Source organism: Sphingobacterium sp. JB170 (assembly GCF_900163865.1).
GTDB lineage: Bacteria > Bacteroidota > Bacteroidia > Sphingobacteriales > Sphingobacteriaceae > Sphingobacterium.
Map to the genome: position 1 here is coordinate 1 of NZ_FUKU01000030.1, position 57,671 is coordinate 57,671.

At 42.0% G+C, this 57,671-nt stretch carries 52 protein-coding genes, 1 tRNA gene and 2 pseudogenes (1 of these 55 running past the window's edge); 30 read left to right on the forward strand and 25 right to left on the reverse strand.

Annotated features, from left to right (window positions below; all coding sequences use genetic code 11):
- Positions 1-55: 55 nt before the first annotated feature.
- The 3 genes and pseudogenes from FM107_RS09090 to FM107_RS09100 form a co-directional block, all read right to left on the reverse strand.
- Positions 56-532 (reverse strand): annotated as a pseudogene (locus FM107_RS09090) (DUF932 domain-containing protein); the annotation flags it as partial.
- 43 nt (positions 533-575) lie between these two features.
- Positions 576-964: pseudogene (locus FM107_RS09095) on the reverse strand (single-stranded DNA-binding protein).
- A gap of 433 nt (positions 965-1,397) precedes the next feature.
- Positions 1,398-2,717: a site-specific integrase gene (locus tag FM107_RS09100; protein WP_256959443.1), complete on the reverse strand. Its 1,320-nt coding sequence runs from the start codon at positions 2,715-2,717 to the stop codon at positions 1,398-1,400.
- 471 nt (positions 2,718-3,188) lie between these two features.
- Between FM107_RS09100 and rlmF the strand changes: the two genes are divergently transcribed.
- Positions 3,189-4,097 (forward strand): 23S rRNA (adenine(1618)-N(6))-methyltransferase RlmF, encoded by a 909-nt coding sequence (gene rlmF, locus FM107_RS09105; protein WP_086948378.1) that lies wholly within the window; start codon positions 3,189-3,191, stop codon positions 4,095-4,097.
- A 95-nt stretch (positions 4,098-4,192) separates the two neighbouring features.
- Here rlmF and glmM read toward each other — a convergent pair whose 3' ends face one another.
- The gene (glmM, locus tag FM107_RS09110) at positions 4,193-5,575 is read right to left on the reverse strand and encodes a phosphoglucosamine mutase (protein ID WP_086948204.1); all 1,383 of its coding nucleotides are present in this window, start codon (positions 5,573-5,575) and stop codon (positions 4,193-4,195) included.
- A 171-nt stretch (positions 5,576-5,746) separates the two neighbouring features.
- Between glmM and FM107_RS09115 the strand changes: the two genes are divergently transcribed.
- Together FM107_RS09115 and FM107_RS09120 are read left to right on the forward strand one after the other, a co-directional pair.
- Entirely contained in the window at positions 5,747-6,346 is a 600-nt protein-coding gene (locus tag FM107_RS09115) for a phosphatase PAP2 family protein (RefSeq protein WP_086948205.1), read from the forward strand.
- Positions 6,343-7,149 (forward strand): ZIP family metal transporter, encoded by an 807-nt coding sequence (locus FM107_RS09120; protein WP_086948206.1) that lies wholly within the window; start codon positions 6,343-6,345, stop codon positions 7,147-7,149. Before FM107_RS09115 ends, FM107_RS09120 begins: the two co-directional genes overlap by 4 nt.
- A 2-nt stretch (positions 7,150-7,151) precedes the next feature.
- Here the strand turns inward: FM107_RS09120 and FM107_RS09125 are convergent, their stop codons facing one another.
- Positions 7,152-7,610, reverse strand: coding sequence for a MarR family winged helix-turn-helix transcriptional regulator (locus FM107_RS09125; protein WP_086948207.1), 459 nt, complete (start codon positions 7,608-7,610; stop codon positions 7,152-7,154).
- Positions 7,611-7,740: 130 nt separating this feature from the next.
- On the opposite strand from FM107_RS09125, the gene FM107_RS09130 reads away from it, so the two are divergent.
- The 4 genes from FM107_RS09130 (at position 7,741) to FM107_RS09145 (ending at position 13,565) form a co-directional block, all read left to right on the forward strand.
- Positions 7,741-7,977 carry a FeoA family protein gene (locus tag FM107_RS09130; RefSeq protein WP_086948208.1) on the forward strand — a complete coding sequence of 79 codons (237 nt, stop codon included), beginning with the start codon at positions 7,741-7,743 and terminating at the stop codon, positions 7,975-7,977.
- 2 nt (positions 7,978-7,979) lie between these two features.
- The gene (gene feoB, locus FM107_RS09135) at positions 7,980-10,082 is read left to right on the forward strand and encodes a ferrous iron transport protein B (RefSeq protein ID WP_086948209.1); all 2,103 of its coding nucleotides are present in this window, start codon (positions 7,980-7,982) and stop codon (positions 10,080-10,082) included.
- 229 nt (positions 10,083-10,311) lie between these two features.
- Positions 10,312-11,907 carry a DUF4139 domain-containing protein gene (locus tag FM107_RS09140; RefSeq protein ID WP_086948379.1) on the forward strand — a complete coding sequence of 532 codons (1,596 nt, stop codon included), beginning with the start codon at positions 10,312-10,314 and terminating at the stop codon, positions 11,905-11,907.
- A gap of 221 nt (positions 11,908-12,128) precedes the next feature.
- Positions 12,129-13,565 carry an amino acid permease gene (locus FM107_RS09145; RefSeq protein WP_086948210.1) on the forward strand — a complete coding sequence of 479 codons (1,437 nt, stop codon included), beginning with the start codon at positions 12,129-12,131 and terminating at the stop codon, positions 13,563-13,565.
- Between the two features lie 104 nt (positions 13,566-13,669).
- On the opposite strand, the gene FM107_RS09150 is transcribed toward FM107_RS09145, so the two are convergent.
- Positions 13,670-14,524 carry an aminotransferase class IV gene (locus FM107_RS09150; protein ID WP_086948211.1) on the reverse strand — a complete coding sequence of 285 codons (855 nt, stop codon included), beginning with the start codon at positions 14,522-14,524 and terminating at the stop codon, positions 13,670-13,672.
- Positions 14,525-14,556: 32 nt separating this feature from the next.
- Positions 14,557-15,591, reverse strand: coding sequence for an RluA family pseudouridine synthase (locus tag FM107_RS09155; RefSeq protein ID WP_086948212.1), 1,035 nt, complete (start codon positions 15,589-15,591; stop codon positions 14,557-14,559).
- Between the two features lie 51 nt (positions 15,592-15,642).
- Between FM107_RS09155 and FM107_RS09160 the strand changes: the two genes are divergently transcribed.
- Complete coding sequence (locus tag FM107_RS09160) at positions 15,643-16,530, forward strand: 1-aminocyclopropane-1-carboxylate deaminase/D-cysteine desulfhydrase (RefSeq protein ID WP_179204448.1); 888 nt, start codon at positions 15,643-15,645, stop codon at positions 16,528-16,530.
- A gap of 14 nt (positions 16,531-16,544) precedes the next feature.
- Here FM107_RS09160 and FM107_RS09165 read toward each other — a convergent pair whose 3' ends face one another.
- Both FM107_RS09165 and FM107_RS09170 read right to left on the reverse strand, forming a co-directional pair.
- Positions 16,545-17,186, reverse strand: a complete 642-nt coding sequence (locus FM107_RS09165) for a carbohydrate-binding family 9-like protein (protein ID WP_086948214.1) — start codon at positions 17,184-17,186, stop codon at positions 16,545-16,547.
- An 11-nt stretch (positions 17,187-17,197) separates the two neighbouring features.
- A complete protein-coding gene (locus FM107_RS09170; RefSeq protein WP_086948215.1) occupies positions 17,198-18,313 on the reverse strand; it encodes a phosphotransferase enzyme family protein in 1,116 nt (371 codons plus the stop codon).
- Between the two features lie 229 nt (positions 18,314-18,542).
- Here FM107_RS09170 and FM107_RS09175 point away from each other — a divergent pair, with 229 nt between their 5' ends.
- Positions 18,543-19,868 (forward strand): hemolysin family protein, encoded by a 1,326-nt coding sequence (locus FM107_RS09175; protein WP_086948216.1) that lies wholly within the window; start codon positions 18,543-18,545, stop codon positions 19,866-19,868.
- Positions 19,869-19,877: 9 nt separating this feature from the next.
- Here FM107_RS09175 and trxA read toward each other — a convergent pair whose 3' ends face one another.
- Both trxA and FM107_RS09185 read right to left on the reverse strand, forming a co-directional pair.
- Entirely contained in the window at positions 19,878-20,174 is a 297-nt protein-coding gene (gene trxA, locus FM107_RS09180) for a thioredoxin (protein WP_086948217.1), read from the reverse strand.
- A 44-nt stretch (positions 20,175-20,218) separates the two neighbouring features.
- A complete protein-coding gene (locus tag FM107_RS09185) occupies positions 20,219-21,082 on the reverse strand; it encodes a GH25 family lysozyme (RefSeq protein WP_086948218.1) in 864 nt (287 codons plus the stop codon).
- 198 nt (positions 21,083-21,280) lie between these two features.
- On the opposite strand from FM107_RS09185, the gene FM107_RS09190 reads away from it, so the two are divergent.
- Positions 21,281-21,365, forward strand: a tRNA-Ser gene (locus FM107_RS09190).
- Between the two features lie 1,014 nt (positions 21,366-22,379).
- Here the strand turns inward: FM107_RS09190 and FM107_RS09195 are convergent.
- A complete protein-coding gene (locus FM107_RS09195) occupies positions 22,380-22,922 on the reverse strand; it encodes a thermonuclease family protein (protein WP_218778952.1) in 543 nt (180 codons plus the stop codon).
- A gap of 746 nt (positions 22,923-23,668) precedes the next feature.
- Between FM107_RS09195 and FM107_RS09200 the strand changes: the two genes are divergently transcribed.
- A complete protein-coding gene (locus tag FM107_RS09200) occupies positions 23,669-24,097 on the forward strand; it encodes a nuclear transport factor 2 family protein (protein ID WP_086948381.1) in 429 nt (142 codons plus the stop codon).
- 263 nt (positions 24,098-24,360) lie between these two features.
- On the opposite strand, the gene FM107_RS09205 is transcribed toward FM107_RS09200, so the two are convergent.
- Positions 24,361-25,545: a thiolase family protein gene (locus FM107_RS09205; RefSeq protein WP_086948219.1), complete on the reverse strand. Its 1,185-nt coding sequence runs from the start codon at positions 25,543-25,545 to the stop codon at positions 24,361-24,363.
- 311 nt (positions 25,546-25,856) lie between these two features.
- Here FM107_RS09205 and FM107_RS09210 point away from each other — a divergent pair, with 311 nt between their 5' ends.
- Entirely contained in the window at positions 25,857-27,062 is a 1,206-nt protein-coding gene (locus tag FM107_RS09210; RefSeq protein WP_086948220.1) for an acyl-CoA dehydrogenase family protein, read from the forward strand.
- A 45-nt stretch (positions 27,063-27,107) separates the two neighbouring features.
- A complete protein-coding gene (locus tag FM107_RS09215; RefSeq protein WP_086948221.1) occupies positions 27,108-29,222 on the forward strand; it encodes a 3-hydroxyacyl-CoA dehydrogenase NAD-binding domain-containing protein in 2,115 nt (704 codons plus the stop codon).
- Between the two features lie 18 nt (positions 29,223-29,240).
- Here the strand turns inward: FM107_RS09215 and FM107_RS09220 are convergent, their stop codons facing one another.
- The 4 genes from FM107_RS09220 to FM107_RS09235 all read right to left on the reverse strand — a co-directional run bounded on the left by FM107_RS09220 (position 29,241) and on the right by FM107_RS09235 (position 33,177).
- Positions 29,241-30,698, reverse strand: coding sequence for a bifunctional 2-methylcitrate dehydratase/aconitate hydratase (locus tag FM107_RS09220; RefSeq protein WP_086948222.1), 1,458 nt, complete (start codon positions 30,696-30,698; stop codon positions 29,241-29,243).
- Positions 30,699-30,733: 35 nt separating this feature from the next.
- The gene (prpC, locus tag FM107_RS09225) at positions 30,734-31,888 is read right to left on the reverse strand and encodes a 2-methylcitrate synthase (protein WP_086948223.1); all 1,155 of its coding nucleotides are present in this window, start codon (positions 31,886-31,888) and stop codon (positions 30,734-30,736) included.
- Positions 31,872-32,768, reverse strand: a complete 897-nt coding sequence (gene prpB, locus FM107_RS09230) for a methylisocitrate lyase (protein ID WP_086948224.1) — start codon at positions 32,766-32,768, stop codon at positions 31,872-31,874. Before prpB ends, prpC begins: the two co-directional genes overlap by 17 nt.
- A 178-nt stretch (positions 32,769-32,946) precedes the next feature.
- On the reverse strand, positions 32,947-33,177 hold the full coding sequence (locus tag FM107_RS09235; RefSeq protein WP_086948225.1) for a 4a-hydroxytetrahydrobiopterin dehydratase: 231 nt from the start codon (positions 33,175-33,177) through the stop codon (positions 32,947-32,949).
- A 272-nt stretch (positions 33,178-33,449) separates the two neighbouring features.
- On the opposite strand from FM107_RS09235, the gene FM107_RS09240 reads away from it, so the two are divergent.
- The 5 genes from FM107_RS09240 to FM107_RS09265 all read left to right on the forward strand — a co-directional run bounded on the left by FM107_RS09240 (position 33,450) and on the right by FM107_RS09265 (position 39,300).
- On the forward strand, positions 33,450-34,574 hold the full coding sequence (locus tag FM107_RS09240; RefSeq protein ID WP_086948226.1) for an NYN domain-containing protein: 1,125 nt from the start codon (positions 33,450-33,452) through the stop codon (positions 34,572-34,574).
- Between the two features lie 33 nt (positions 34,575-34,607).
- Positions 34,608-35,675, forward strand: coding sequence for a Gfo/Idh/MocA family protein (locus FM107_RS09245; protein WP_086948227.1), 1,068 nt, complete (start codon positions 34,608-34,610; stop codon positions 35,673-35,675).
- Between the two features lie 1,118 nt (positions 35,676-36,793).
- On the forward strand, positions 36,794-37,090 hold the full coding sequence (locus FM107_RS09255) for an HU family DNA-binding protein (protein ID WP_086948229.1): 297 nt from the start codon (positions 36,794-36,796) through the stop codon (positions 37,088-37,090).
- Positions 37,091-37,285: 195 nt separating this feature from the next.
- Positions 37,286-38,449 carry a P1 family peptidase gene (locus tag FM107_RS09260; RefSeq protein ID WP_086948230.1) on the forward strand — a complete coding sequence of 388 codons (1,164 nt, stop codon included), beginning with the start codon at positions 37,286-37,288 and terminating at the stop codon, positions 38,447-38,449.
- A 2-nt stretch (positions 38,450-38,451) separates the two neighbouring features.
- On the forward strand, positions 38,452-39,300 hold the full coding sequence (locus tag FM107_RS09265) for an aminotransferase class IV (RefSeq protein ID WP_086948231.1): 849 nt from the start codon (positions 38,452-38,454) through the stop codon (positions 39,298-39,300).
- Positions 39,301-39,421: 121 nt separating this feature from the next.
- Here the strand turns inward: FM107_RS09265 and FM107_RS09270 are convergent, their stop codons facing one another.
- From FM107_RS09270 to proS, 5 genes are all read right to left on the reverse strand, one after another.
- Positions 39,422-40,663: a DEAD/DEAH box helicase gene (locus FM107_RS09270; protein WP_086948232.1), complete on the reverse strand. Its 1,242-nt coding sequence runs from the start codon at positions 40,661-40,663 to the stop codon at positions 39,422-39,424.
- 266 nt (positions 40,664-40,929) lie between these two features.
- Positions 40,930-41,268: a hypothetical protein gene (locus tag FM107_RS09275; protein WP_086948233.1), complete on the reverse strand. Its 339-nt coding sequence runs from the start codon at positions 41,266-41,268 to the stop codon at positions 40,930-40,932.
- Positions 41,269-41,444: 176 nt separating this feature from the next.
- Positions 41,445-42,602: a cystathionine gamma-synthase gene (locus FM107_RS09280; protein ID WP_086948234.1), complete on the reverse strand. Its 1,158-nt coding sequence runs from the start codon at positions 42,600-42,602 to the stop codon at positions 41,445-41,447.
- Between the two features lie 121 nt (positions 42,603-42,723).
- Positions 42,724-43,506, reverse strand: coding sequence for an NAD-binding protein (locus tag FM107_RS09285; protein WP_086948235.1), 783 nt, complete (start codon positions 43,504-43,506; stop codon positions 42,724-42,726).
- A 12-nt stretch (positions 43,507-43,518) separates the two neighbouring features.
- Positions 43,519-44,991: a proline--tRNA ligase gene (gene proS / locus FM107_RS09290; protein ID WP_086948236.1), complete on the reverse strand. Its 1,473-nt coding sequence runs from the start codon at positions 44,989-44,991 to the stop codon at positions 43,519-43,521.
- A 181-nt stretch (positions 44,992-45,172) separates the two neighbouring features.
- On the opposite strand from proS, the gene FM107_RS09295 reads away from it, so the two are divergent.
- On the forward strand, positions 45,173-46,237 hold the full coding sequence (locus FM107_RS09295) for a hypothetical protein (RefSeq protein ID WP_256959448.1): 1,065 nt from the start codon (positions 45,173-45,175) through the stop codon (positions 46,235-46,237).
- A gap of 70 nt (positions 46,238-46,307) precedes the next feature.
- On the forward strand, positions 46,308-47,855 hold the full coding sequence (locus FM107_RS09300) for an OmpP1/FadL family transporter (RefSeq protein ID WP_086948238.1): 1,548 nt from the start codon (positions 46,308-46,310) through the stop codon (positions 47,853-47,855).
- A gap of 271 nt (positions 47,856-48,126) precedes the next feature.
- Here FM107_RS09300 and FM107_RS09305 read toward each other — a convergent pair whose 3' ends face one another.
- The 3 genes from FM107_RS09305 to FM107_RS19350 form a co-directional block, all read right to left on the reverse strand.
- On the reverse strand, positions 48,127-48,339 hold the full coding sequence (locus FM107_RS09305; RefSeq protein WP_086948239.1) for a DUF4287 domain-containing protein: 213 nt from the start codon (positions 48,337-48,339) through the stop codon (positions 48,127-48,129).
- 60 nt (positions 48,340-48,399) lie between these two features.
- Positions 48,400-49,752: a nodulation protein NfeD gene (locus FM107_RS09310; RefSeq protein ID WP_086948240.1), complete on the reverse strand. Its 1,353-nt coding sequence runs from the start codon at positions 49,750-49,752 to the stop codon at positions 48,400-48,402.
- A gap of 61 nt (positions 49,753-49,813) precedes the next feature.
- A complete protein-coding gene (locus FM107_RS19350; protein WP_143559466.1) occupies positions 49,814-50,047 on the reverse strand; it encodes a hypothetical protein in 234 nt (77 codons plus the stop codon).
- Positions 50,048-50,195: 148 nt separating this feature from the next.
- Here FM107_RS19350 and FM107_RS09315 point away from each other — a divergent pair, with 148 nt between their 5' ends.
- The 10 genes from FM107_RS09315 to FM107_RS09370 form a co-directional block, all read left to right on the forward strand.
- Complete coding sequence (locus FM107_RS09315; protein ID WP_086948241.1) at positions 50,196-50,951, forward strand: hypothetical protein; 756 nt, start codon at positions 50,196-50,198, stop codon at positions 50,949-50,951.
- Positions 50,952-50,960: 9 nt separating this feature from the next.
- Positions 50,961-51,899, forward strand: coding sequence for a LysM peptidoglycan-binding domain-containing protein (locus FM107_RS09320; RefSeq protein WP_256959449.1), 939 nt, complete (start codon positions 50,961-50,963; stop codon positions 51,897-51,899).
- A gap of 21 nt (positions 51,900-51,920) precedes the next feature.
- Positions 51,921-52,565, forward strand: coding sequence for a uridine kinase (locus tag FM107_RS09325; RefSeq protein WP_086948242.1), 645 nt, complete (start codon positions 51,921-51,923; stop codon positions 52,563-52,565).
- Positions 52,566-53,028: 463 nt separating this feature from the next.
- Positions 53,029-53,523: a YiiD C-terminal domain-containing protein gene (locus tag FM107_RS09335; protein WP_086948244.1), complete on the forward strand. Its 495-nt coding sequence runs from the start codon at positions 53,029-53,031 to the stop codon at positions 53,521-53,523.
- 11 nt (positions 53,524-53,534) lie between these two features.
- Complete coding sequence (locus FM107_RS09340; RefSeq protein ID WP_086948245.1) at positions 53,535-53,963, forward strand: hypothetical protein; 429 nt, start codon at positions 53,535-53,537, stop codon at positions 53,961-53,963.
- Positions 53,964-53,966: 3 nt separating this feature from the next.
- On the forward strand, positions 53,967-54,617 hold the full coding sequence (locus FM107_RS09345) for an SCO family protein (protein ID WP_086948246.1): 651 nt from the start codon (positions 53,967-53,969) through the stop codon (positions 54,615-54,617).
- 11 nt (positions 54,618-54,628) lie between these two features.
- A complete protein-coding gene (locus tag FM107_RS09350) occupies positions 54,629-55,054 on the forward strand; it encodes a cytochrome c (RefSeq protein WP_086948247.1) in 426 nt (141 codons plus the stop codon).
- A gap of 232 nt (positions 55,055-55,286) precedes the next feature.
- On the forward strand, positions 55,287-55,661 hold the full coding sequence (locus FM107_RS09355) for a TetR/AcrR family transcriptional regulator (protein ID WP_086948248.1): 375 nt from the start codon (positions 55,287-55,289) through the stop codon (positions 55,659-55,661).
- A gap of 194 nt (positions 55,662-55,855) precedes the next feature.
- Positions 55,856-57,190, forward strand: coding sequence for a TolC family protein (locus tag FM107_RS09365; protein ID WP_086948250.1), 1,335 nt, complete (start codon positions 55,856-55,858; stop codon positions 57,188-57,190).
- A gap of 32 nt (positions 57,191-57,222) precedes the next feature.
- Positions 57,223-57,671, forward strand: partial view of an efflux RND transporter periplasmic adaptor subunit gene (locus FM107_RS09370; protein WP_086948251.1) — the start only. It continues 676 nt past the right edge of the window; 449 of the gene's 1,125 nt are visible here — the first part of the coding sequence; the start codon lies at positions 57,223-57,225; the stop codon falls past the right edge of the window.

The window sequence follows — 57,671 nt, forward strand, 5'->3', positions numbered from 1 at the left end:
CACTTGCTCAGCAGTTTGCCAAAACTGCATTCACTAAACACCCTTATGGGCGCACGATGTACTTTTCCGTTACGTCATCGCCATTGCCTACACGGATATAATCGGGCAATTTGGCTGTGATAAAAATGCGTTCCCCTTTGCCCAATGCACCTGCGGTTTCGTAGAGAATACCCTCGCCACCGCCTACGATAGCATCAAAGAAATTAAAGGCTTCCCGATTTTGAACGATGTGGTAATCCTTGCCGACTACCCCCAATACTGCATTATTATCGGTGCGAATATTGGCGAAATAGTTGGGTACTTCCAATTCACTACTGCCTATCTCTATAACGTTATCCGTTTCGATTATGCCCGAACCTTTGGTAAATAGTGGGGATTTAACGACATCATAGTCTAACCCTGCGTATCGGATTGCTTCCTCGCTTGTCGGATAGTCTTTTACGATTTGCCCCAAACCGTGCCACGCTTTTTGTTCTACGCTAAAAAATGAGTGTTGTCCTGTTTGCTCGTTGAAATTGATGTTATGTGCCATTTTGATAAAATTTTGATGTTAAAAAATGATTGAATACTCGTTGTTAAAATGGGAGGTCGTCCTCTATTGCCTGTGTTGTAAATCCGTTGCTTTCTGATTGTGCAGTAGCTTGTACGGTTTCGGCTCTCCTGATACCTCCGTGCAGTTTGATTTGTGAGGTATGGAAGTTTAGCCCTGCTCTTGGCTCTCCGTCTTTGTTTACCCACGCCCTTTTACCCTGCCTGTGAGTTCTACCAAAGTGCCTTTGGTGAGTAGCGTTGCCACCTTTGCAGAAATCCAATAGGCACAATCGAAGTAGGTTGTTTGTTCTACTCGTTCGCCTTGTTTGTTGCGATAGGTGTCGTTTGTAGCAATTGAGAAATTCACTACCTGTTTGCTGTTCGACAAGGTGCGTACTTCCGCATTTCTTGTCAGTCGTCCGATGATGTTCATAATCGTTCTGTTTTTAAAAATTTGACATTTTGTTACGTTCGCTTTTCTCGTTCCCTGCTTCCTGTTGTGGTCTGCTCCGCTTCGCTTCGCATAAATTTTTCCAAAAGAAAAACCGGAAAAAAGAAAGCAGATAATCCAAGCGGGCAACAGCGAAAACCAAGAAAAAAATGATTTAATGGGGGTTCCTTTAGGGGGAAACCGTTCATTCGTTTTTTTTATTGGTGGGGGTGTGCGGTGGCTGCCCGCTATAACTTAGCTGCCTTTTTACCGGTTGATTGTGGAAAATTCTGGTCTAATATTATTTTGATATGGGGTATCAATATTCAGGCTGTGATAGCCTGTGAAAAGAGATAGGAGTAATCGAAAAGTAGGGGCAATAAAAAAAGCAGGAATAAATCCTGCTTTAATCTGAAAATAAAGAATAGACTATGTTTTAAACCATAACTTCTTCGGTATCGTAAAATTCAAGTGTAACTTCATTTAATAATTCTATTTCTTCACTTTCCATTTGTATAAGAAAGGCATCTTCCATAGCCTTAAATTTGGGGGCAACCAAATCCATATCTTTACTGATTTTCTGGCTTGTGATTTTAGCATAAATCTGTGTGGTAGAAATATTTTTATGTCCCATCATTTTGCTAAGGCTTTCAAGCGGTACGCCCTCGGTCAAAAACATTGTAGCGAAAGTATGACGGGCGGTGTGGAATGTAACTTTCTGTTCAGTAATAATGCCCGCTTCCTCAATAAGTTTAGTTATATGCTTATTACAGGTTGCATTAGACGGCATTGGGAATACAAAATCATCTTTTCTAACGCCACGATATTTCTCAATAATGCGTTTTGGGATTTCCAAAAGACGGACATTGGAAGCCACATCAGATTTTTTCCTCCTGCTGATTATCCATTCGTGTCCGTCAAAGAATGATTGGATATTTCCCCATTTCAGCTTCTTAATATCAATGTAGGAAAGCCCTGTAAAGCAACTGAAAATAAAGAGGTCTTTTACAAGTTCATATCGGGGATTTGACGGCTTCAGAAACAATAAGGTTTCTACATCTTCTTTTAAGAGGTAGCTCCGGTCGGTTTCCTCCATACTGATTTCATAATCCTCAAACGGATTTTCACGTATCAGCCCTTTTTTGATAGCCAGTTCTGCCAAAGCAATAACGGGCATTGTATAAACCCAAACCGTATTATGGGTACATTCCTTATCAATGCGGAGAAAGAAATCAAACTCCCGGATAAAATCAGAAGTAAGCTCCCGGAATGCCATATCGTCCCTATGGTAACGCTCCTTTATAAATTCGCTAAGGTGGTTGTAAACCGTGTTATACTTACTATAAGTGCTTTGGGAGCGTTTTCCCTTAGCGACCATTTTTTTAAATTCCTCATTTTGGTCGTTGAAAACCTTTAGTACAGCATCGTCCATTACACCTACACCGAGAAATTTAATCTTTACTTTCTGTGCAGTGGCAAAACCCTCGTGTTTGAGCATATCTTCATAAATCTTGTCGATACGCCCACGTATATTATCCAATTTTTGGTTAATGCTCAATGCTTTGGCACTCTTGCCCTCAACTCTTCCAAATTTCAAATCCCAGATATTGGGGTCAATTTCTAACTTTGTACCCATTGTTTTGGGCGTGCCGTCAATGGTAATACGTGCCATAATCGGTACGTTGCCATTCTTTTTCGGCTCGTTCTTTTTAAGGTAGAAAAGGAGTTTGTACGTGGATTTTTTTGTCTGCTCCATAACTCAAATCTTTAATGTTTAAAATTAAATTACATTGAGTTACAAGGAAATATAAAAAGGGGCGCAAAACACTGAAATATAACCTGTTAAGTTGTTTCATTACCTATATAAATCGGTAACGATTTAGTAACCTAACCCTGTCAATTTAAGCCTAAAATCATACAGACACGGGCTTCCAATCTAAGACTACTGTTTTATAAAGCATTGTATAGCAACGGTTTTAATCGTTTTGCTTATTTTTGCTTTTATCTAATCTTTTTTATCTAAAAAATCTTTAATATTTATATCTGTCATCTATGGAGTGTCCTCAATTTTGTATGCCTCGCGTTTGTCCAGTTGAATAGTGCTACCGTCCAAAATACTAGCGCCTAATAAAGATCGTATATATTAACTGGAAACTGCACGCCGATGAGCCAATTGGTCACCAAATCCAGCGAATTTTATGGTACCTTTGTACCAAAATTAAACAATATGTCGCATTCCCCACAAAAGAAATCACTACATCCACGTAACATACATGGCATAGGTTATGACTTCAAAAAACTTACGGCCAGAAATCCTGCCCTCAAGGATTATATCGTTCTCACACCAGCAGGAACGGAATCGATAGATTTTGGGAATCCCGACGCTGTATTTGAGCTGAACAAAAGTTTACTTCAGAAGTATTATGAAATTGAATACTGGTCAATTTTGAAAAATAGTCTTTGTCCGCCTATACCGGGTAGAGCCGACTATATACATTATCTAGCAGACTTGCTAGCCGAGGATAACAATGAAACTGTCCCCAAAGGCAAGCGCGTGCGTATCATGGATATCGGCACCGGTTCCTCGTGTATTTACCCGATTCTGGGACAAAGGTTATATCAATGGTCATTTGTAGCTACGGAAATAGATATCAATGCGATCCATCATGTGCAATCAATATTAAAGAACAACCCTAATCTAAAAAACAATATTGATGTACGGCTGCAAGAAAATAAAGAGAACATCTTTACCGGGGTAATTGAAAAGGGCGAACATTTCCAAGCTGTTGTCTGCAACCCTCCTTTCTTTAAATCACGGGAAGATAACTGGTCAAAATCGACCAAGAAATTTCACAATTTAAATAAAAAACCGGGGGCAATGCCTGTTCAGAATTTCGGCGGACATCCCAACGAGCTGTGGTGCGAAGGTGGCGAACGTCAATTTGTACGGACCATGATTTACCAAAGTATGGAGTATAAGGAACAGCTAGGCTGGATAACTTCTCTTTTATCGGACAAAAAGAATTTAAAACCGCTAGTGGCTATTTTGGAATACCACAAAGCCAAAGCTGTGAAAATCATTCCGATGACCCAAGGTAATAAGACAATTCGTATCCTCGCCTGGAAATGGAGTTAACACTTTTTTTTATGAACTTGTAAAAGCTCCTCATAAAAAAGAGGCCATCTTCAATTAAATGATGTGACTCCAAAATTTTGGATGGCCTCTTTTTTTTATTTAATGATTTCTTGAATCTCAGCGATAATTCGATTGGCGATATCTTCCGCTTCTTGCTGCGTGAAACCTTCCGAATAGATACGGATAATCGGTTCCGTATTTGATTTGCGTAAGTGCACCCATTGGTTCGCAAAATCAATCTTTAAACCGTCAATTGTACTATGGTCTTCGTCTTTATATTTCTCTTGCATCTTCGCTAGTAAGCCGTCGATATCCAACCCTGGTGTTAAAGTAATTTTATTTTTGGACATGTAATACTGCGGTAGGCTCGCGCGATATGCAGACACCGTTCCGCCTAATTGCGCTAAATGGCTTAGGAAAAGAGCGACACCCACAAGCGCATCTCGCCCATAATGCGAATCCGGGTAGATTACTCCCCCATTTCCTTCGCCGCCAATGACGGCGTGTACCTCTTTCATTTTTGTAACCACATTCACCTCGCCAACTGCCGCAGCATAGTAATTACCGCCATGCTTTGTCGTCACATCACGCAAAGCACGCGTGGAGGATAGATTCGACACGGTATTACCTGGCGTCTTGGATAAAATATAATCCGCCACGGCAACCAATGTGTACTCCTCACCAAAAAGCTCCCCATTTTCCATCATAAACACAAGTCGATCAACATCTGGATCAACAGCGATCCCTAGATCGGCTCCATACTCTAATACAGCACCGGATAAATCCGTCAGGTTTTCTTTCAATGGTTCCGGGTTGTGCGGAAATTTACCGTTTGGCTCGCAATGAATTTTATAAACAGTTTCTACACCCAAGGCTTTTAATAACGCGGGAATAAAAAATCCACCTGTGCTATTTACCGCGTCAACAGCTATTTTAAAGTTAGCCGCGCGAATTGCATCCACGTCAACAAGCGGCAATGCTAAAACGGCATCGATATGCTTTTGCAGGTAGGAGTCATCGCTTCGCTCAACTCCAAGTTCTTGCACCGCAGAAAATTCAAAATCCAAATTTTCACCAAGTCTAAGTACCTCTTGTCCTTCTATATCACTAATAAATTCGCCTTCATTATTTAAAAGTTTCAGTGCATTCCATTGTCCAGGGTTATGAGAAGCAGTTAAAATGATCCCCCCTGCTGCTTTCTCCATCGGAACGGCGAGCTCAACGGTTGGTGTTGTTGAAAGCCCTAAATTCACAACATTAGCTCCAATACTTTGTAATGCTCCTACAACTAGATTACTAACCATCTCTCCTGACTCCCGAGCATCACGCCCGACAACAATCGTCTTGCTGTCTGAATTCCCCAATAGAATCCGTCCGAAAGCAGCTGTAAATTTAACAATGTCGATTGGTGTAAGACCATCACCTGCCTTACCTCCAATTGTACCTCGAATACCCGATATCGATTTAATAAGCGTCATATAATTTCGTTTTAGGTAAAAATAGCTTTATCGAACAAATATTCCTATAAAACTTTCACTTTTACGTCTAATAACGTACTTTTGTTGCAACACTGTTTCGTTTATAAAAATGAGTCATTGTTACTTATTTTTCCTTATTTTTAAAATCGAAAACAAACATCTACACGACATATGTGGAATCAGCTTATTCATTTTGACCAGGAACTTTTCCTAGCTGTCAACCAAGGATTGAGTAATCCCTTTTTCGATTGGCTCTTGCCGATCCTAAGAAACCCATATACATGGGCCCCACTATACCTTTTTCTCATCATTTTCTTCATCAAACATTACGGGAAAATGGGTATTATCATCGTGGCCTTCACGCTCGCAAATTTTGGAGTTTCAGATCTCGTTTCCTCACGCGTTGTAAAGAATACGATTAAACGTGTTCGCCCCTGTAATGATTTGGTATTTAAAAACGAGGTGAACATTCGGATCCGGTGCGGTTCGGGCTATAGTTTTACTTCTTCTCATGCTACAAATCATTTTGCGATGGCTTTTTTCTGGATCGTACTTTTTAGACGCCGCTGGAAACACGCTATGTGGCTTGCCATCACCTGGGCATCTCTGATCGCTATTTCACAAATTTATGTAGGGGTTCATTATCCATTAGACATCCTCGCCGGTGCGGCACTCGGTATCTTAATCGGAACAAGTATAGGATACCTCTTTAAGCACTTCTTTCCTGCATTCTTTAAAAACAATGATTCGGCAGAGCCGACAACTATATGAATTCATTCCTAATTGTTACAGTATTATTTATCTCAGCCTTTGTTGCGGGATTAACGGTATTCTTTGTCAAAAAAGACAACACCTCGTTACTGAAATTGATATTGTCCTTTAGTGGCGCTTATCTATTTAGTATCACCGTGTTACATCTGATACCGCACGCATATCTAAGTCATACCACAAGCCCACAAATAATCGGGATTTATATTCTGGGCGGATTTTTATTTCAGCTGATCTTAGAACAATTTTCCCAAGGGATTGAACACGGACACATACACCATCATAACCATTCAGTTTTTCCAGTTGGTATTATGATAAGCCTTTGTCTGCATGCATTCTTAGAGGGAATGCCACTTGCTGCCGGGCACCAATCAGAACTAGTCTTTGGAATAGCAATACACCACATTCCTGCCGCATTCGCCTTAGGTAGCCTTTTAATTAACACCCACCTCTCGCGCACTAAGATATGTCTCTTTATTTTTCTATTTGCCGCAATGACGCCACTAGGTTTCATAACAAGCAAAGGAATAAGCGAAGGGGAAATCGGTAATATTGCGAAGTATTTTGACAAGATAATGGCGATCGTTATTGGTATCTTTTTACATATTTCAACGACCATTCTTTTTGAATCCGGGTCAGCCGACCACCATAAATTTAATCGCAAGAAACTGATTGCGGTACTGCTAGGAATATTAGTTTCGCTTTTCAATTTTTTATTCGACAGCCACGGTCACAACCATGAGGGACAAGACGTGCAACATATCGAACAACATGATCATGAGAGCTCTCATGATCATGTTCATTAAATTTACACCGAACTGCCACGTAACTTATCTAGAAGCCTCGTCAACATTTCCGCCTCCTGGTCACTTAGATTTCCAGGCAAAAGATCGGTTAACATCATCTCATCTTCAATTTCTTGGAGTAAATCGAGTCCACGGTCGGTGATAAACAAGTCGACGGCTCTTTTATCGTTTTTATTTTGGGTTCTTAAAACAAGCCCCTTACTCACGATACGATCGATCAACCGCGGGATGTCCGGCGTATTATTGATCAAACGGGACCCTAGTAGATTGTTAGTTGTTGGTTTAGGCAGTTGTCCGCGAAGTATTCGTAACGCATTAAACTGCTGCAAAGTAATATCAACTTTAGCAGCTCGACGCTCTAAATTCCGGGTCAACCAACTGGCGGTGAAAAGTATATTAACGGTGCATTTATGCCAATTATCACGGAATTTCATGACCTTGATTTCATCCTCTATTCTCATTCATTTTATGATTTAAACAAAAGTGTGACACCGACAATACCGTAGAACAATTCTAAATTAGCTATCTTTGGTTCAATTTAAATTGATAACAACGCGAATATATATTTAATATTTTTTTTAAACGTTAGAAATGCAAGAAAGTTTCAGATTAGATATCCTAAAAGTTGGCGAGGTAGCTACCATACGTACGATTGATGAAGCCGTAGTCCCCTCCAAATTTTTCGAGTTGGGCCTGTTACCAGGAACAACTGTCGAGATCAAACACAAAGCACCGTTTAGCGGCCCCATCGGTCTGCATATTCACAACTCAAACACACTAGTGGCTATCCGTAAATCAGAAGCAATACATATTTTTGTAAGTAAGTAACTATGACCAACCCCATTATAGCGCTATTGGGTAATCCCAATGTCGGAAAAACATCCTTATTTAATCGTATTACCAAACTTCATCAGAAGGTCGGAAATTACCCCGGAATAACAGTCGAAAAAAGAGAGGGCACGCTAAAATCTGGAAACAAAACATATACTATTGTCGACTTACCGGGAACCTACACGTTATTCCCTACTTCGCTCGACGAAGAGATTGTATTTAATACCCTTGCCGACAAGTCCAATAAATTTTACCCAGATCTTGTGGTGGTCGTGGCCGAACCGAACAACCTCACCCGTTCGATCATATTGTACCAACAGGCTCGAGAACTTGGATTGCAGGCAATTTTCGTGATCAATATGATCGATGAAGTTGCAGCTAAAGGGCTCGATATAGATTACAATAAATTGGAATCTTACCTACAATGCCATGTTTATACTACCGACGCGAGAAATGGCAAAGGAATAAAAGAGCTCATCCGTGCATTCGATGACCGGCCCGGAACTTATACCGGAGGCTTCAATATTGGATCCGACTACGCCACGATAATGGAGGAAGCGAAAGGCTTATTCCCACTTTTAACAGAATATCAGACCTGGCAATTTGTAGCCCAAGATAAAATTAGTTTTCTTTCAAAAGAACTAAACGATGCTATCCTCGCGTTGCGCGCGAAACATCAGCTCACGGCAAGTAATTTGCAAAAACATGAAGTTGTAAGACGCCATAAAACGGTTGACAAGAATACGGAAGCTATAATCAGTAAGATTGAAAATAAGCACCTCACGAAAACAAATGTCATCGATAAATACCTATTACATCCTGTTTTTGGGTATATAGTCTTCTTTTTAATATTGTTCTTCACCTTCCAGTTGGTCTTTACGCTCTCCACACCAATAATGGATTGGATTGATGAAAATTTTTCGGCACTAATCGCCTATACCTCGACCGTGCTCCCTGATGGACCGATCTCGGACCTTATCACCCAAGGGCTCCTCGCTGGTATTGGTGGAATCGTGATTTTTATTCCGCAGATCGCGATCTTATTTTTGTTGGTATCACTGATGGAGGAAACGGGCTATATGAGCCGGGTTGTATTTTTAATGGACAGATGGCTGCGACCTTATGGCTTAAATGGAAAATCCGTTATTCCGCTCATCTCCGGGATAGGATGCGCAGTTCCCGCAATTATGTCGGCTCGTAATATCGAAAACACCAAAGAACGCTTACTGACCATGCTGGTTACGCCATTTATGACCTGTGCTGCTCGCCTGCCGATATACATCGTGCTGATAGGCCTTGTTATTCCCGACGAAACATTTATGGGGATTGGGCTGCAGGGGCTAGTGTTGACGCTGCTCTATGTGTTGGGCGTCGTTGCTGCATTAGTATCCGCATGGGGTTTGAACTTGGTGATCAAAAGCGAACATAAAAGTTTTCTTATCTTCGAACTACCATCTTATAAAACCCCGGATTGGAAAAACGTAATCACCAATATTTGGGACAAGACCTCGAGCTTTATCTTCGGAGCAGGTAAGATCATTTTAGCGATGTCTGTTATCTTATGGGTACTGGGTAGTTTTGGTCCGAATGATAAGTTCAGCGAGGCCCAAAAGTACGTTCAGCAAGCAAATCCCATTTTAGAGGGGGCGCACCTGGAAGAGAAAATAGCGTCATTCAAACTTGAGCACTCCTTTCTTGGTTATATAGGCATGGGAATCGAACCGCTGGTAGAACCGCTGGGTTACGACTGGAAAATGGGGATTGGTCTTGTATCCTCCTTCGCTGCTCGTGAGGTATTTGTTGCGACAATGGCAACCGTGTACAGTCTCGGAGAAAACGTAGACATCGAAGATGAAGGCCAAAGAGAGACTTTGTTAAGCCGAATGCGTTCAGAAATCAATAGAAACACCGGGCTGCCGGCATATAATCTTGCCTCAGGCGTATCCTTATTGCTTTTTTATGCATTCGCAATGCAATGTATGAGTACAATCGCCACCGTTAAAAGAGAAACAGGATCGTGGAAATGGACAATCTTTCAAACAGTGATGATGACTGGAGTTGCCTACATCTTCGCTTTTATTGCATATCAAACCCTTAAGTAAATAAATATGGGACTTTACATTCAATATGGAATTATTGGGGTAATTTTTATCATCGCCCTCTTTTTTATTATAAAAAAAGTAATACCCTCCAATAAAAATGGGGGGTGTTCCAAAGGCTGCGGATGCGGCATCGCACTTCCTGACGATCAAAAAAGGTAACTGTACACCTCTTTTTTTGATGCGTTGTGGAATTTCGCACTTTACTGCATCCATGGTAAAAATTAAAACGATGAAAAATAAACACGCCCTATTAATCGCCATCGGTGCGATATTGAGCGCTACGACATTCGCGCAAGATAAACTTACTATAAAACCAGAACTTAAACATGTGACGGTGTTTACTAGCAATGCCGAACTCCTGCATGAGACATCCGTTAACTTACCTCAAGGAAGCAGCGAGATTACTTTCACACATGTGGCGTCGAAAATCGACGAGAATACTATTCAGATCGGTTCCACCCCATCGGTTACCATCTTATCCGTACGGGCCGCCAAGGATCCGACTACCGAAGAGATCAAATCACCCGAATACCTCGAATATGAGGCTGCTTTTAAAAATGAGCAAAACAAACTAACCGAATTAGAGAATGAAAAGCAAACGGAAGAGTCGATCCTTAAGCTCTTGGAAAGCAATCAAAAAATAACATCGGACAATTCTGGAACAACGGTCTCCGAGTTGATAAAGATGACCGAATATTACAAACCAAAATATCTTGCGGTAAAAAATAACATCAGTACGATTACAGAAAAAATAGAACTACAAGCGCCTTTGGTAAAGCTTGCAAAAGCACGTCTAGATGAACTTAAAGGACAGACTTCAGCAGCAAGCGGTCAGCTCATTGTACAGGTCATGAACTCCAGCGCAGGTATAAAACCCTTCAAAATGACCTACCTCGCTTTGGGCGCCGGGTGGAAAGCCGCGTACGACGTTCGTGCAGAGAATTTAAAACAGCCGCTGAACATCGTCTATAAAGCAAACGTGTTTCAAAATACGGGTGTCGACTGGACAAATGTCCAATTGCAGTTATCTACCGGAAGTCCTACGCAGGGCGGAATGTTGCCGGTTCTACAGCCTTGGCGACTCTATTTCAATAAGCCTTTTGCTCGAACAGCTGTAGGACGAGCACCGCAACTCCTTAATGAAATAGCCGTAACCACGACAAAACGCAACTTGGCGAAACTGGAAATGGCAGCCCCGAGTGTAGTACAAACCGAAAACCAAATGTATACAACATTTGACATCGAGGTCCCTTATACGATTATTTCAAACAACAAAACACATGCAGTAAACTTGCGTGAATATGAAACGCCAGTCACATTTAAATATGTTTCGGCGCCTGGAATTGACCCTGGCGTGTACCTATCGGCGGAACTTACGAATTATGAGAAGCTGAACCTGATTCCCGGAGAAGCGAATATATTCGTCGAAAATATGATAGTCGGAAAAACGCGGTTAGATCCCGCCACCACTGCAGACACCTTACTGCTAAGTATGGGCCGCGATAGGCTTATTCAGGTGAAGCGGGAGCTCGTTGAGGACCTTTCGCAAGTCAAAACATTTGGGAACAATAAGACCCAGCTTTTTACCTACGAAATCAGTTTGAAGAACAATAAAAAAACAGCTGTCTCCGTTGAACTAAACGATCAATATCCCCTATCGACTGACAAGGCGATGGATATCGAGTTGCGCGATAAAGATGGTGCTTCCGTTGATGCAGAAACAGGAATTCTACGCTGGAACGTCAAGATGGCACCGGGAGAAACAAAAAATATAAAATTCTCCTATTCGATCAAATATCCAAAAGACGAAAGCATCACACTCTAATATTATCAATGCCGCAATAGCACTGGGGGGAACGTAGCTAAGTTATGCACGGACTCTCCGACAGCATTTACAAAAGGGGGCATAATGTCCCCTTTGCCATCGGATACGCAAACCGAACGGGAAAACCAGCGGTTCAAGTTTTTCGTCAAAACAGGTCAATATTTCAACAGAAACATCTATCTTGTCACTGAATTTTTTGAATCAATTAGCGCTAAAATACATTGAAAACAAATACCACGGAAAGTAAAACACTTAAGCGAGGACTGAGCAACAGACATATCCAATTAATTGCGCTCGGCGGGGCAATAGGTACAGGGTTATTCCTTGGGGTAGGGCAAGCTGCTATTTTGGCCGGACCGTCCGTTATTTTAGGGTATGGGATTGCTGGAATAATTGCCTTTTTTATCATGCGGCAGCTCGGAGAAATGGTCGTTCACGAACCAGTGTCGGGTAGCTTTAGTTTTTTTGCAAACAAATATTGGGGTGCATTCGGTGGTTATGCCTCAGGATGGAACTATTGGGTTCTTTATTTATTGGTGAGCATGGCAGAACTTACCGCTATTGGTCATTATGTCCAGTTTTGGTGGCCCGAGATTCCATTATGGATTTCCAGCTTGTTTTTCTTCCTCGTCATTAACGCTTTGAATTTAGCATCGGTAAAGGTATACGGAGAGACGGAGTTTTGGTTTTCCATCATTAAAGTCGTTGCTATTATCGCAATGATCATCTTCGGCTCCTATTTGTTAATTACGGGTAACGGAGGCGAACAGGCTACTTTGAACAACCTTACCAACGATGGGGGATTATTCCCTAAAGGGTGGTTGACTGTTAGTGATAACGGCGCATTTGAAGGTTTGCTTGCAGCACTGGTGATGATTATGTTTTCCTTCGGCGGCCTTGAGCTCGTGGGCATCACGGCGGCAGAGGCCGAAAATCCTGAAAAAAATATCCCCAAAGCTACCAATCAAGTGCTATGGCGAATCTTAATCTTTTATATTGGCTCATTGATCATTTTGTTTTCACTCATGCCTTGGCGAACTATGACGCCACAAACTAGTCCCTTTGTCGAAGTATTTGCAAGCCTGAAAGGCATGCAATTTGAACTATTTGGGTCAACCTATTACTTTACAAACATTATTGCAAACGCACTGAACCTGATCGTATTGACTGCCGCACTATCCGTATACAACAGCTGCGTGTATAGTAACTCGCGGATGCTATATGGTTTGGCCGAACAGAAAAATGCACCCAAATTCCTCACAAAGCTCAACAAGAATCACTCACCAATCAATGCCATCCTCGTCTCAGCGCTACTCGTAGCCGTCTGTATTGTAATTAATAAACTAGCCCCGGAGAAAGCGCTTGAAGTACTTATGAGCCTGGTCGTGTCATCGCTGGTAATTAACTGGATCATGATTTGTTTAACACATCTGTTCTTCAAAAAACAAATCAGATCGAATGGGGAAAAATCGTCTTTCCCGTCCCTATTTTATCCGCTTAGTAATTATATCTGCTTACTCTTTTTAATAGGGGTACTAATTATGATGTGGTATACTGGACTGCAAATATCGGTCGAATTAATTCCTATTTGGTTATTACTATTATATATTACTTACCTGCTCGTACAGCGTGATAAAAGGAAACAAAATCAATTATAGCACGCTAAAAAATAAACAGCACGCCCGATGTAAAGTGGCACGTTATTTTTTTAGAGACTACTTTCGGCATACGCCGGCAACTTATTTGATGTATGAATCACCGGCTAGCCTTCATTGTAATTCCATGTCAATAACTTCTCTTGTAGGATTCTGGATATCTTATTAAAGTATCTCTTTTGCTTATAGCCCATGACCCACTGAACACCCTGCGTGGCGTTCGTACAAAAAATCTCATCGGCTTGCTTCATGATTTCCGGGCTAATCTGCGCCTCAACGACAGGAACACCCTCGTCATTGGCCATATCCATCACAACTCGGCGCATCACTCCTTCAATACAACCTTCGGATAAGGCGGGTGTATATAGTACTTTTTCGAAATAAACGAAAATATTAGAAGTCAACGCCTCGCATAAGAAGCCCATTTGGTTCAAAATGAAAACTTCGTCGAAAGCATATCTCTTCTTATGAACGCCCGCTAAAACATAGACCAAGGCATTATTCGACTTCAAGTGAGAAAGATCACCGAAAGGCTTCTTCACATCCGTATAAAGATCGATAATCAATCCCATCTTTTTATCACGTAGTGTTGCAGGCATTCTCGATAATTGAACACAAAAAACAGGTCTATTCGTTTCCGGTGAATACAGTCCTGCTCCAGCACGAAACACGCTAAAACGGACGCGAAACTGTTGCCCGATAACGTTATTCTTTCTAGCTAGTTCATCCACTTTGGAGCGTATGAAAAAACGATCAAATTTGGTATATTCTTCGATCTGCAATAATTCCATTCCTTTCTGCAACCTTTGAATATGAAAATCTAAAAATCGAATATCGCCGTCTTTCCATAGCATGGTCTCAAAAAGTCCGTCGCCATATCGAAAAGCTCTATTATCAACAGTAGCTACGGGCGAATCTGCGGCAATAATTTGCCCATCAAAATTTATATATTGTAACGACATCGTATTTGTTCTTAAATAGTACTGCTCAAGTATTATTGCTCAGGCATAGATGAGTAGGATCGCCATTTATCAATAACCCCTTGAAAATCTGAAGGTAATGACACGTCAAAGTCGACCATCTGCTTGGTACGCGGATGCATAAACCCTAAGTGTTGGGCGTGTAAGGCCTGCCGAGGCATGATCTGAAAACAATTTGCTACAAACTGTTTGTATTTGGTGAAAGTTGTTCCTTTCAGTATCTTTTTCCCACCATATAGTTCATCTGAAAATAAGGGGTGACCTATGGACTTCATATGTGCGCGTATCTGATGCGTACGACCTGTCTCCAAAGAACATTCAACCAAGGTAACATACCCGAATCGCTCAATCACGCGGTAATGTGTGACAGCCCACTTTCCTTTCTCAGGCTCCTCATAAACATCCATTACTCGCCGATCTTTTAAACTCCTGCCAATATAACCAGTAACCGTGCCATCTTCCAATACATCTCCCCAAACTAACGCTGTATATTTTCGATTTATTGTGTGGTCATAGAATTGTTTGGCCAAAACTGTCATCGCCCACTCGGTCTTGGCAATAACCAATAAACCGGATGTATCCTTATCAATTCGATGTACCAACCCCGGCCGGCCAATATTGCCCGGTAAAGTAGGAAGTTTACTGAAATGGAAACTCAGCGCATTGACCAGCGTCCCCGTGTAATTGTTATATCCGGGATGGACGACCATACCCGCCTGTTTATTAACGATCAGTAAATCATCGTCTTCGTAACGTATGTCTAACGGAATATCTTCGGGGTATACTTCTGTGTCGCGTGGCGGCTCGGCAAGGACGAGTGTCACTACATCAAACGGTTTAATTTTATAGCTCGCTTTTACAAGGTTGCCATTTACAAACACCGTTTGTGCGTCAATCGCATTCTGAATCCGATTACGAGAGGTATTTTCTACTCTATTCATCAAGAACTTATCCAATCGGAGCAACGCCTGTCCTTTATCCGCCTCGAATCGATAATGCTCAAAAAGTTCGCGGTCGTCTTGTTCCTGTAAATCTATTTCCTCTGCCATCACGCAAAAGTATCGAAATCCTTTAAAAACTACTAACTTTAACAAAGTATTATGTTGGCATTTGAATTTCACAGTCCGGAACAGGAAATAATTTTTCCTTTATATAAACAAAAAGGCATTCGCGTTTTCGTCAAAAGAGATGACCTTATTCATCCCTATATCTCGGGCAACAAATGGCGCAAGCTTAAATATCCCGTCAATCAGGCAAAAAAACAAAACAAACAGCGACTGATCACCTTTGGCGGCGCCTGGTCTAACCATCTTTTAGCGACCGCGGCTGCGGGTGCTACTTTCGGTTTCAAAACGGTCGGCTTCGTACGCGGTGAGCAAGTCGAAAACACTGTGTTAAAACTTTGTCAGCTCTTTGGAATGGAGCTACGTTTTGTCTCCCGAGAGGCTTATAAAAACAAACTCCTGCTTTTCGAGGAAAACTATGGATTGGATTCACTGGCTTTGTATATCGCAGAAGGAGGTTATAGCAGACAAGGTGCGCTCGGTTGCAGTGCTATTATCCATGAACTTACAAGGAGCTACGATAGGATATATTGTGCTTGCGGTACAGGCACAACGCTCGCCGGCTTGCAAAACGGAGTCAAGGAGTGCAAGCTTGAAAGCACTATTATCGGGGTCCCCGTGCTAAAAGGAGCAAATTTTCTACACGATGAAATTAAGAAACTAAATGTCGCAGAGAATAATGAACTCACCCTATTACTCGATTACCATTTTGGCGGTTATGCGAAGACCACACCCGAGCTCATTTCATTCGTCAAAAACTTTACTCAGAAAACAGGCATAATGATTGAACCGACCTATACCGGAAAACTTTTTTATGCTTTACACGACCAGATTGAAAGTGACAAAATAGCACCTGGTTCGACCATTTTAGCCCTACATACAGGTGGCCTCACGGGGATACTCGGCGTATTGGATAAATTTTAATCGACCAAGCGACGCTATTCGAAATTAATTTCACCAAAGAAATTGGGTAAATGGAAATTTGGTGTAGGATTATCGATTTGATTCCACGAAACAAAATGCGCATTGGGTAGTTCGTCTCCACATTTATAGAGGTTGCAATGTCCCTTGAGTTGGGCGAAACTCGTTATTTTCGCTGCCTGAAATGTTGCTACCGGAACCGCCCAGATCGTGGACCAGGTTTTCCTCCCTTGCGCACTAACCACCGAAGTTGCCGTTTTAACTCTTTCAATCTCTTGCGAGCTCAAGCGCTTCCTCTGAGATTTAATGGAACTGCCGTAACCGATCAACCCTGTACCTAAAACGTTAAATTCTAAATTATAATAAGTTTGCTTGCGGTCAAAGGAAATAAAAAATTCAACACAGCTATCCTCCCAGACAGCTTCATTTGGACGGATATACTGTGCTTTTATAAATTCTTCTTCGACAGCAAAATGCACATACAACGTCTCATCGTCGTGGGCAATCTGAAAATTCACCAACGGTTTATAGGGGTACGATTGCGGCCAATTCACTTGTGAGATGCTGTGCCACGGAAGATCAACCAGACTATTTTGCATCTGAAAGTAATTGAACTTACCAGTTGCAATATTTACCCTAGGAACTAAAAGACTGCTCATAGATTTCGTTATTAAATGCTCATGCTAGCATTGAGAATGTTTGCTAGCATTTGCTCATTTGATTCCAATTCATGCACTAATTTAAGTTGTGCATTTGTTCTAACCAAATTATGTGTAGGATATTGAATTTTATAGTAGGTATCACCATTTAAATAGTCCGTCAAGAACCGAACGGCTTGCATGTACGGTAAAAGAAAAACGCCGTGCAATAACGAATCGCGTTCATCTGCAGTCAAGAAGTCTTTCGCTTCACTCAAATATCCTCGTGAATAAGCTTCATACAGCGGAATATTTAAAATTACTTTCGATAAATCTTCTTCATCCTCCGCCGCAGAATTGATAATCGTACGGATGGCGTCACCAAAATCATAGGCAACATATCCAGGCATTACCGTATCCAAATCAATAACACATTGTACATTGTCATTCATATCTAACAGCACGTTATTGAATTTGGTGTCGTTATGGGTTATCCGCAGCGGCAGTTTCCCTTCGTTTCCCATTTTCAAAACCGTACGCATACGGTCTTTGCGGTCAAAAATATAGGTTAGTACATCCTGTACTTCTACCGCCCTACCTGCCGCATCTTCAGCGATTGCGGCTGCCAAATTTGACATTCGAAAATCAATGTTGTGAAAGTTCGGTAAAATCTCGACCAAACGCGTGGCATCCAAATCGGACAAACTTCGCTGAAAATCACCAAAAGCTTGACCACCAGAAAATGCTTGTGCGGGAGTTCCAACGATATCGTAACTCTTGGTATCTTCAATCAAGATGAACATGCGCCAACAATCGCTTTCTTGGTCCTGAAAAAATAACTCACCTGTTCGCGTTGGAATAAGCGTTAACGTCTTTTTCTCGACGTCCGGTTCTTGCCCTAGGGATATCAACTTCCTCTTTAAGTGGTCTATAACAAGATTGGTATTGTCCATCAATCCCGCGACATTCTGAAAAATATTGCTATTCACGCGCTGTAGTAAGTAACGTTTCCCCCCTGGACGGTTCGTCGTTACACAATATGTATCATTAATATGACCCGAACCAAACCGTTCGACGCTTTTTATATCTCCCTCAATTTCAAATTGATTTGCGGACTTTATCACATCAATATTTTTATATTCAAACATTCGGAAATTTCAAAATAAACATAAATTCATTCGCAATATCATTAAATAAAGTCAAAAACAAAAGAAACAAAACAACACAAACGTTTGCTCATTTTTTTGGTTATTTTGTTTTTAAGAAAACGTTTCAGCAAAAAACATTTGCCTTCATTTTGCCAACCACACACCTCTTTTTCACTAACGACAATTTATTCTTCAAAATATTTCGTATTTTGGCTACCAAACTTCTTTTATGCTCACTGAGATTTTAATTATCCTTTGCCTTATCGTTATCAATGGTATTCTATCTGCTTCCGAAATATCAATAGTATCTAGTCGTAAAGCGAGGCTAAAAACTGCTGCAGAAACGTCTAACAATGCGAAAATAGCCCTCAAACTAAAAGAAAATCCAAATCAATTTCTCTCGACAATCCAAATTGGAATTACCCTTATCGGTATATTGACTGGTTTTTTTAGCGGAGGTACGATTTCAAAATACTTGACCATAATATTACAAAATATACCAGCAATACGGGCCTACAGCGAACAAATTTCCACCACTGTAGTCGTTTTGATTATAACCTACCTGTCATTAGTTATTGGTGAACTGGTGCCTAAACGCATCGGAATGGCCATTCCTGAAAAATATGCCATGCTGGTGGCAGTACCCATGCGCGTGCTAAGTAGAATTGTAAAACCTTTTGTCTGGCTCCTGAGTATTTCGACCGACGCCATCGTTCGTATATTAAACATCAAAGTAAGTAAGAACACCGTGACCGAAGAAGAAATAAAAGCGATGGTGGATGAAGGTGTTAACAGCGGTGTAATTGAGAATTTCGAGCATGACTTCGTCGATCGCCTCCTTGTATTAGGCGACAAGAGAGCTGTCAATTTAATGGTTCACCGTTCAAATATTGACTGCATAAACCTAAAGGATTCTTTCGAGGAAAATAAAGAGATTATTCGAAATTCGAAACATTCCGAGTTTCCAGTAGTAGACGGAAGCTTCGACCAAGTTAAAGGTGTTGTGCATGTGAAAGCGCTCATGCAAAATATTCTCGATGAAAAGCCAATCGACTTAGCGAAATTAACATACCCCATCCCTTTTGTAAATGAAAACACATCTGCTTACAACGTGCTGAGTGTCTTCCGTAATGCTAAAGCACAACTTGCCATCGTTATCGACGAATACGGGATACCACAAGGAATCGTCTCGATTAAGGATATAGTACGAACCTTATTCGGCGAGATGGATTCCATTGATGACCGTGGAGTATCTTTCGCATTCCGTAAGCGCGAAGACGGATCAGTCGTTGTCGAAGGCCGCACGCAACTAGATGATTTCCTAGAATACTTCCAAATTAGTCTTTCCGAGGAAGATCAGGAAGAGGTTGGCGCGATAACCACCCTTGGTGGTCTTGTATTCCTCACCCTTGACCACGTACCTGAAGAAGGGGAATATATTAAATACAAAGGCTATCAACTAGAAGTTATTGACATGGATGGTCGCCGGATTGATAAAGTCCTAATTACAAAATTAGCAACTCCTCTCAATTCTATTACCGAGAACGAAGATTAGCTTCATGAACTAGTGGTGCTTGTCAATAATTTCAATTAGCTGTTCTTTGCTCAACACGCCACTTTGCCGCCATACTTGCTGCCCTTCCTTGAACAACACCATGGTGGGCACACCCTGAACCCGGTATTGAGTAGCCAAATCTTTATTTTTGTCGACATCGATTTTGATTACAGAAAGCTGATCTGCGTAATGACTTTTCACCTCCTTCAAGATCGGCCCTAATACTTGACAGGGGCCACACCAAACTGCTGAAAAATCAATCAGTACCGTTGGATGCTGCTCTATAATTTCACTAAATTTTGCCATATATATGTAACAGTTATTTTGATCAAATGTTTCTAAGCAATATGCTAATACGGTATTGCAAGTTCCTCTAAACGCTCCATATCACCTTTGAACAAATTAAGGTCCACAGGCCCTTTAATTCCCCGAACGAACCCACGCTCAGAAAATTGCCAGAAATTCCAATGCTTCTTAGGCTTTTCTACCCAAAAATTATAATTGGCGATCCATAATATATAATCCGAAAATTCCTTTTGAAGAAAGTCCGTAAAATAACTATCGCCTGAGTAAACAATTGGTTTAATTCCATAATGACTCTCCACCAATTCAAGCCATCGTCGTAGCCCTACTTTTAAGGAATCCATAGATTGCTTTTTTGGCCGCTCTTCAATATCGATCACCGGAGGTAAATCCCCCGAACGCAATTGCACGGATCCAATGAAGTTTTGTGCCTGACGAACGGAATTCTCATTCGGCCGAAAGTAATGGTACGCGCCGCGTAACTTTGCTCGACTCTGCGCTGCTTCCCAGTTTTCACCAAAACGGGTATCGACTGCCTTTTCCCCCATCGTCGCCCGGATAAACACAAAATCAAGCGGTATTTCGTCGTGAATTGTATTCAGGTCGATCCAATTAATTTGCCCCTGATATTGTGAGACGTCAATACCATATATGTAAGTGGTGTGCTCCCGCATTAATCGCAAATTGCGTCGTGCATGTTCGGTGACACTGTGGGGGGTAGTTCTCTCCTGGCCAAAAATAATTTTTTTAAGACTCTCTGACAAATTGGCCCGCCAGAATATAATACCAGTCACAAACACCAATATAAATGGTATCGTTATACTCCAAAAAAGGAAACGATCTTGAATTACCCCCTGCTCCTCAATGATTTTCTTGGATTTTCGTTTAACTGGTTTTATGACTTTCCCCATATCCGGCGTGAAAATAGGAGAATTAATCTAATTTGACAACGAATATCCAGCCTAATGTTTGGTTCCATTAGCCACGCTCTAAATATTTCCAGCTTATATTTTTAAAGAGAAAAAAATAATCTCACTCATTTTCAAAGCATAAAGATCTTGATCGGAACTAAGTTTTGTAGATCTGAATAGAATTTCTACTTTTGTCGCGGAGAGTTGGCAGAGTGGTCGAATGCGGCGGTCTTGAAAACCGTTAACTGTCACAGGTTCGGGGGTTCGAATCCCTCACTCTCCGCGGAAAATGCCTTTCAGAAATGGAAGGCATTTTTTCGTTTCGAAAATTCCGTTCCCGAAGGTGTCGAAAAATATGTGGGGCAATTGGTAGTCTGTCACATGTCTCGCTTCTTCAGATTCGGGACGATATTTATTCATAAATTTTCAGAGGGAATCACCTTTTAACGGCGTTATGAAAGGTACTTTTTCGCGCGTAAATCTTTGACCCACATAATGATATTCATTTTCTTTTGAAACTTTTTCTGCAGTTTCGAAGCCGCTGATTTATTTTTAGTAAGAAATGAAAAAAACGGCTAAAAGATCGACATTCACTAGTCTCGATGTAGAACTTTGAAAAGGTGAATAAGGTGCAGACGCATTGGGTGCCTTCGGAATGAAGATGTCTTTAAACTTTATGACTTCGGCATCAAATACAGAAGAAAATTCTTTCCTTCTGTCCCGCGTGTAATTGCGAATTCCGTTAATTGTTATTTCTTGTATCGCAATCGGACTGACATGCAAAAAAACAATCCAGTGTCGGCTTTAATGCCGCTACCATAAATGACGGAATTGGATTCGTACCCCATATGGCTAATTAACATGGTATCCCCAAAATGGATATTTTCCAAATTACACCGCGCGGAGAGACCGGTAAAAGTGATAGAATTAGGTATGGTTACTCTTGCATTCATTATAGGCTTTTTAGTAGTTTCGCCCACCACGAACCCGATTACCTGTTACGCACGAAGAGTATTTGAAAGGCAAACAAGAAATATTAACACACTTAATCTTATAGTAAATTTCAGGTCAGAACGAGTCTCATACATCTTAAAATTAACATTCAATTTACGAAACAAAAAAACGCTAACATTCGTTAATGCCTTTATTATGTACACAATAGAAAAGAGATCGCTTTTCGGAGATTATTGTCGAACTCAAAATTAGCAAAACTAAAATACAGGATATCTAGCAGAAAAAATCGTAGCAAATTTTAGCGAGAGATATGCCTAACCGGTCAGGAATTCGTTGTTCGGGGCTATTGTGCCCAGAGCCCATTCCGCTTCCGTCGTGCTTTACGTTGCAGTTCCAAAAAGTAATCAACGTAACGTACGTTTGGTGGAAAAGTCGCCACCACTGCATAGCCACCTTGAAGGAGTGCTGCATTCAGAAACAGACCATCTTCCAGGTAAACATATGCCAAATCCCGTTGATAACGGTCTGTAGACTGCACATCATATTCCAGTCTAACGAATTTACCTTCACATAAACGACGTACAAACTCCCTGGCTTCACTGGCAAAGTAGCCTTTCTTCTTGTATTGTGAATTACGTATTTCCGGTGCATCCACACCAATAAAACGAACTTTAAATCGACGGCCACGCCCTTCTACCCAAAAAGTATCTCCGTCGATGACTTTTATCACTCGAAATAAACTATCCCTGACGACATTGCTCATTATTCGGGCACTCTTACCGGGTGGATTAGGAAGCTCACGTGCTAAACATGCTGAGCCGAATGCTACATGCAAAAAAGTCCCAAATGAAACGATTAAAATATAAGATCGCAGGTAATTACTCATCTATTATCTAAAAATTAAACCATGATGTTAGCTCCTGATACGGGCATACGGCTGCAAAGATAATTCTTCCACTCTTTTTTTTTGCATCCCCAGCCTGACATTGTTGCCACTAATAGCACGAACCAGATAATGGTTAGCTACATGCACCAGACCAAACGATCAAATCCCATATTAGGTTGTTAACTTCTGTTAAACACTAATATCATTCAAACGCCCGGCATGCTATTTGCAAAAGTATTAGCATTCATAAATTAGGTTAATATTGGTTAGTTAGTAAAATCCTGAAGCTCCCCGCTTCAGGATTTTTTCTTGCGCCGCATAGCATGACACGCTACAAAAAATAATGATGTGTCGTATTGTCTACTTTTGTCAAAATAGGAATGGCTGCAAAAATGAATTGTATTGCAACCGTGTCTCAATTTCATCAAAACAGCGCGCTAAATCGTTAAAATATGTTAACAAATCGCACAAATAATCAGCTAGGCACATCTTTTGCACTTCTATGGATTCATAATTTAGGTTAATAATTGGTTAGTAGTAATAATCCTGGAGCTCCCCGCTTCAGGATTATTCATTTTATTCCTTGCCAGCAAAAGTATTCACCGAACACAAATCGACTTTTACCGAGAAAACTCCTGATCTGATCTAATTACTTTTCGGCAAACACCCTGTGCGCTATACCTTTGATGTATCAAATAAGAAAAAAAGTACTTAACATATTCCACAACATTAAAATCTTAAATACCATGAAAAAGTCAATCACAACTATCGCAGCAGCCATTATCATGATTACCTCATTCAGCGCATTTGCCGCTAACCATGCAAAGCCGGTAGAAACAGTTGAATCCGCAGCAATCATAAACGCCTACATCGATGCCACTACACTTGGCGCGAAAGAAATGAATAATCTTCTTTTCGCCGAGGATTTCGAGTATCAAAATGTTGCAAATGGCGACACCTTCAACAAAAAAGTCTACACCCAATTTTTAGAGAATAACCAAGGGGTACAATATGACTGTGAGACATCCTATCAGATATTAGATGAGAATGCACAAGCGTGTCTTGCGAAGACAACGATGAAGTTTAAAAACTTTACCCGCGTTGATTACATCACTCTAAACCATACCACAGAAGGATGGGAAGTAAGTAAGGTAGTTACATCTTACCAAGATTAAGAAAGTCCCGCACCTCAACGAGGGAAATATTGTTTGTTTAGTTTAATTTAGTTAAGAGAAGTCTGCAGCGATGTGGACTTCTTTATTCTTCGATTATTTCAACACTTCTAAAACAATATCGCAGTAGTCGCTGTTTAAGTTAAAAACGCGTGGATTATTGGCACACGTTCGATTTGACAGTTAGATTGAGGTTTAATAATTGGTTTGGTTTTAGTCCTGAGGTACGCAATATCTCAGGATTTTTTATTCCGATGATTAGTTATTTAGTCTTCCACTCGTTTGATGATCATTGCCGATGCGCCGCCCCCCCCATTACAAATAGCCGCCAACCCGTACCTGCCTCCCTCCTGCCGTAAAATATTTGTCAATGTTACTAAAATACGTGCGCCCGAACACCCCAGTGGGTGTCCTAGCGACACTGCCCCGCCGTAAATATTAATCTTGTCTCTTGGGATACTTAGTATTTGAGCGTTTACTAAAGGTACGACAGAAAAGGCTTCATTAAACTCGAAATAATCGATATCGTTTAGTTGAAGTCCTGCTTTCTCAAGTACCTTTTCCGTTGCAATGCTTGGACTTGTCGTAAACCATTCTGGTGCCTGTTCGACGTCCGTATATGCGACAATCTCGGCTAGGGGCTTCATCTTTAAACTGCGTGCGCGATCCTCACTCATCAATAGCAAAGCAGCAGCACCATCACTGAGCGAAGAAGCATTGCCAGCGGTAACCGTTCCATCGGATGAAAATGCAGCTTTCAACCCCCTAAGTTTTTCAAAATCTACCTTGAGATATGCTTCGTCCTGTTCTACAAGCATTTCACCACTACGCAACTTTACGGGTACCGGTATTACTTCTGAGCAAAATTTCCCTTCTGCCCATGTTTGCTGTGCCCGCTGATAAGAAGAAATAGCATAATCATCCTGCGACGTGCGAGAAATCTCATAACGTTGCGCACAAAGGTCTCCGTAATTGCCCATCGCCTGCTCGCTGTAAACGTCGACCAGACCATCGTGTTGTACTCCATCAAGAAGCGATTGCGCGCCATATTTTGCGCCCCAACGTAAGCTAGGCACGTAATAGGGAACTTGGCTCATAGACTCCATGCCACCAGCAATGGAGATATGCACATCATCCAGCAAAATAGATTGGCATGCCATTGTAACGGCTTTCATTCCGCTCGAACATACTTTATTAATGGTCGTTGCCGAGGTATGATCTGCTAACCCCGCATATCGCACAACCTGACGCGCTGGAGCCTGCCCCATACCGGCCTGTAAGGCGCATCCCATTAAAACTTCTTGAATTTCCGCGGCAGGCAAACCGGTACCGTTTAATAATCCTGCCACAGCATGCCCGCCCAATTGTGTCGCCGAGAGCGCCGACAATTTCCCACCAAAACTTCCAATTGCCGTTCGTTTTGCTGCAACAATAAATACTCGCTTGATCATAATTTACACCTTCTGTTTAAAAAATTTCCGTGCGCCGCCGTCTTTTTGAGATCATAACTGCGAATCCTATCACGGCTAAAGTATATAACATATACCCCAGTAAAGATACACAAACCGGACCAATTCCTTCTGAGACAAAAGCTTGTTAAAAGTTTCGATATGGAAATGGTTAGCAAATAGGTCTTCAAAGAACAGAAAAAAATAACGATTAAAATCACCATATAATCAGCTATTTATACTAAATTCGTTGCTCAACGAAGGACGCGCGGCGATCTTTGAACAGGCAATGAAACCATTAAACTCGAACGCGTATGCATGCAACACAGCTTACCGAAGAACATCAGGAATTTCGTGAAATTTTGCAAGCTTTTATTCGAAAAGAAATTTTACCAAATACGGACACCTGGGAAAAAGAAGGACAAATAGACCGTGCTATTTGGAAAAAGATGGGCGCGATGGGATTCATGGGCATAAATTACCCACAAGCATACGGTGGGGTCGAGTTAGATTTCTATTACGCGATGATCTTCTGTGAAGAAATTTCAAAATGTTATTCCGGCGGGTTCAGCATTGCGACACTCGTCATTCAATTCATGTCCGCTCCCTATTTATTAAAACATGCTTCTGAATCGCTAAAACAGCGCTATTTAACACCCGTAATTTCGGGAGACCTCGTGAGCGCGATCGCGATCACCGAACCCGGAGCGGGCTCTGATATTAAGAATATAAAAACATACGCCGAACGGGTCGACGATCATTTTATCGTAAACGGCTCAAAAACGTTTATTACGAATGGCTTCTATGGCGACTACTTTATCACTGCGGTAAAGACCCATAAAGGTGACAAAAATCGAGAAATCACCCTTTTATTGATTGATAGGAATGCGCAAGGGGTTCACTCGAGTAAGATCAAAAAAATGGGTTTATATGCTTCGGACACCGCTGAGTTGGCGTTCATCAACGTTAAAGTTCCCATTTACAACGTAATTGGCGAAGAAGGTGAGGGGTTTAATTATTTGATGGATGGTCTACAATTGGAACGATTGATTACCGCTATATATTCCTTGTCCATGGCAGATTCTGCTTTGCAATATACGCTCAGCTACGTCCAGAGTAGGGAAGCGTTTGGAAGCCGAATTCAAGAGTTTCAAGCTATCCGCCACCGTATCGCTCAAATGGTTGCGGACGTCGAAAGCTGCAGAGCTTACATCTACCATTGTGCCGACCTACAACAAAAAGAAACCTATGCTGTCAAAGAGTGCTCCATCGCGAAATTACAATCAAGTGAATTAGCCATTAAAATTGTGCACCAATGTTTACAGCTTTTTGGTGGATACGGATATACCGAAGATTATAAAATAGCGCGTTTATATCGCGATGTGCGGGTGGGTACAATAATCGCGGGCACGTCAGAGATCATGCTCGAAATAATTGCTAAAATGGAAATTGATCGAATAAAATACGAATCCAAACCCAAATCACGATCGTTAGGGAACTCAGGAGCACCTTCCACATAAATTCAGTTGATGAAGTAGAATAAATGAATATATAAACTCGAAATCATGGATAACACCGCTAGTCAATATTTTGACATCCAGCAGATCGCCGCAAATATATATTGGATAAAGCCGCGCACAACCGAGATTCCTTCGATCGATCATTTTTTCGATAAATTACATCAATTTATGGACTTGGCGACCAAGCTTATTGCAGAACCAGCAACGAGAGGCATTATCTATAGTCCGCCCGTAGAGGATCTCGATTACCTTGCGTTATATAAGGCCGCAGAAAACAACACCGACTTTTATAATAAACTCTCCAAGTTAGTACTGTCCTCAACAATCTTTCAAACGGCCCGCAAACCCATTATCGGTCTTTTGGACCGCTCGTGTCGAGGTACCGCATTCTCGATTATGTTATGGGCATCCTACCGTATAGCATTTCAGGACCTCGAAATTGGTTTTCTAGAAGCTAAATACGGTTTGTTCCCTGGGTTCGGCGCAACGATCGTCACCTCCCGACTTCTCGGCCCCGAGCAAGCAATTCCACTTTTAACGCAAGGTGTCTCATATTCCGCGCTAGAAGGGTACCAACACGGGATCATCAATCGACTCCTAACGCCCGAGCAAGATCCGATCGCATCGGCCGTCGAATGTATAGAAAATTTCGCAGAAATCACGCAGGAGCAGATTGCGCTGCGCGGTCAAAGGTCTTTAGAGATTGATGAAGAGCAGCTCGTACAAGCCAGCACCTTTGTCATAAAACGAACTAACGGGTTAAATCCGGGTATCAATGCTTGTATCGAGGTTGTAAAACGCACCTTAGGGCTGCCCATCAAAGATGCGCTATTGGTGGAAGCCGAAGTATTCAGTATGTCTTGGAAATCCCCACAGACCTTATCGATGCTCCGCACCCACTATATGGGCATAAAACAAGCTCTAACGCACAATCTTTCAGCCGCTCCTTTTAAGGTGAACAAAATTGGCATCATCGGGGCTGGAATGATGGGAGCCGGCATCGCCTATCAAGCAGCAAAATCGGGGGTTACCGCTATTTTATGTGACCAGGACATACTATCCGCAGAGCAGGGCAAACAATACGCAGAAAAAATCACAAACAAACAAATTCAACGCCATCAGATCTGCAAGCTGCAACAAAACGAACTATTAGCCCGTATATATCCCACTGCGGATTACGATAAATTAACTGGTACACAATTAATTATTGAAGCTATATTCGAAGACAGAAATCTAAAGATCGAAGTATCCAGACAGCACGCACGATACTTGCATGAGGAGGGTATCTTTGCCACAAATACCACTTCTATTCCGATCACCGATCTCTGCGAGTCAGTGCCCCATCCAGAACGTTACCTGGGGATGCATTTTTTCTCGCCGGTAGACAAAATGCCGCTGGTGGAAATTATAAAAGGAAAAAAAACAAGCGACGAAACGGTTGCAAAAGCACTTCATGTAGCTTACCAATTAAACAAAATACCCATCGTCGTACATGATGGACCGGCTTTCTTTACGTCAAGGATCTTCTTTAATTACATTCTCGAAGCAATTACCATGCTACTCGAAGGGATTTCCGGGGCAAAGATTGAACAAGCAGCACGCGAGGCCGGCTTTGCCGTAGGCCCCCTCGCAGTACTTGATGAAGTTTCCGTAAGCCTAATGATCAACGTGTACGATCAGCTCCCTCAGATGCACGCTAGCCAGCAACGTTGCTATAATTATTTGACAAAACTCGTAGAACTCGGTCGAAATGGTCGCAAAACTGGACAAGGATTATACGACTACGACGTAACGGCAAGCACCAAAAAAGTTTGGATAGATCAAGATCTCGTTGCACTAAACGAACAGTACTCCGATGGAACAATAAAAAACCGGCTGTTACACGTGATGGCTTTGGATAGCTTCCGCTGCTTAAATGAGGGCATTTTAGCCAATGCGATCGATGGCGATATCGGATCCGTCTTAGGCGTCGGCTACCCGGCACACACAGGCGGCGTATTTAGCCATATTGATCAAATTGGCGTGCACATCTTCTTGGAGCAATGTGCTGCTTTTCGTAGCTTGGGACAGCAATGGGAAATTCCTAGTACGCTCGAAGATTTAGCTTCGACGAACTTCTCATTTTACAACAAATTTACCCCATGCCCCCTTCCTATTTAAGGTGAAAATTAACGTTTGTTAGACTTTCTTGACCATCAGGTCGACCAAAGTGTGTACCGGGAGTTTCACAAATTGACCGTACGATTTGGTGGCATCCCATATTTGTTCCTGTTGCGCAGTAGAAAATATTCGGGAAAGATTAAGCCGATACTTGTCCATTAACAACGGAAGGCCTTGTTCGCGCCGTCGTGGGTGCCCAATTGGAAATTCAACGCTGATTTCATCTAGGACGCTACCGTCATTTAAAGTTACGGTAAGTGCATTTGCAATTGCACGCTTAGCCGGATCGTGGTAATCTTTAGTAAACTGCGGATCTTCGTGGCAGGTTATTTTCGACCGTAATTCATCAATTCGCGGATCCGCAGCGATATCGTTCTCATAATCGGCCGCGGTTAGCCGTCCGAAAATTAATGGAACGGCAACCATGTACTGGATACAGTGATCCCTGTCAGCAGGGTTGTTCAACGGTCCCTTCTTATCGATGATTCGAATTGCCGCCTCATGCGTACGAATGGAAACACTTCGTATATCCGCAGCGTGTCGACCGATCTGGTTAAGCTGTTGATGGAGCGTCATAGCCGCTTCTGCCGCCGTTTGTGCATGAAACTCTGCAGGAAAGGAAATTTTAAATAAAATATTCTCCATTACATAGGTTCCATATGGACGTTGGAACGAAAATGGCATTCCTTTAAAGGACACGTCATAAAAGCCCCACATCGGAGTGCTTAATACAGATGGATACCCCATCTCTCCCGTTTGCGCAATCATCGCTAATCGGACGCCACGTGAGGTCGCGTCGCCCGCTGCCCATGATTTTCTACTTCCCGCGTTGGGGGCATGCCGGTAGGTGCGCAAAGACTGCCCATCCACAAAAGCTAGTGATACAGCATTTAGTAATTGGTCATAGGTTAAACCTAATAATTTACCCACTACTGCAGTTGTGGCAACTTTCACCAGAATAACATGGTCTAAGCCGACCCTGTTAAACGAATTTTCTAATGCGAGGACTCCCTGAATTTCATGCGCAAACACCATAGCCTCCAGGAGATCACCACATTTAATCGATGCTAAACCTTTCGCAGCATTACTTCGACTTAACCAATCTGCAGTGGCTAAAATCCCACCTACATTATCCGATGGGTGCCCCCATTCGGCAGCTAACCATGTATCATTAAAATCTAGCCAGCGAATAGCAGCGCCGATGTTAAATGCGGCCTGAACAGGATCTAGCTCATAAGCGGTCCCCGGAACACGGGCACCGTTGGGCACAATTGTGCCGGATACGACTGGCCCAAGCAATTTTGTGCACGCGGGATAAGTAAGCGCTTCAAATCCACATCCAAGGGTATCTAAGAAACAATAATATGCCGTTTGTAGCGCAACAGGGTGCTCAATTTTGTAATTCAGGACGTAATCTACAATATCTACTATTACTTGATCGAATGGTGCTCTTTCGTTAAAACTCTCTGATGTCATAAATTAATGTGCGTTTTTAAATGCCGACTTAGTTGTTAACTACGATCGTGAAGTGGAACAAAAGCCCTATTTTCCGGTCCCACATAATTCGCGCTTGGTCTTATAATTTTACCGTCTTCGCGCTGCTCGAATATATGGGCAGACCAGCCCGTAATGCGTGCGAGCACAAATAACGGCGTAAACATCGCCGTCGGAATCCCCATCAAATGATAAGACACCGCAGAATACCAGTCGAGGTTGGCAAACATTTGTTTCTCTTCCCACATAACCTTTTCCAGACGTTCGGCAATTGCAAAAAGTGTCATATCACCTGCCTGTTCGGAGAGTTCCTTAGCAATTTTTTTAATCACCTGATTTCGTGGATCAGCAATACTGTATACGGGGTGTCCAAATCCAATTACCACCTCCTTATTTGCTAATCGTTTACGAATATCCGCTTCGGCCTCATCGGGGCTGGCATAGCGGCTTTGAATCTCGAACGCAACCTCATTAGCCCCGCCATGCTTCGGTCCGCGTAGCGCGCCGATCGCACCGGCAATGCAGGAATACATATCTGACCCAGTCCCTGCGATAACACGCGCGGTGAAAGTGGAAGCGTTGAATTCATGTTCCGCATATAAATTTAAGGAAACTTCCATTGCATTCTCCCAGAATACCGGTGGAGGTGTTCCGTGCAGCAGATGCAGGAAATGACCACCAAGAGTGCGGTCATCCGTTTCCACGGCTATTTCACGACCATTTTGACTAAAATGGTGCCAATACAACAGTGCGGAGGCCATCGAGGCCATCAACCGATTAGCAATATCGCGCGCGCCAGCCAATGGATGGCTTTCCTTTTCAGGCTGAATACTTCCAAACACGGAAACATACGTACGTAGTACGTCCATTGCATGGGTAGTGGTGGGAAGCTGCTTAAGTACCTGTTGAATCGAGATCGGTAAACCCCGTTGATTTTTGAGTTGAATTTTGTATGCCGTGAGCTGCGGGGAAGTAGGTAGATTTCCGTAAATCAACAGGTAAGCGACCTCTTCAAACGAAGCTTGATCAGCAAGATCGAGAATATCGTAGCCTCTATAATGCAGATCATTGCCATTTTTACCGACAGTACTCAGCGCAGTATTGCCCGCAGACACCCCAGAAAGTGCAACACTTTTTTTAGGTCTAAAACCACGTTCATTCGTTTCTCTCATTGTTTGTTGTATTAAACAGTTGATTTAATCGGCTTTCGTATGCATAGTAGTCGATGCTATCGTAGAGTTCCTCCCTTGTCTGCATAGTATCGAGTACATTCGCTTGTGTCCCATCCTGGCGAATATGTTTAAAAACATTAGCCGCCGCTTTATTTGCCGCGCGGAAACCGGAGAGCGGATACAGGATCATCGAAACATCGGAGGCACCGAGCTCAGCACGCGTATAAAGGGGTGTTTTTCCAAACTCAGTAATATTTGCCAATATTGGCAGACCAGTTGTCTGACTAAAACGCCTGTAGTGCTCTATATTTTCGACCGCTTCGGCAAATATAAAATCTGCTCCGGCCTGCTTATAGGCTAGGGCTCGATCCAACGCACGATCAATCCCCTCCGAGGCTAGCGCATCGGTGCGCGCTCCAATTAGGAAACTTTCCTCCACTCGACCATCGCAAGCTGCTTTGATCCTATCGGACATCTCTTGTGGGGAAACGAGTTCTTTCCCCGGGCGGTGACCGCAACGCTTAGCGCCCACTTGATCTTCTAGATGCACCGCCGCAGCTCCCGCTTTACTAAGCGATTTGACTGTACGAACTACATTAAACGCAGAAGGGCCAAAACCTGTATCAATATCAACGAGCAGCGGAACCGCACAGGCACCAGTTATGCGCTCAACATCGATCAACACATCATTCAGATTCGTGATTCCCAGATCCGGAATTCCCAGCGATCCTGCGGCGACACCGCCGCCAGATAGGTAAATGGCTTTAAAACCCGCCTGCCCCGCTAATAGTGCATGATTGGCATTCATTACGCCAACCACCTGTAAGGGTTTTTCTAGTTCTAATGCCTCACGAAATAACATACCTGGATTCTGTCTCATATATCGATTATTAACGGTAAAGAAATATTGCTCCAGAAAAAAGCAGCACACAATAATTACCCGAGCACGCGCAGTGATCGATGACCTCGTATATGCTAAAGATACAAATTATTGTTTACAGTTATTACGCGCCTGATAAGCTCTATCTCCCTGGGTAAGAAGGACACCACATAGCGCGCTATAACTTGTCGATCGCCTGGGCCAGTCGTCGATCTTTATCAGTCACCACATCATCTTCATCATGACTGGTGAGCCAAATTTCAACTACATTGTAGGTGTTTTTCCAGCTCGGGTGATGGTTCTGCTGCTCGGCCAATAGCGCAACGCGGGTCATAAATCCGAAAGCCACCGAGAAGTCCTCAAATTCGAACGTTTTATATAATTTGTTGTTTTCATTTTTCCAGTCCATAGCTTTTATATTTTCATAACACGACGTACAATTATCAAACGGCTCGCTAGACAAATTGTTTGTCCGAGAAACTATTCCATAAGAAAAAACGGCAGAACATATTTGCTGCTATGGCGAGAATCACGTACCTTGGTTTACAGAAAATGGTCCAGAACCGCCGCTTATTAGCAGGTATTTATAATCTTGGTGGCAGTTGTGATGAAAAATAAAAAGACGCCATCCCTTAAAAATACAGAGAATAATACACGTTTTCGGGCCCTCAACAACAAAAAATGGCAAACCAAAAAGATTTAAACATAGCAATTCTAATCGACGCAGATAACGTATCTCACAAAAAAATAGCGGGGATACTCAACGAAGTAAAACGCTATGGCATCCCCACAATAAAACGAATATACGGCGACTGGACAAGTCCGTATGTTGAAAATTGGAAAGACAATTTACTTACGCACGCCATTACACCGATCCAGCAGTATAGTTATACCCAGGGTAAAAACTCCACAGACTCTGCGTTAATTATCGATGCTATGGACATCCTTCACTCGGACAGAGTTGACGGATTTTGTATCGTCTCAAGTGATAGCGACTTCACGCGATTGGCAACACGCTTACGAGAATCTGGAAAACTAGTCATCGGAATTGGCGAACGCAAAACGCCCAAACCATTTATCTCCTCCTGTGATAAATTTATTTACGTTGAAATCCTCGAGAAAGATGCGCAAGAGAAAAAGGTAAAGAAGAAGCCTGTAGCTCCTGTAACGCCTATTGCATCGGAACCAAAATCCCCTGCTAAGACGGAAAGCGACAACCTAGCCCTGGATGAGGAGATCATGTTGCTACTAAAAGACGCCGTAGACGACACAGCCGATGAGAGCGGCTGGGCTTTTCTTGGCGAAATTGGTAGCCTGATCATCAAACGCCAACCGGATTTCGATTCCCGGAATTATGGTTTCGAAAAAATATCGCACCTGTTTAAATCCATGAAAAGCGATTTCGAAATCGACGAACGCACAACCGAAAAGTCCAAGATTAAGTTATATTACATTCGAAACATCATCGATCGGTCCAATAACCACGAGGAAATATTAAAAGTAATAGATTCTGTTATTATCCCTTCCACCGGCAATCAAATCACGGCCGAAGATGTTCGAAAGAACCAGATAAGGATTACCAAAGAATTTAAACATTTGTTCCCCAGTCGATCAAAAAAAATAAAAGTGCGCATAAAGCATGAGCATGAATGCGCTTTTTCGCGCCACCGCGACCGCTCCTTCGTATTAAACCTCGGTAAGCCTGCAGCAACAGAACTAGAGCTGCACGAGGGAAGTTCCTACAGGTTAACTAAATACGAGGATCAAAGCTATAGCATTGAGAAGCTACTTGGTAAAAACACGTAATCCATCTATTAACAATCGATCATACCAAAGAATATGCAATTATCGAACACTGGATTTGCAATTATTGGCACAGGTGCGATCGCGCACATACACGCCGAAGTAATTCAATCGATCATTGGAGCAGAACTAATCGGTGTATACAACCGTACAGCTTCTAAAGCCCAAACATTCGCCGATCAATATAATTGCGTCGCTTATGAAAGCTTGCAAACGATGCTGGAGAACCAGCAAATAACGATCGTTTGTATATGCACGGCCTCAGGTGCACACCTGGAACCGGCACTTGCATGCATTAGCGCTAATAAGCACTGTTTAATTGAAAAGCCTCTCGAAATAACCGTAGAACGCTGCAAAGAGATTATCGATGCGGCCAAAGTGCAAGGTGTGCGCGTAGCTACCATATTTCCCTCACGCTTTCACCCCAGCAGTCGACAAATAAAGCAAGCGTTAGACCAAGGGCACTTCGGGGATCTCGTACTTGGTAGCGCATACGTCAAATGGAGCCGCGAAGAAGCCTATTACAACTCAGCGCCATGGCGGGGAACTTGGACGCTAGATGGTGGGGGCGCGTTAATGAACCAAGGAATACATGCACTGGATTTATTACAATGGTATATGGGCTCGGTAGAATCAGTATTCGCTTATGCAGTAAACAGGCGACACAAAAATATTGAAGTGGAAGACACGGTGATCGCTACCATCAAGTTCACCAGCGGCGCGGTAGGAAGTATAGAGTGTACAACCGCCGCATACCCGGGGAGTTTAAAAAAAATCGAAATTGTGGGCACCGAAGCTTCGGTCGTGTTGGAAGAGAACAATATCCTGAACTGGCAGTTTGCTGACGGTTTTGAAGCGGGCCATCTGAAAACAGGCTCCGTCAGTCGGAGGCTAGCAAAAGGAGGTGCAAGTCAACCAATGAATATTAGCAGTCACGGACACCGTCTACAGATTGAAGAGTTTTTATCTTCTCTACACAAGGGTGTATTATCCCATGTCGAAGGTGAAGCGGGCGTTGTCTCCGTGGAGATCATTTCGGCAATTTACGAAAGTGTCCGCTCAGGCAGTCCCATTCTTCTTGCAAAGCACACTGCGCCGCGTTGAAGGTAGCTCACCAAGTATATAGGCATAACATGTCTAAAAAATCGAAAAACACTAAATTGATCCCCACGATCTAATTTAGATTGATTTAAAAAAGTCGCCAATTCCCATAATATCGAATTGACCTATTAGGATAGAAAACACGAAGAGATTGGACGTTAAGAAATTACAGATAATTCGTACGAGGTCGGTATATTTAAAACAGCCTCGTTGCGCGACGACATGAATATCGCTCGGTATATGCATAACGGACTAATACCAAATCTTATACGTACCATTAACCTATACAATTCAGACATGCATATGATTGATTCCACACCCGAGCAAAGGCTGTCGACCGAATGTATTCCGTAACCGACCCTCGACTCAAAAGGCTAGACCTCACGAAGGTATAAATTCAGGACATCGCCGCCTTTTTAGAACCAGTGACTGGGGAAGTATACAAACATCCGCGACCATAACTACCGCGCGAGTACTATTTCAATAATAAATAAAACAGCTATAAATAAGACACTTACAATATTTTGTAAAAAAATAATAATAAAATATACAATATATAGAATTCCATAACGTTTTATACTTAAAGAGAGTACCATAATCTCGAGGGATTTTAAATTTATAATAAAAATAAAGGCTCTTATGATATCTAAAAAAGAATAGACACTCGGTTTATTCAAAAATAGAAACAGAGAAACAGAAAATAAAAAGGATATCAAATTTAAAAGAGTTGAGAAAGGGTTTAGAGTTATCTAAACCCTTTCGTATTTTTTCAATATTTTGCCATTACAGTACGGAAACCTAAACCGCCATTATTTCAGAAAATCGTTTTCCGGCGAGCAAACAACACCTACTATATAGACCGAAAACCACATAAATAGCAGGAATTCAGGGAGAATATGGGCAATATTTAATAATTTGTTTACTTTAAAAAATATATTTTCTATATTAGAAGACGGAAACGTAAAAAACCCTAATAAACATAGGTTTAAGCAATTACAAACAAAATCTTAAAAAAAGAGTTTATAACTTCAAAATGGTACCGCGGAGCACAAAATTTTGCATTCTGTATGTAAAGTGGCACAAAATTAGTAAGTAATCTATCAATCTTAAATTTAAATATAATGAACAAAGCAGACTTGATTAAGCACGTTGCCAGCGAGGCTGGTATTACGCAAGCACAGGCAGAGAAAGCCGTAAACAGTTTTACAGGAGCAGTGTCGTCGTCCTTATCGCAAGGTGAGCCTGTTACTTTAATTGGATTCGGAACTTTCGGAATTTCTGACCGTGCAGCGCGTAATGGTAGGAACCCGCAAACAGGCGCCACTATTAAAATAGCAGCTAAAAAGCTTCCTAAATTTACTGCTGGTAAAGCACTAAAAGAGGCTGTTGATAGCCCCAAAAAAGGTAAGAAAAAGTAAAGAACCATAATAATAGGAAGTTCTAGGGCTTCCTATTATTTTACATACCGGTCTTTTTCCCCTTTCGATCGCACGCGTTAACTTCTCCTTTTTCCCCTCCTTAGCGACGAAAACTATCCCCATTTAATTATATCTTTAGACAATTTAAATTTGGTAGATTTGCTTGCGAAAAGCAATTCACACTGTCTTAAATTTATGATAAAAACAATATTAAACTGTATTATACTCTGTTTAGCTGCTTTAACAATCTTCGCACAAGAAAATAAAATTGGCAAACGGAGTCGAGACTACGGCATTTCCATCGGTGTGCTTCCCACAGGAAAAAATAATGCGATAACCGACGTTGACGGTGTGCAGGTCGGGCAAGTCACGATAAACAAAGGCGACACAATTCACACCGGCGTAACAGCGATTATACCACACCCAGGGAATGTTTTTCAACAAAAGGTGCCTGCGGGGCTATTTGTAGGTAATGGTTTCGGCAAGATGGCCGGCATAAGCCAAATAAATGAACTCGGGAATATTGAAACCCCCATTGTATTAACAAATACGCTCAATGTTGGCACGGCGATGCAGGCAGTCGTGAATTATACTTTATCGCAGCCAGGAAACGCGAAAATTAAATCGGTGAATGCCATTGTGGGTGAAACCAACGATGCTACCCTAAATGATATTCGTGGTACCCACGTCCGCGAATCAGACGTATTAAACGCAATCCAAAACGCGAAACCAGGAAGGGTGCAGGAAGGAAATGTCGGCGCCGGAACGGGCACCGTATGTTTCGGTTTTAAGGGCGGTATTGGAACGGCGTCGCGCGTACTATCAGAAAAACTAGGTGGTTACACGGTCGGTGTGCTTGTTCAAAGTAATTATGGTGGGGTACTACAAATAAACGGCGCACCGATCGGACAGGAGCTGCAACAGTTTTCATTTTCCAATGCGCTTCTCAACAACGTAGATGGCTCCTGCATGGTAATTATCGCCACGGACGCCCCCTTATCGGATCGCAATCTGGAGCGCCTTGCAGCGCGCGCATTCTTAGGTTTGGGAAAGACCGGAGGAATTGCCTCAAACGGCAGCGGGGAATATTTCTTAGCTTTTTCAACGCACAAATCGGTTCGCGTACCCTACCAATCTGCCAGCACTGAACTCAATCAACCCACGCTTCACAATGACGCGATGTCACCACTATTTATGGCCGCAATTGAAGCCACGGAAGAAGCGGTAATCAATTCGCTGTTTGCGGGCGTAACCGTTAAAGGACACCAAAAGACTGTTCCTTGCTTACCCTTGGACAAAGTTCTTCCTCTACTAAAAAAATATAACGCACTCTCACCCGTCGGAAATATCAAAAAATAAAAATGAACACACCACAAGTAATAATAAATGGCGTAATGCACCGAGAGAATACCGCTTCATTGAGAATCGATGATTTATCGATCGTTCGCGGTTACGGTATATTTGACTTTTTAAAAACAGTCGACAATCATCCTGTATTTTTGGAAGACAATTTAGATCGGTTTTTCCATTCTGCGGACCAAATGGATTTAACCGTTCCTTTTTCGCGTCAAGAAATTCGGGAACAGATTCACATGCTCATGCAGGCGAACACCATCCCCAACTCAGGCATCAAAATATTGCTTACCGGAGGGTACAGTCCCGACGGGTATACTATCATCGCTCCAAATTTGATTATTACACAATCCCACCTGGAGCGAAATGTAGCCAGTGAAAAACGAGGCGTACGCTTAGTTACCTTTCCTTATCATCGCGCCTTTGGTACCGTCAAGTCGATCGATTATGTAATGGGGATAAAAGCATTAAAGAAAGCAAAAGAGGCCGGTGCGGACGACGTTGTATACACCCAAGACGACCTTATATCTGAATGCCCAAGAGCAAACATCTTTTTTGTAGATAAAAACGGAACACTCCTTACACCAAATGACGACGTGCTGGCGGGGATTACACGTAAACATATCCTGACGATTGCTAAAAATATCTGTCCAGTTGAAGCTAGGGATATTACGTTAACCGATATGCAAAATGCAAAAGAAGCATTTATAACCAGTACGACCAAAAACATCACACCGGTTACGGCAATCGACAACATTAATTATGGTCCCGGAGCTGGTCCCTTGACTAGAAAATTACAAGAATCCTTAGAAGAATTAATTTTTAAAAACTACGGCATATTCCCGCCAATCGATTAAAGGATTTGGCTACCGTCGCCGCTATTGCCCTTAAGATAGCGTGCCTACCGAAATTAAGAAAAGAACGGCAGGTCTGATTGGGTCATTTTCCAATGAAATGATCCTGCATCCGAATAAAATGTTATTCAGCCGCTTTATTCAATTTTTTGGAATTATTGAATTTCCTTTTTCGGTTATTTTGAAACTTGGAAGGCTTTCCTCCCTTGCTTTTTGCTCTCGGATTGTATTCCGGTCCAGCGGGGAAACCCTCGGGTACAGGAATTTTAGGAACTTCCTTCTCGATTAATCTTTCGATACGCGAAAATTTCCCTTGATCTTTATCATTAATAAAAGTAATCGCCGTTCCGGTCGTTGCTGCGCGGGCGGTCCGCCCTACTCTATGGACGTAATCTTCGGGGTCTGGTGGAACATCATAATTCACGACCAGGCTTATTCCTACAATATCTATTCCCCTTGAGATCACATCAGTACCAACCAGTACCTTCAAACGTTTCGCTTTAAAGCGCTGCATGATCTCCTCGCGTTTCACCTGCTCCAAATCCGAGTGAAACCCTTCTACTTCCAAACCAGCTTTTGAAAGCTCTCTGGTAAGCTTTTTAACGATATCTTTTTTGGAGGCAAAGATAATCGTACTCAAATACTTGGGATTGCGCAATATCTGTTTGATGAGATCATTTTTATGCTCATCATACACCAAATAAGCTTGTTGATCAATCCCTTCAGAGGGTTTAGAAATCGCAACACTTATTTCAGCTGGCGTATCCAATATCTTTTTGGCAAGCGTGCGGATCTTTGGTGGCATCGTTGCGGAGAATAATAAACTCTGCCGCTTTTTAGGCAGGTAACTGATAATCCGCATTATATCATCGTTAAAACCCATATCTAACATACGGTCGGCCTCATCGAGCACCAGATGTTCGAGTGCACTGAAGTCAAACTTATTCGAACTCATATGTGCAATCAATCGACCCGGGGTAGCTACAATAATATTTACACCGTCATGTATAGCACGCTTTTGCTGCTCATAACCAATGCCATCGCCCCCGCCGTATACACATATTGATGTAGCACCAGTAAAATAACCAAAACCCATAATCTGCTGGTCGATCTGCATCGCTAACTCACGCGTGGGAACAAGGATAAGTGTATTCACTTGGTCCTTTTTATTTAATGTTATTTTATTCAAAATTGGGAGCAGGTAGGAAGCTGTTTTTCCAGTACCTGTTTGGGCACAAGCAATTAAATCTTGTTGTTTTAATATTAGTGGGATCGTTTGTTCTTGGATCGGCGTCGCATCTGCAAAGCCCATACTATCTAATCCTTCTTCAAGCGGCTCAGAGAAGCCAAATTCGGTAAATTTCAAAATATTCTAATTCGTTTGCGTTAAAAGTAAACTAATATTCTCAATTACACAACTATTTCAGCGCTAAGTATCAAGCAGTACGATCGTCAATTGAATAGAAAATTCAGAATATAACAACGTCAAAACGATTATCGGGGAGTAACCATTGCACGCTTGGCGCTCCGCATGGTGGTTTTTCTGTCTCGGTAGTATAACTATGAAAAAATCCCACATAAGAGATTAGCTTATATGGGATATAGAATAATATCGATCGCTTTGTATGTGCCTTACTTCGCGTCGCGCTCTTGAACAAATTTCGTATAAAGCGGCTTTTGTTCATCGCTCAATTGTTCTGCAATTTTTGCATCAGCGGAGGCTTTCAAACTTCCCTTTTGCTGTTCTAGTGCGTCTGCAGACAAGGAACCATCTGCTTTTAATGCTGCCTTAGCTTTTTTATGTTCTAAGACGACGTCGTAAATTGCGGTCTGTTGCTCACTAGTCAGCGTTAACTTTTCAGTTAACTTTTCCACGGTTGCTGTTGCCTTTTCCTCTGGTGTACCGTCCTGTGCAAATGTTAGCGTTAACGCAAATAGGAAACTGAGTCCCGTTAAAATTAGCTTTTTCATCGTTTTAAATTTTTTAGTGGTAAAATAAGAATTCCAAAATTTATACTAAAAGAACGACCGAAACTGAAAATAGTTTCACTAATTGTATCTTTTTTGTTACAAATTAACACTTTTTAACGAAAATATATTGATATTCAATAAGTTAATACTGAATAACAACAACTTAGGTAGCACAGTTATACCGCGCTCTCGGCCAATGCCGTTTCTAAATCATTGATCAAATCGGCTGGATCCTCGATACCCACCGATAAACGAAGCATGTTTTCCAGCACACCAACTTTTTCACGTTCGGCAATAGACATCGACCCGTGGCTCATCGTTGCCGGGTGATTAACTAAAGATTCTACCCCACCTAAGGAATCGGCAACGGCAAACACCTTGAAGCGCGATGCTATTCGAAATGTTTCCTTCAAGTCTGCATTTTTTAATACAATAGAGACCATCCCTCCAAAACCACGCATCTGCTTTTTTGCGATTTCATGCCCGGGGTGATCCAGGAAACCCGGCCAATAGACTTTTTCAATTTTAGGATGGGTTTTTAAATAATTGGCGACAAGTGTTCCATTTTCGCAATGTGCTTTCATACGCAAATGCAGGGTCTTTAAACCCCGTAAACATAAAAAGGCATCTTGCGGCCCTGGTGTTGCTCCACACGTATTATAATAAAACCGTAATTGTTTATACAATTCAGGCGTGTTCAGAATTAACGCGCCCATAACTACGTCAGAGTGCCCATTAAGATACTTGGTGGCCGAATGCATAACGATGTCAGCACCGAGCTCTAACGGGTTTTGTAAATACGGCGAGGCAAATGTATTATCAACGACATGAATAATATTATGCTCTTCGACTAGAGCACTTAAAGCCGCAATATCTGCTATTTTCAGCGTCGGGTTTGTTGGCGTCTCTACCCATAGCATTCTAGTTTTCTCTGTGATCGCTGTCTCAACTTGTGTCAGGTCAGCGAGGTTAACGAATACGAACCGGATACCGTAGTTCTCGTATACCTTCGTAAATAACCGATATGATCCGCCATACAAATCTTCCCCAGCAACCACTTCATCCCCGGGTTTGAGTAGCCTTAATACAGTATCAATCGCCGCCATCCCGCTGGCAAAGGCAAGTCCATATTTTCCTCCTTCGAGTGCCGCTAAACAATCTTCTAATGCGCGTCTTGTAGGGTTTGATCCCCGAGAATATTCATACCCCAAGTGTACCCCTGGTGCGGATTGCTTATAGGTTGATGTCTGGTATATTGGAGTCATAATTGCCCCGGTGGAGGGGTCTGGTTGCTGTCCGGCATGTATCGCTTTGGTAGCAAATTTGTAATCCATATGCGTGTACTTTATATTAAAATTCCTTTTGGATCCTATTGTTTAACAAATCAAATTTAACGAATTAAATGCCAATTATTGGAAATAAAAGTCCCTCCAGCAGACAAATCCGAACAATAGATTAAAATAAAAGTGGGCTAGGCAATAAAAAAGTATATTGAAGTTCTTTGGTAATTTTATCCCCACGCACGATCTTTTGAAAGCTATCCGAATTTTCGAACGAGCTGGGGAGACTAAGGCCATGCTTGTTCGCCGAGGCCAATATAACATCTCGCTTTAAGGGATGTTCGGGAGAGACAATATTATACAACCTCTCTTTTAATACTTGGGTAAACCCTAAATACATCAACTCGATTAGGTCAAATAAATGAATAAAATTTGCCTTTTGATCTCCCGTGGTGCAGCATCTATCTTGAAAATATTTAGCGAATACACGGTTCATTCCAAACAAACCTCCTAAACGGTATATTGTAGTCCGATCGTTATTTAATATAGAACGTTCAGCGATCGCTAGATTACTGGTGTCCGACACTATAACTTCTTCGGTAAACTCACCCGATATGTCGGGGTAAACACCTATGGAACTTAAAAATATATTTTTTCTAAACTCAATCGTCCCCAAAAACCGTGTGATATTTTCAAATCGTCGCCGAACGCGATTAGAATCTAAACTACGGACAGCCGGTACACTTGTCACCACATAGTCAAACCGCGTGGGCAGGTCGTCCAATGTTGCGGGATTTTCGAAATCCATGATAAACGCATAAATACCATCGTCGTTTAGACGTTGGCATTTATCCGTCCGTGTAGTAGTGGCATACACCTGATGACCGCGTTTTTGCATCTCTTTGCCAAACGCCTCACCAACCCAGCCACAACCTAAAATTAAAAATGTTAAAGCCAAGTCTTTTAAAAATTAATAAGCCTTAGCAAATAGCACGCGGTGTTTCGAAGGCTTGCCCGTAAAGATACACACGCCTTCTTCTTGCTCGACATCGAGTGGAATACAACGAATAGTAGCTTTGGTCTCCTCTTTGACTCGTTTCTCTGTTTCAACAGTACCATCCCAGTGACACAAGATAAACCCACCTTTATTGTCTAGCACCTCTTTAAACTCCTGGTAAGATTCTACTGGCGTAATGTGACTATCTCGAAAATCACGTGCTTTTTGATAAATATTCTCTTGAATAATACCCAATAGATTTTCAATGGTTACCGCTAAACCCTCTTGCGAAACAGTTTCTTTCGATTGAATATCGCGGCGTGCAAGTTCGACTGTACCGTTCTGCATATCTCGGGATCCAATAGCGATACGCAATGGCACCCCTTTGAGCTCCCACTCCGCAAACTTATAGCCGGGACGCTGGGTGTCTCTATCGTCATATTTGACCGACACATCCATCCCGTTTAATTCCTGGGTAAGCGTACGTACATATGCGTCGAGCGCATCCTTTTCTTGCTCTGTCTTAAAAATTGGTACAATAACGACTTGAATAGGTGCCAACTTCGGAGGCAAAACCAGCCCCTGATCATCGGAATGTGCCATAATCAGAGCCCCCATTAACCGCGTCGAAACTCCCCAAGAAGTTGCCCAGACATTTTCTAACTTCCCTTCTTTGGACGTAAATTTAACGTCGAATGCTTTAGCAAAATTCTGACCTAAGAAATGTGATGTACCCGCCTGTAAAGCTTTTCCATCCTGCATTAGCGCTTCAATACAATAGGTGTCCAACGCACCAGCAAATCGTTCGTTTTCTGTTTTACGCCCCCGAACAACCGGCACCGCTAATGTATTTTCTGCAAAATCGGCATACACGTCTAACATACGTTCAGCCTCTTCGATGGCTTCCTTTTCGGTGGCATGTGCAGTGTGCCCCTCCTGCCATAAAAATTCAGTCGTACGCAAAAATAAGCGTGTCCGCATTTCCCACCGTACAACATTTGCCCACTGGTTAACAAGAATTGGTAAATCGCGATACGATTCGATCCAACCTCTATACGTGTTCCAGATAATTGTCTCCGAGGTTGGACGAACAATAAGTTCTTCTTCAAGTTTCGCCTCTTCATCCACAACAATATTCCCACTTCCGTCATTTTTTAAACGATAATGGGTAACAACCGCGCATTCGGTCGCAAAACCTTCCACGTGTGAGGCTTCTTTTGAGAAATACGACTTGGGTATAAATAAGGGGAAATAAGCATTTGAATGACCTGTTTCTTTAAATCGCTTATCGAGAACCGCCTGCATGCGCTCCCAAATTGCATATCCATAGGGCTTAATGACCATACATCCGCGAACGGCTGCGTATTCAGCTAAATCAGCTTTAATTACTAAGTCATTGTACCACTGTGAATAATCCTCACTGCGACTTGTTATTCCTTTTCCCATTTAATTAGTTTGTTATACTTGTATCAAATTATGTATTTTTTTTGTCTTATTGCAAAACCATCATGTGCAATTTGACTTTTATTTATATTTTTGGGCAGGGGGTTAAACCTCCTGTAAAAATACGCGTCTAAGTTAATAATTAAAGACTGTATTAAAGAAAGTTTTAACTGAAGTGACTGCTATGAAAACAAATAGATTATTATTCGGAAGTCTTACAGTGGCGGCGATTTTCGCGCTAAGCTCCTGTTCGACAAGTAGGCAAATTGCCTACAAAGACGATGTGTATAATAATCAATCCAAAGCTACTCAAGATTACCAGAGTCCGGATTATTATTATACGGATGGACAAACGCAAGATCAAGAAGAACAATACGTAGAGAACGAATATTACGCAGATGAATACTCGGATGAAGAATATGTGGAAGGCTATGATTATGATGAGAATTTAGAATACGCCAACCGTATCAATCGTTTCTATTATAGTTCACCTGGGATGGCCTACTATGACCCTTGGTTCAACCCTTGGTATGGTTATGCTGGATTTGGTCTTGGTTGGGGATTTGGATCAGGTTGGAATGTCGGCTTTGGCTGGGGGTACCCATCTTTGGGTTTTGGATACGGCTACGGTTACCCATATTATGGCTATGGCTATGGCTATGGATACGGTTACGGCCGTTGGGGCTACAGTTCGTGGGGTCACCCATATTATGGTTATAACAACTACTACGGTGGGGGTGGTTACTACGGAAATCGCCACAGCATACGTCCAGCTAACTCTTCGGTACGTTCTGCTTCCCGCGCATCTTATAACTCACGCGTAGGTAGTTCCGCTAGATCAAGATCATCCAGAACAGCAACTAGCGGCGTTAGACGCGATGGTAATGGACGAATTGTAACGGGTAGATCGGCAACTAGTAGAGCTGGAACCACGCGTTCAACGGTAGGCTCATCGAGATCCCGCACTTCTCAGGGAAATGTCACACGTGGTACGGCTAGAGGCACCCAAGGACGCAGCGCGGTTGGCCGCACCAGATCGACAAGTCGTCCAACGGGAACGGTGAACCGCACAAGAAATGGTTCGACACAACGTCCTGCAGTTAGAAATCGTCCAGCAACAAGACCTTCAGGTGTTTCTCGTCCTACAAGAAGCGCTCCTTCAAGGCCTACCATGTCCACTGGTGGTGGTGGTAGAAGCTCCGGCGGCGGCGCAACCCGCTCATCCGGTGGCGGTGGACGAAGACGATAAGTTTACTAAAATTATTGAATAGCCAATACGTACTCTATTGGCTATTTTTTTGAACTCAACATATAGATTTATGCAATTTAGAAACATACTATTCACTTCTTTATTAGTTTCAGGGTTAAGCTTTTCGGCCCAAGCTCAATTTGTAGGCGACGCCCTCTTGTTTTCAAAAGAAAATAATGGTGGTACCGCTCGATTCCGAGGTTTAGGAAATGCAAACACTGCTTTAGGCGGTGATCTCAGCTCAATTACCGGTAACCCGGCCGGTCTCGGTTTTTATGGTCAATCGGATATTTCAATCACGGCCAATTATAATTATGCCAATAACAAAGGAGACTATTTTGGTACAGGTACAAAAAAAGGAATTGGCCAATTTGACATCGACCACGCGGGATTTGTCTTCCATTACCCCCGTAACGAAGGTTATCAAGGATGGCAAAACTTCAATATCGGATTGAGTTATGAGAAATCGAATAATTTCAAAAACAATATTCGCTACGAAGGTATCAACCCAAATAACACCATCGTTAGTGCATACACCGATGATATAGCGTTTTATGATGATCAAAATTTCGCCCGTGATTTGTCGAACATGAAATTAATCGAAGGCTTTCAAGATGCACAATCGGGATACTTCCCGATTACCAACGAGATGAATGACAAGACACAGGTAAGTGACGTGCTTACCCATGGATACAATTCCCGTACAGCACTTGCCTTTGGCGCTAATTACAATAATAAGTTATACATCGGAGCGAACATCGGCTTCACAGCCTTCCGTTATGAAAGCTCCAGTCAATTTTCAGAATACGGGTGGACCAAGGATCGTGCTGCGATCGTTGCAGACAATCCGAAATCTACATTTGCTGACCCTACCCATGAAAACTACGACTTTCTTGAAGCGAACTATGAATTGCTTGATGACTACTACCAAATATCAGAGGGCACTGGTATAGATTTCAAAATTGGAGCGATCTACAAGCCTGCGGTGGACTGGAATATCGGAGCCACAATTGCCTCGCCAACCTGGCTAACGATCGACGACTACACCGAGAGCTATCTAGGAGTTGACTACTTCGATAGCGAGGACGCAACTTCCGCATTTAGTTCAAAAGAATTGATAAGTACGCCTACAGAAGACTCTTACAAACTCAACACCCCTTGGAAATTCAGTGTCGGTGTTACAAAATTCTTTAATGGAGGACTATTGACAGCTGACGTCGAGTATATTGATTATGCGAGTATGAAACTAAAATCGTATGACCGAAACAGTGCAATCGAAGACGCCTGGAATTCTGACGTAAAAGCGACATATCAAGGCGTTGTTAACGCGCGTGTGGGGGGAGAAATACTGCTGACAAGTATATTAAGTGGACGTGCAGGTTTCAATTACTACGGGAACCCCTACAAGGACGCCGACAATAAAGAGTACAGTGGTAGTCTTGGTGTAGGCGCTAAGCTTTCGAACACCATGTATCTCGATTTAGCTGTCGTGCATCAAGTTAATGAGTTTAGTGTTAGCCCTTATATTGTTGACGAGTTTTGGGGTACACCAAGCCCCGTAGCTGACATAAAAAAACAACGTACAAACGTGGTGTTAACTTTAGGTGCTAAATTTTAGAACTATTAACATAATCGCCCATTAGTCGATATCTCAAGCTGTTAAAAACAGAAATGATTTATATAATGAACGGACCGTATCAGGATAAACTGGCACGGTCCTTTTTATGTCTATTCGAAGCGGCAATTTTATGCGATGATAATAGTTCCATCATCCCGCACGAGATCATTCCCTCACCACACAAGAAGCGTTTAGACCCACGATGACTTTTCGCGCGATGCCCGGCTCGCTTCTGCCAAAAAGGAGCTACAGAGAATGAATTACCTTTTAATTATTCGGTTTTTCCCTTCATTGCCGCATACATCGCCATTGCATGCCCGTGGCCGAGTTCAAAATCCACTTTTAGCCAGTTGGTAATTTGGGTGGCTTTTACGCGCACTTCGCCATTTTGCAGAAAGCCTTTTTCTTCTGCTAGCTTTTTAAAGTCTTCGGGCGATTTACCCGTCTTTTTTTGAATATTGTCTATATACGCTTGAAATGACATAAAATTAATTTAGTAAATTTCCATTCAGCAAAGCAGCAGCGCATTCTCCACTCAATATGATTAGGAAACGGGCATATCGGCACGCCGACGAACAAATAAATTATAATTCTCATGTTTAACAACATAGATCTCCTCGCCCGGGTCAATAAACCCATCGAGTGCAATTGCATCATACCAAACACCCGCGACTTCTATTTTCCCTCCTGGCCGTAATACCGTACGAGCGACGCCTATTTGATTTATTAATTCTGCTTTTTGCGGTGAGGAAGTAAAGCCTACATCAGACTGCTGTTCATCTTGCAAAACCAAGCGCTTAAATGCCCGCGAGCGCAAAATATTTTTACCGAAGATCACCATCAAAACGACGGACAGTACCATTGCGCCACTAACGATCAAAAAAGAATTGATCAACAGTCCAGGGGTTGAAAGTTTAAAGTTTAGAAAATCGTTATCAACCATCGAAAAGGCTAATCCGCACAGCACACAAATAATACCCAGGATGCCCGCGACGCCAAAACCAGGAATCACGAATACTTCGAGTACGAGACATAGCACCCCAATCAAAAAGATTGCGATCTCCCAATTATCCGCCAAGCCTTGTAAATAAAGTGGTGCAAAAAACAAACTACCGCAAATAAGTGCGACAATGAAAGCAAACCCAATACCGGGCGTTTGCAGCTCAAAATAGATCCCTCCAATGATGCCCAAGATGAGTAGCCCACTGACCAATGGATTTATCAACATCGAAATGATGCGATCGATCGTTGTTACCTGATGTTCAATTACATTCTGCTTGCTCACTGAAGCACGTTGATATACCTCATCTATCCCATTGACCTCCGCTTTTATAATCCCAGCAGCCAGCGCCTCCCCAGACGTCAAGGTCAGCAACTTGCCATCGGGCTTTAAATTAGGTATAGAAACCTCGGCATCAACGAATGCCTCCGCAATTTTAGGATCCCGCCCTTTAGCTTCGGCCGTTGCGCGCATCAATCCGCGCATATAAGATTGGTATTTCTCGGGCATTATCTCCCCACTTTGATCCACCACGCTCGCTGCGCCGATACTCCCCCCTTTGTGCATATAAATTTCATCCGATGCTAATGATATTAATGCGCCCGCCGATGCTGCGTTGTTGTTGACATAAACAATAGTCTTCATTGTTGCGTCCAACAACCGAGAACGAATTGAGTCTGCAAAGTTTACTGCCCCTCCAAATGTATTTAATTCAATTAAAAAAATGTTCGATTTATTCTCGAGCGCTTTAGTGTAAGCTTGGTTGATCGTCCGCCACGCATTCGGACCTATCTCTTCCTTTAAATCGACTTTATAGACAATCTGGCCGCTTACGAATGCGTGGGCAAACAGCATGGCAAAAAGAAACGCGAAAACAGGTTTTATATATTTGTGCATATTAAAGAGATAAACGTTTTATGTCACTATAACGACTCAAGATACAATATAATTTTCATTTTTAACGGTAATAGTTAACACGGTGATGCGTGCTTTTGTTTTTCTTTTCGGGTGTAGAATCGATAACAACCCATCCAATAACTGCGTTAAAGCAAAATAGATACATTATTCCGTGACCATCATTTTTCGTAGCGCCAAAAATATGATTCATCGTTCGTGTAAAAAAGACAGACTTCCCGAGCCCTTCGCGTGAAGTTCTTTTTGAGGGATGGCATGCCCGGGCGACGGATTTCATAATCGATGCTTCGATTTAGTGTTCCAGCTTTGTTATCTTTACTGTATTTCGTACAGTTTATGGCTCGTCGTTTCTGATCGATTCGCACCAGTTGCTCGGGCAGAGACGTCACATACATAATGATAATGTCCGATAAAACGCAATTAAAGTGAAAAACACAGAAGATATTATAATAAAAGCATTTGAAGTACACTTTCCATCCCAAATTTGGAAAATCGTCGTCGACCCCCTGCTGAAACAAATTGCCGTGGAATTACGCGACCCCGACAGCACGCTCCCTGTGATTCAAGTGCTCGATTTCCACGGAAACATACTGGTCAACAAAATAGAAATTCAGGAGAAAGAATGGACCGTAGAAGCCTTACAACACCGCACGCTAATTTTAAAGCGGGTTGGCGATGCCCACCCCATAGCTGCAGGCATTCAGCTACTTAATTTTGAGGGAGAAGTCCGATACATCACACACGAATATACCTGGGTGGAAACCTGCCAGGACTTTATTAAGATCAGACATCGCAGCTTTCAAACGGGATTTGAAGAGTATCTCGGTATTCCCGAAGCTAAAAAGCTCCGCGTGCCGTCCGCCAGTCAAGAATCATTCCCATCGGCAATTAAGATGCCAATACCGTATACGGGACCGCTGCCCTCCTTCTTAAAAAACATTCCCATCGAAGACTTCCCATGGGTAAGCAGAATGCATGATAAATTCCTGTGGTCGGTTCACTCCAAAGAAAATACAAACTACAATTTAAACCTTTACGTTGCTGATGCATCCAAAGTTTTACAGGTACATAGTCTTCTCAATGATATGCCAAAAATGATTCCACAGCCCTATTTCCAAATAGCGAATCAAATATTCTTAATGTCATATAATAAACGAGAAATTGTATCGTATTTAGTATAATTGCACCGTATGAAAAAAAATAAAGCTATTTCAAGCTGTATTAAGTTGGGGATGTTAGGTCTGTTTTGGTCTCCACTATTTTTAAGCGCTAGCCCCGCAAATACAACATATAACGAAAATCCCAGTGATGCACAACATATCACCATAAACCCCGATTCTATCGGGACGGAAATTATAAACAATGAGATCTTCATCATCCACCGTATTGAACCCAAAGACACATATTACGCTTTGGGTCGTCGTTACGGAGCCCAAGTGAACCGTATATTAGCGGAGAATAATAAAAAGAACCTCAAACCGGGCGATACGGTCAAAATTCCTACAGGCCGAAGACCAGAGCCGGTTATTATTCCACAGGAACCGAAGAAGAAAACACAAGAACAAAAACCGGATCAATCTGAGCAGAGCGTGCTTACGGAGTATAAAGTCGGTGTGAAAGAAACACTGTATGCAATTTCTAAACGCTTCAATACTACGGTAGAGAATATCAAAACAATGAATGAACTTACCTCCGACAGCTTACAGCAAGGGCAAGTTTTAAAAATTCCGGATTCCGATTACCGTGTGCCGACACCAGAGATACCCGTCGTGCCCATTATCGACACGGCATTAGTGGCCGAACACAAGCTAAAGGATTTGGGCTTTGAAACCAACCGATACGGTATTCGTGAGAAAAAGGAAAAAGGTATCGGCTTGTGGATGGAGAACCTAGAAACCGACGGAAAGAGCAACCTTGCATTGCATAAGACGGCACCGATAGGGACGATTTTGAAAATTACAAACCCAATGACCCGCAATGTAACCTACGCGAAAGTCGTCGGGAAATTTAAAGAAACGCAGGAAACACGCGACGCTATCGTCGTTCTATCCAAGTCTGCAGCATCCTACATCGGCGCCTTAGATAGACGATTTTTGATCGAAATCGCTTACGGCGTACCTTTAAATTAATTTATAATTATCTTTGCATCGATGAACAAACCGTACGTTATTGGAATCGCTGGCAGCAGTGGGTCAGGCAAAACGTTTTTCTTAAAACGTTTTTTAAATCATTTTCTGCAGGATCAAGTCACCTTGATTTCCCAGGATGATTATTACATTCCCGCTAATACGAAAACTCGTGAAGAAAATCGGCTCTACAATTTTGATGTGCCCACCGCGATTAACCGAACTTCGTTCTATCACGATATAAATGAGCTGTTTTCCGGCCGCACAGTATACCGTGAGGAATACACCTTTAATAACCCGGACATTAAACCTAAAATGCTCGAAATTAAACCTGCGCCGATCCTGATTGTAGAGGGATTATTTATTTTTCATTATCAGGAGGTAAACGATCTACTCGACTATCGCATATTTTTAGATGCAAATGAATCGGTTGCCTTAGAACGAAGGCTGCGACGCGATTTAATAGAACGTGGGTATGACCATGATGACGTGATGTATAAATGGATCAACCACGTAATACCTTCGTATAACACGTATTTATTACCCTATAAGGATACATGCGACCTTGTTATCATCAACGACACCGACAACCCAAATATCATTGATGATGCTGCCAACAAGATCTGTGCGGAGTTAAAAAATGAAAATTCCAATGTTAAAATTATTTAAATCCATTCTAAATTACGATCTTTAACCCGATGCAAGAAATGATAGATTGTAATTTAGAGGAACTCGCAAACAGCAGCTCTTTTTTGGAGGACTTAAAAATGGCGTTAAAAAACCACGGCGACTCCCCATGCTGTGTTTTTAAAACGTGTTGCAAAAAATTCAAAAAAGGAAAACGCTGCAAAAAGTGTCCAAACAGGTAGGTACTCTGAGAATTTGATGTCTCATATTCTACAAACAGTGCCATGTTTACTCTAAACTCTTGTACCCTGCTCGATCGGAAAAATCTGGCCACCACGCGCGCTCTGCTATCCCAACTTTAACCGATCTTTCAATCGCTCCGTACAAACAAACTATGGTTTCCAGCCATCCTTTATCGGTTAAAAGATGAATATAATATACTGCAGGGGAAAGATTATTGCAATTTGCAGATAAAACACATGCACACGCGCCCTATATTTGCACTATGCGGCTTTCTCCAAAAATACTTAAATGGGTATTGCGATTCTATCCTCCGTTTTTTTTTCAAAGAATATGGGTAGTGAAGGTATCGGCGGACTTTCGCCAAGCAGACATCAAGATCACCAAAAGCTTCCTAAATATTAATTCTAACAAAACCATCTTTGGCGGTACGATGTTCGCTGCCGTCGACCCCATACATACCCTCCTACTGGATCAGTTGTTGAAACGCAGGGGCATCAAAACTACAGTGACCTGGTTGAAGTCTGCAAAAATCGAATACCTGAAACCCGCGCGTAAAGACTTACTTTTCTCGATCATTTTAAACGATGCAGATATAAACGAAACGCTTTCTGAGGTTAACCAAAATGGAAAGATCGTGAAAACATTTGCAATAGAGATAAGGGATAAAAAAGGACTGCTATGTGCCCGCTCGCTTAACGAAATATACATTCGAGATTTGACCTTCGAGCGTAAAAAAGCTAACTTGGTCACTAAATAATTTTTACTACGATGAAGAAACCAACGTTAATACTTCTCGCCCTCACCATTCTGCTATTTGGGGCTTGTCAAAACAGCGCAAAAAATGATCCCAGTGCGATCTCTGCCAAGTCGATTGCCGTTCACGATGAAATAATGCCGCAAATTAGCACTTTCGATAAGCATACGGTCTTAATCGACTCGCTACTCGCAAATATGGCAGCAGTGCAAAACCAAGATCCGACGCGCGACACGCTCGAAGTACGGGACAATCTCTCCGAATTAAAAGCGGAATTAGAAATGGCAACGGACAATATGATGACCTGGATGAAAGACTTTGAGCCTGATAGCGCAGAGACCGCTTATCAACAAGCCGAGTTTGAATCGATATCCCAGCTAAAAGAAACTTTCTCGAGCGCAGCGCAAAACGCGGACCGCTTATTAACTCCTTATAAAAATTAAAAAATGAGATTTCCATTTTCACGACTGTTACTTCTGACCATTCCTATCGCTTTACTAATTGCAAGCTGCAGTGAAAAACAGGTAAAGAAGCTACCTATCATCGGTGAAAGAGACACCCACGAAAGTATTGTCGAGGGGAAGACTGTCGTTGACACCACCTATCATCAAATACCTCCGTTTGAATTTTTAAACCAAGACAGCGTACTTATAACCGATAAGGATTTCGAAGGGAAAGTCTACGTCGCCAATTTTTTCTTCACCCATTGTCCGAGTATTTGCCCTACAATGCAACGCAATCTTCTTACCGTTTACAAACAGTATCAAAATGACGATCGTGTTTCCTTCCTTTCACACAGTATTGATTTTAAATATGACTCGCCCAGTGTGCTAAAATCGTATGCTCAGAAACTTGGCGTAACCGATAACAGGTGGCAATTTGTAACAGGTAGCAAAAAAGATATATACGGAATTTCGGAAAAATACCTCGTGTATTCGAAAGAAGATTCTACAGCACCTGGCGGATACGATCACCAAGGTTATCTCGTACTCGTTGATCAGAACAAGCATATACGAGGAGCCTACGATGGCACCGTTACCGAACAAGTTGATCAATTAATCGCAGATCTCGCTATTCTTTTGAACGAAAAAAAATAAAGCTACAATCCATGTACAACGCGACTTTGACATTAACAGGCATTTCAATCGTCATACTTGTAATCGTATTTGCATGCAGTCCAAACGTAAGTATCAAAACGGCGCAATACGCGTCGAACGGTCAAAAACTTTACGCCACACATTGCCAGAACTGCCACGGGACCAAGGGGGAAGGATTAGGAACTTTATACCCACCACTAACGGACTCCGAATTTCTTTCAAAGAATCGTTCACAACTAGCCACAATTATCAAATACGGTATGAATGACACAATCGTTATTTCGGGGAATACATTTGTCGGTCCGATGCCTGGCATACCGTCTTTGACAGATATCGACATCGCATATATCTTAAGCTATGTGACCACTACATTTGGTAATGAAACAGAAATATTTAGCGAGCAAGAGGTTCGAAACAATTTGAGCGTCTTTCAATAAATAACAAAGGTTTCCAAACGGGGAGAATGGAAACCTTTTCACTAACCAATTATAAACCTAATTATGATACACCAAAGGTAAGTGTACATTCAACACTAAACAAGCCCCAAAACATCATTTAACGAAGATTTAACAATCTCTTCTATTTATCTTAACACCCTGAAAAGATTCATTGGTTTATAACATTTATTTGACAAAGTAGAATTCAAATTTTTATTAGCTTTGCAACCGAATGAACATTCAATTACTCGATAAAAAGGTTGCGATATTCGAAAGTACACTTTCGCTTGTCTACAAACATGGCTTTCATGGTACACCGATGAGCCTAATCGCCTCGGAGGCAAATGTGGCCACAGGGACGATCTATCATTATTTTTCATCAAAAGAAGAATTGATCGTCGAACTCTTCATCTATTGCCGGAAAGTAACAAATGAGTACATCTTCTTGGAAGACGAAAAATTAGAATATAAAGAGCGATTCAAGTATATCTGGAACAGACTAGTTGACTACTACGTAAAAAACAAAGAAATATTTTGGTTTGTAGAACAATTCTACGCTTCGCCTTATTTGCAACAAAAAAAGACCTACCTATTATGGTGTGGATAAAATGAAATTATTTTTTGCGGAAGGGATAGAAACTAAAATGATCCGTGAAATTAATTTTTATACTTTAGTATCAATATACATCGGTGCGGCAACGTCACACGTTAGATTGGTCACTTTTGGATTCGATACATCGCGCGATGATAATCGTGCGGAACTACTCGAAATTATTTGGAATGCTGTCAAAAATCAATAAAATGGAATTTAAAAAAACCGCTGTATTACTATTACTGACGACATGCTTTTCTGGTTTTGCACAAGCACAAACCGAGCAGAGGTCAGTTCCACTTAGCGACAGAGCTACATTGGATGATTTAATCAATTACGCGCTCAACAACAAAATTGAGATAAAACAAGCTGAAATTGATAAGGAAATTGGAGAACGCGAGATCGGGTCTGCCCTCTCGGGTTGGTTTCCACAGATCAACGCAACAGGCTCCTATGTACACAATATGCAAATCCCGACGACAGTCATTGATGGTAATTCTATCACTATGGGGCAAAAGAACACAAGTGGCGTAACGTTTCAAGCCGACCAAAGCATACTCAGCCCAGAACTCTTCCAGGCTTCACGGGCAGCAAAATACATCCGCGAACAGAATAATCTTAATCTTGAAGATACAAAGATCAATACGGTCGTCGATGTGAGCAAAGCGTATTACGACATATTGACCACTGAGGAATCAATCAATATAGTCAACGAAAACATTGATCGACTGACACGTCAATATAATGAAGCGAATATTCGCTACGAAACAGGATTAGTCGACAAAACAGATTATAAAAGAGCGCAAATATCGTTGAACAATGCGAAAGCGGAACTGAAAACGTCCAAAGAGATGCGTAATTACAAATACGACTATCTAAAAATGTTACTTGGAATGAGCAAGGTGCAAAACATCAGCCTCTCCTTCGAAAATCAATCGATGGAGTCCAATATACTATTAGACACCACGGAACTGTTAAATATTGCTAATAGAGTCGAATTTAAGCAACTCAATACGCTAAAAGAAATCCAAAAATTAAATACACAATATAAAAAATGGGATTTCTTACCACGCTTAAGTGCTTACGCAAATTACAACCTCAACTACAGGCATGATGACTTTGGAGACCTTTATTCCGATAACTTTCCTAGTTCACAAGTAGGCCTTTCATTGTCTGTCCCTATATTTACGGGAAACAAGCGTATTCACGAGATTCGTAAATCTCAACTACAGGAAGAAAGAATTGATTGGGATTTACAAAATCTGGAAAACCAAATTAGTACCGAATATTCCTTAGCAATGGCTGGTTATCGTTCCAACATGAACGAATGGCGTAATGCAAAGGAAAATATGGAATTATCCGAAGAAGTATACAATACCATCAAATTGCAGTACGATGCCGGAATAAAAACGTATTTGGAATTAATGACATCGGAGACAGATTTAAAAACAAGTCAGCTTAACTATTTGAATGCCTTATATGCTGTACTCGCAGCGAAACTCGATATTCAAAAAGCGCTTGGTACAGTAGAGACAAATAATTAATCACCCTTTTCAAAAACCGAAATAATCAAACCATGAATAAGAAATATTTATATTCCGCATTAGTCCTAGGATCAGCAATATTGTGGCAATCCTGTGGTTCGAACGACGGAGCAGGCCAACAACAGGCAGCTGGCCTACAGCAACCCACAATCCCAGTGTCGACGACAACTGTTCAAAAACAAATTGTTTCCGGTCTTAAATCCTATCCTGCAAGTGTTGTACCGCTACAGGAAACTCAAATTTTTGCAGAGGTAACTGGGTATATTACAAAGATACTCGTTGCGGACGGAGCTTCTGTTTCCAAAGGGCAAGCCTTGTATGAGATCGATCGTGTGCGTTATCAAGCAGCTGTCGATCAAGCAAAAGCGACTTTGGAGATTGCTAAAGCAAATCTGGACCGCGTCAACAAAGATTTGGGTCGTTACCAAACACTCGCTGAAAAAGATGCGATTGCCAAGCAAACATTGGATTACGCGCTTAC

Bases quoted from the DNA above. Each gene is read 5' to 3' on its own strand.
- FM107_RS09260 (WP_086948230.1), top strand. From the start codon at position 37,286: ATGATAAAAACAATATTAAACTGTATTATACTCTGTTTAGCTGCTTTA.
- FM107_RS09275 (WP_086948233.1), bottom strand. From the start codon at position 41,268: ATGAAAAAGCTAATTTTAACGGGACTCAGTTTCCTATTTGCGTTAACG.
- FM107_RS09245 (WP_086948227.1), top strand. From the start codon at position 34,608: ATGCAATTATCGAACACTGGATTTGCAATTATTGGCACAGGTGCGATC.
- FM107_RS09155 (WP_086948212.1), bottom strand. From the start codon at position 15,591: ATGGCAGAGGAAATAGATTTACAGGAACAAGACGACCGCGAACTTTTT.
- FM107_RS09100 (WP_256959443.1), bottom strand. From the start codon at position 2,717: ATGGAGCAGACAAAAAAATCCACGTACAAACTCCTTTTCTACCTTAAA.
- FM107_RS09320 (WP_256959449.1), top strand. From the start codon at position 50,961: ATGAAAAAAAATAAAGCTATTTCAAGCTGTATTAAGTTGGGGATGTTA.
- FM107_RS09215 (WP_086948221.1), top strand. From the start codon at position 27,108: ATGGATAACACCGCTAGTCAATATTTTGACATCCAGCAGATCGCCGCA.
- FM107_RS09280 (WP_086948234.1), bottom strand. From the start codon at position 42,602: ATGGATTACAAATTTGCTACCAAAGCGATACATGCCGGACAGCAACCA.
- glmM (WP_086948204.1), bottom strand. From the start codon at position 5,575: ATGACGCTTATTAAATCGATATCGGGTATTCGAGGTACAATTGGAGGT.
- prpC (WP_086948223.1), bottom strand. From the start codon at position 31,888: ATGAGAGAAACGAATGAACGTGGTTTTAGACCTAAAAAAAGTGTTGCA.
- FM107_RS09160 (WP_179204448.1), top strand. From the start codon at position 15,643: ATGTTGGCATTTGAATTTCACAGTCCGGAACAGGAAATAATTTTTCCT.
- FM107_RS09340 (WP_086948245.1), top strand. From the start codon at position 53,535: ATGAAGAAACCAACGTTAATACTTCTCGCCCTCACCATTCTGCTATTT.
- FM107_RS09365 (WP_086948250.1), top strand. From the start codon at position 55,856: ATGGAATTTAAAAAAACCGCTGTATTACTATTACTGACGACATGCTTT.
- FM107_RS09325 (WP_086948242.1), top strand. From the start codon at position 51,921: ATGAACAAACCGTACGTTATTGGAATCGCTGGCAGCAGTGGGTCAGGC.
- FM107_RS09175 (WP_086948216.1), top strand. From the start codon at position 18,543: ATGCTCACTGAGATTTTAATTATCCTTTGCCTTATCGTTATCAATGGT.
- FM107_RS09140 (WP_086948379.1), top strand. From the start codon at position 10,312: ATGAAAAATAAACACGCCCTATTAATCGCCATCGGTGCGATATTGAGC.
- FM107_RS09345 (WP_086948246.1), top strand. From the start codon at position 53,967: ATGAGATTTCCATTTTCACGACTGTTACTTCTGACCATTCCTATCGCT.
- FM107_RS09185 (WP_086948218.1), bottom strand. From the start codon at position 21,082: ATGGGGAAAGTCATAAAACCAGTTAAACGAAAATCCAAGAAAATCATT.
- prpB (WP_086948224.1), bottom strand. From the start codon at position 32,768: ATGAGACAGAATCCAGGTATGTTATTTCGTGAGGCATTAGAACTAGAA.
- FM107_RS09125 (WP_086948207.1), bottom strand. From the start codon at position 7,610: ATGAGAATAGAGGATGAAATCAAGGTCATGAAATTCCGTGATAATTGG.
- FM107_RS09300 (WP_086948238.1), top strand. From the start codon at position 46,308: ATGCAATTTAGAAACATACTATTCACTTCTTTATTAGTTTCAGGGTTA.
- trxA (WP_086948217.1), bottom strand. From the start codon at position 20,174: ATGGCAAAATTTAGTGAAATTATAGAGCAGCATCCAACGGTACTGATT.
- FM107_RS09195 (WP_218778952.1), bottom strand. From the start codon at position 22,922: ATGAGTAATTACCTGCGATCTTATATTTTAATCGTTTCATTTGGGACT.
- FM107_RS09305 (WP_086948239.1), bottom strand. From the start codon at position 48,339: ATGTCATTTCAAGCGTATATAGACAATATTCAAAAAAAGACGGGTAAA.
- FM107_RS09205 (WP_086948219.1), bottom strand. From the start codon at position 25,545: ATGATCAAGCGAGTATTTATTGTTGCAGCAAAACGAACGGCAATTGGA.
- FM107_RS09210 (WP_086948220.1), top strand. From the start codon at position 25,857: ATGCATGCAACACAGCTTACCGAAGAACATCAGGAATTTCGTGAAATT.
- feoB (WP_086948209.1), top strand. From the start codon at position 7,980: ATGACCAACCCCATTATAGCGCTATTGGGTAATCCCAATGTCGGAAAA.
- FM107_RS09235 (WP_086948225.1), bottom strand. From the start codon at position 33,177: ATGGACTGGAAAAATGAAAACAACAAATTATATAAAACGTTCGAATTT.
- FM107_RS09335 (WP_086948244.1), top strand. From the start codon at position 53,029: ATGCGGCTTTCTCCAAAAATACTTAAATGGGTATTGCGATTCTATCCT.
- FM107_RS09115 (WP_086948205.1), top strand. From the start codon at position 5,747: ATGTGGAATCAGCTTATTCATTTTGACCAGGAACTTTTCCTAGCTGTC.
- FM107_RS09150 (WP_086948211.1), bottom strand. From the start codon at position 14,524: ATGTCGTTACAATATATAAATTTTGATGGGCAAATTATTGCCGCAGAT.
- FM107_RS09220 (WP_086948222.1), bottom strand. From the start codon at position 30,698: ATGACATCAGAGAGTTTTAACGAAAGAGCACCATTCGATCAAGTAATA.
- FM107_RS09350 (WP_086948247.1), top strand. From the start codon at position 54,629: ATGTACAACGCGACTTTGACATTAACAGGCATTTCAATCGTCATACTT.
- rlmF (WP_086948378.1), top strand. From the start codon at position 3,189: ATGTCGCATTCCCCACAAAAGAAATCACTACATCCACGTAACATACAT.
- FM107_RS09265 (WP_086948231.1), top strand. From the start codon at position 38,452: ATGAACACACCACAAGTAATAATAAATGGCGTAATGCACCGAGAGAAT.
- FM107_RS09120 (WP_086948206.1), top strand. From the start codon at position 6,343: ATGAATTCATTCCTAATTGTTACAGTATTATTTATCTCAGCCTTTGTT.
- FM107_RS09200 (WP_086948381.1), top strand. From the start codon at position 23,669: ATGAAAAAGTCAATCACAACTATCGCAGCAGCCATTATCATGATTACC.
- FM107_RS09310 (WP_086948240.1), bottom strand. From the start codon at position 49,752: ATGCACAAATATATAAAACCTGTTTTCGCGTTTCTTTTTGCCATGCTG.
- FM107_RS09295 (WP_256959448.1), top strand. From the start codon at position 45,173: ATGAAAACAAATAGATTATTATTCGGAAGTCTTACAGTGGCGGCGATT.
- proS (WP_086948236.1), bottom strand. From the start codon at position 44,991: ATGGGAAAAGGAATAACAAGTCGCAGTGAGGATTATTCACAGTGGTAC.
- FM107_RS09355 (WP_086948248.1), top strand. From the start codon at position 55,287: ATGAACATTCAATTACTCGATAAAAAGGTTGCGATATTCGAAAGTACA.
- FM107_RS09170 (WP_086948215.1), bottom strand. From the start codon at position 18,313: ATGTTTGAATATAAAAATATTGATGTGATAAAGTCCGCAAATCAATTT.
- FM107_RS19350 (WP_143559466.1), bottom strand. From the start codon at position 50,047: ATGAAATCCGTCGCCCGGGCATGCCATCCCTCAAAAAGAACTTCACGC.
- FM107_RS09240 (WP_086948226.1), top strand. From the start codon at position 33,450: ATGGCAAACCAAAAAGATTTAAACATAGCAATTCTAATCGACGCAGAT.
- FM107_RS09165 (WP_086948214.1), bottom strand. From the start codon at position 17,186: ATGAGCAGTCTTTTAGTTCCTAGGGTAAATATTGCAACTGGTAAGTTC.
- FM107_RS09255 (WP_086948229.1), top strand. From the start codon at position 36,794: ATGAACAAAGCAGACTTGATTAAGCACGTTGCCAGCGAGGCTGGTATT.
- FM107_RS09130 (WP_086948208.1), top strand. From the start codon at position 7,741: ATGCAAGAAAGTTTCAGATTAGATATCCTAAAAGTTGGCGAGGTAGCT.